Annotated in this window: 49 protein-coding genes, 1 tRNA gene and 1 riboswitch (1 of these 51 cut by a window edge); of the genes, 27 read left to right on the top strand and 23 right to left on the bottom strand. The window is 72.2% G+C overall.

Annotated features, from left to right (window positions below; genetic code table 11):
* The 4 genes from ACWC9R_RS23390 to ACWC9R_RS23375 all read left to right on the top strand — a co-directional run.
* Nucleotides 1-360: the 3' portion of a transcriptional regulator gene (locus tag ACWC9R_RS23390; protein ID WP_450734194.1), read on the top strand. The gene continues 15 nt to the left of window position 1, outside the view; 360 of the gene's 375 nt are visible here — the last part of the coding sequence; its start codon lies off the left edge, out of view; it ends in the stop codon at nt 358-360.
* On the top strand, nt 357-1349 hold the full coding sequence (locus ACWC9R_RS23385) for an ABC transporter ATP-binding protein (protein WP_450734192.1): 993 nt from the start codon (nt 357-359) through the stop codon (nt 1347-1349). The genes ACWC9R_RS23390 and ACWC9R_RS23385 overlap by 4 nt, the downstream gene beginning before the upstream one ends.
* Nucleotides 1346-2335 carry an ABC transporter permease gene (locus ACWC9R_RS23380; RefSeq protein ID WP_450734190.1) on the top strand — a complete coding sequence of 330 codons (990 nt, stop codon included), beginning with the start codon at nt 1346-1348 and terminating at the stop codon, nt 2333-2335. Before ACWC9R_RS23385 ends, ACWC9R_RS23380 begins: the two co-directional genes overlap by 4 nt.
* 236 nt (nt 2336-2571) lie before the next feature.
* Nucleotides 2572-3906, top strand: a complete 1335-nt coding sequence (locus tag ACWC9R_RS23375) for a diaminopimelate decarboxylase (RefSeq protein ID WP_450734189.1) — start codon at nt 2572-2574, stop codon at nt 3904-3906.
* Nucleotides 3907-3961: 55 nt separating this feature from the next.
* Here ACWC9R_RS23375 and ACWC9R_RS23370 read toward each other — a convergent pair whose 3' ends face one another.
* The 3 genes from ACWC9R_RS23370 to ACWC9R_RS23360 form a co-directional block, all read right to left on the bottom strand.
* Nucleotides 3962-4573: a hypothetical protein gene (locus tag ACWC9R_RS23370; RefSeq protein ID WP_450734187.1), complete on the bottom strand. Its 612-nt coding sequence runs from the start codon at nt 4571-4573 to the stop codon at nt 3962-3964.
* A gap of 508 nt (nt 4574-5081) precedes the next feature.
* Complete coding sequence (locus tag ACWC9R_RS23365) at nt 5082-6137, bottom strand: MurR/RpiR family transcriptional regulator (protein ID WP_450734186.1); 1056 nt, start codon at nt 6135-6137, stop codon at nt 5082-5084.
* Between the two features lie 287 nt (nt 6138-6424).
* Nucleotides 6425-7897, bottom strand: a complete 1473-nt coding sequence (locus ACWC9R_RS23360; RefSeq protein WP_450734217.1) for an aromatic amino acid ammonia-lyase — start codon at nt 7895-7897, stop codon at nt 6425-6427.
* 185 nt (nt 7898-8082) lie between these two features.
* Between ACWC9R_RS23360 and ACWC9R_RS23355 the strand changes: the two genes are divergently transcribed.
* From ACWC9R_RS23355 to ACWC9R_RS23340, 4 genes are read left to right on the top strand one after another with little or no spacing between them, the layout of a single operon-like run.
* Nucleotides 8083-9306, top strand: coding sequence for an ABC transporter ATP-binding protein (locus ACWC9R_RS23355; RefSeq protein ID WP_450734184.1), 1224 nt, complete (start codon nt 8083-8085; stop codon nt 9304-9306).
* Nucleotides 9303-9977 carry an ABC transporter permease gene (locus ACWC9R_RS23350; protein WP_450734182.1) on the top strand — a complete coding sequence of 225 codons (675 nt, stop codon included), beginning with the start codon at nt 9303-9305 and terminating at the stop codon, nt 9975-9977. The genes ACWC9R_RS23355 and ACWC9R_RS23350 overlap by 4 nt, the downstream gene beginning before the upstream one ends.
* Before the next feature lie 7 nt (nt 9978-9984).
* Nucleotides 9985-10656 (top strand): ABC transporter permease, encoded by a 672-nt coding sequence (locus tag ACWC9R_RS23345; protein WP_450734180.1) that lies wholly within the window; start codon nt 9985-9987, stop codon nt 10654-10656.
* A gap of 59 nt (nt 10657-10715) precedes the next feature.
* Nucleotides 10716-11642, top strand: a complete 927-nt coding sequence (locus ACWC9R_RS23340) for an ABC transporter substrate-binding protein (RefSeq protein ID WP_450734178.1) — start codon at nt 10716-10718, stop codon at nt 11640-11642.
* Here ACWC9R_RS23340 and ACWC9R_RS23335 read toward each other — a convergent pair.
* Nucleotides 11620-12615 carry a sigma-70 family RNA polymerase sigma factor gene (locus ACWC9R_RS23335; protein ID WP_450734215.1) on the bottom strand — a complete coding sequence of 332 codons (996 nt, stop codon included), beginning with the start codon at nt 12613-12615 and terminating at the stop codon, nt 11620-11622. The two genes, ACWC9R_RS23340 and ACWC9R_RS23335, sit on opposite strands and share 23 nt — an antisense overlap.
* 289 nt (nt 12616-12904) lie before the next feature.
* Nucleotides 12905-13948 carry a LacI family DNA-binding transcriptional regulator gene (locus tag ACWC9R_RS23330; protein WP_450734177.1) on the bottom strand — a complete coding sequence of 348 codons (1044 nt, stop codon included), beginning with the start codon at nt 13946-13948 and terminating at the stop codon, nt 12905-12907.
* 216 nt (nt 13949-14164) lie between these two features.
* On the opposite strand from ACWC9R_RS23330, the gene ACWC9R_RS23325 reads away from it, so the two are divergent.
* From ACWC9R_RS23325 to ACWC9R_RS23310, 4 genes are all read left to right on the top strand, one after another.
* Nucleotides 14165-15160, top strand: a complete 996-nt coding sequence (locus ACWC9R_RS23325; RefSeq protein ID WP_450734175.1) for an amidohydrolase — start codon at nt 14165-14167, stop codon at nt 15158-15160.
* Nucleotides 15157-15714, top strand: coding sequence for a cysteine dioxygenase (locus ACWC9R_RS23320; RefSeq protein WP_450734174.1), 558 nt, complete (start codon nt 15157-15159; stop codon nt 15712-15714). The genes ACWC9R_RS23325 and ACWC9R_RS23320 overlap by 4 nt, the downstream gene beginning before the upstream one ends.
* A gap of 142 nt (nt 15715-15856) precedes the next feature.
* Nucleotides 15857-17269: a purine-cytosine permease family protein gene (locus ACWC9R_RS23315; RefSeq protein ID WP_450734172.1), complete on the top strand. Its 1413-nt coding sequence runs from the start codon at nt 15857-15859 to the stop codon at nt 17267-17269.
* Between the two features lie 41 nt (nt 17270-17310).
* Entirely contained in the window at nt 17311-17724 is a 414-nt protein-coding gene (locus ACWC9R_RS23310) for a hypothetical protein (protein WP_450734170.1), read from the top strand.
* Nucleotides 17725-18080: 356 nt separating this feature from the next.
* Here the strand turns inward: ACWC9R_RS23310 and ACWC9R_RS23305 are convergent, their stop codons facing one another.
* A complete protein-coding gene (locus ACWC9R_RS23305; RefSeq protein WP_450734168.1) occupies nt 18081-19469 on the bottom strand; it encodes a cystathionine beta-synthase in 1389 nt (462 codons plus the stop codon).
* Between the two features lie 197 nt (nt 19470-19666).
* On the opposite strand from ACWC9R_RS23305, the gene ACWC9R_RS23300 reads away from it, so the two are divergent.
* From ACWC9R_RS23300 to ACWC9R_RS23290, 3 genes are all read left to right on the top strand, one after another.
* On the top strand, nt 19667-20680 hold the full coding sequence (locus ACWC9R_RS23300) for an SGNH/GDSL hydrolase family protein (protein WP_450734166.1): 1014 nt from the start codon (nt 19667-19669) through the stop codon (nt 20678-20680).
* Between the two features lie 205 nt (nt 20681-20885).
* Nucleotides 20886-22106: an acetyl-CoA C-acetyltransferase gene (locus tag ACWC9R_RS23295; RefSeq protein ID WP_393366305.1), complete on the top strand. Its 1221-nt coding sequence runs from the start codon at nt 20886-20888 to the stop codon at nt 22104-22106.
* Nucleotides 22107-22765: 659 nt separating this feature from the next.
* Nucleotides 22766-23722, top strand: a complete 957-nt coding sequence (locus ACWC9R_RS23290) for a hypothetical protein (RefSeq protein ID WP_450734165.1) — start codon at nt 22766-22768, stop codon at nt 23720-23722.
* A gap of 15 nt (nt 23723-23737) precedes the next feature.
* Here ACWC9R_RS23290 and ACWC9R_RS23285 read toward each other — a convergent pair whose 3' ends face one another.
* On the bottom strand, nt 23738-24097 hold the full coding sequence (locus ACWC9R_RS23285; RefSeq protein WP_450734164.1) for a hypothetical protein: 360 nt from the start codon (nt 24095-24097) through the stop codon (nt 23738-23740).
* A gap of 98 nt (nt 24098-24195) precedes the next feature.
* Here ACWC9R_RS23285 and ACWC9R_RS23280 point away from each other — a divergent pair, with 98 nt between their 5' ends.
* On the top strand, nt 24196-24423 hold the full coding sequence (locus ACWC9R_RS23280) for a DUF4287 domain-containing protein (protein WP_362608855.1): 228 nt from the start codon (nt 24196-24198) through the stop codon (nt 24421-24423).
* Between the two features lie 137 nt (nt 24424-24560).
* On the opposite strand, the gene ACWC9R_RS23275 is transcribed toward ACWC9R_RS23280, so the two are convergent.
* The gene (locus ACWC9R_RS23275) at nt 24561-25424 is read right to left on the bottom strand and encodes a Bax inhibitor-1/YccA family protein (RefSeq protein ID WP_450734162.1); all 864 of its coding nucleotides are present in this window, start codon (nt 25422-25424) and stop codon (nt 24561-24563) included.
* Nucleotides 25425-26051: 627 nt separating this feature from the next.
* On the opposite strand from ACWC9R_RS23275, the gene ACWC9R_RS23270 reads away from it, so the two are divergent.
* Both ACWC9R_RS23270 and ACWC9R_RS23265 read left to right on the top strand, forming a co-directional pair.
* Nucleotides 26052-28898 carry a bifunctional glycosyltransferase/CDP-glycerol:glycerophosphate glycerophosphotransferase gene (locus ACWC9R_RS23270; RefSeq protein WP_450734214.1) on the top strand — a complete coding sequence of 949 codons (2847 nt, stop codon included), beginning with the start codon at nt 26052-26054 and terminating at the stop codon, nt 28896-28898.
* The gene (locus ACWC9R_RS23265) at nt 28898-30067 is read left to right on the top strand and encodes a glycosyltransferase (protein ID WP_450734161.1); all 1170 of its coding nucleotides are present in this window, start codon (nt 28898-28900) and stop codon (nt 30065-30067) included. The genes ACWC9R_RS23270 and ACWC9R_RS23265 overlap by 1 nt, the downstream gene beginning before the upstream one ends.
* Nucleotides 30068-30159: 92 nt before the next feature.
* Here the strand turns inward: ACWC9R_RS23265 and ACWC9R_RS23260 are convergent.
* A tRNA-Leu gene (locus ACWC9R_RS23260) sits at nt 30160-30241 on the bottom strand.
* Nucleotides 30242-30713: 472 nt separating this feature from the next.
* On the opposite strand from ACWC9R_RS23260, the gene ACWC9R_RS23255 reads away from it, so the two are divergent.
* Together ACWC9R_RS23255 and ACWC9R_RS23250 are read left to right on the top strand one after the other, a co-directional pair.
* Complete coding sequence (locus tag ACWC9R_RS23255) at nt 30714-31526, top strand: ABC transporter ATP-binding protein (protein WP_450734160.1); 813 nt, start codon at nt 30714-30716, stop codon at nt 31524-31526.
* Between the two features lie 48 nt (nt 31527-31574).
* Nucleotides 31575-34106: an ABC transporter permease gene (locus ACWC9R_RS23250; protein WP_450734158.1), complete on the top strand. Its 2532-nt coding sequence runs from the start codon at nt 31575-31577 to the stop codon at nt 34104-34106.
* Nucleotides 34107-34428: 322 nt separating this feature from the next.
* Here the strand turns inward: ACWC9R_RS23250 and ACWC9R_RS23245 are convergent, their stop codons facing one another.
* The gene (locus tag ACWC9R_RS23245; protein WP_450734157.1) at nt 34429-35745 is read right to left on the bottom strand and encodes a class I SAM-dependent methyltransferase; all 1317 of its coding nucleotides are present in this window, start codon (nt 35743-35745) and stop codon (nt 34429-34431) included.
* Between the two features lie 211 nt (nt 35746-35956).
* Nucleotides 35957-37348, bottom strand: a complete 1392-nt coding sequence (locus ACWC9R_RS23240; RefSeq protein WP_362608866.1) for an NAD(P)/FAD-dependent oxidoreductase — start codon at nt 37346-37348, stop codon at nt 35957-35959.
* 565 nt (nt 37349-37913) lie between these two features.
* On the opposite strand from ACWC9R_RS23240, the gene ACWC9R_RS23235 reads away from it, so the two are divergent.
* Nucleotides 37914-38186, top strand: a complete 273-nt coding sequence (locus ACWC9R_RS23235) for a type II toxin-antitoxin system Phd/YefM family antitoxin (RefSeq protein WP_260639121.1) — start codon at nt 37914-37916, stop codon at nt 38184-38186.
* A complete protein-coding gene (locus ACWC9R_RS23230; RefSeq protein ID WP_450734154.1) occupies nt 38183-38452 on the top strand; it encodes a type II toxin-antitoxin system RelE family toxin in 270 nt (89 codons plus the stop codon). The genes ACWC9R_RS23235 and ACWC9R_RS23230 overlap by 4 nt, the downstream gene beginning before the upstream one ends.
* A 51-nt stretch (nt 38453-38503) precedes the next feature.
* On the opposite strand, the gene ACWC9R_RS23225 is transcribed toward ACWC9R_RS23230, so the two are convergent.
* The 8 genes from ACWC9R_RS23225 to ACWC9R_RS23190 form a co-directional block, all read right to left on the bottom strand.
* The gene (locus tag ACWC9R_RS23225) at nt 38504-39457 is read right to left on the bottom strand and encodes a Ppx/GppA phosphatase family protein (RefSeq protein WP_450734152.1); all 954 of its coding nucleotides are present in this window, start codon (nt 39455-39457) and stop codon (nt 38504-38506) included.
* The gene (locus ACWC9R_RS23220) at nt 39454-40014 is read right to left on the bottom strand and encodes a DUF501 domain-containing protein (protein WP_450734151.1); all 561 of its coding nucleotides are present in this window, start codon (nt 40012-40014) and stop codon (nt 39454-39456) included. Before ACWC9R_RS23220 ends, ACWC9R_RS23225 begins: the two co-directional genes overlap by 4 nt.
* A 121-nt stretch (nt 40015-40135) precedes the next feature.
* A complete protein-coding gene (locus tag ACWC9R_RS23215; RefSeq protein WP_450734150.1) occupies nt 40136-40588 on the bottom strand; it encodes an FtsB family cell division protein in 453 nt (150 codons plus the stop codon).
* A 157-nt stretch (nt 40589-40745) separates the two neighbouring features.
* Nucleotides 40746-42032 (bottom strand): phosphopyruvate hydratase, encoded by a 1287-nt coding sequence (gene eno / locus ACWC9R_RS23210; RefSeq protein WP_450734148.1) that lies wholly within the window; start codon nt 42030-42032, stop codon nt 40746-40748.
* A gap of 336 nt (nt 42033-42368) precedes the next feature.
* Nucleotides 42369-43022 (bottom strand): transglycosylase family protein, encoded by a 654-nt coding sequence (locus ACWC9R_RS23205; protein ID WP_450734146.1) that lies wholly within the window; start codon nt 43020-43022, stop codon nt 42369-42371.
* 7 nt (nt 43023-43029) lie between these two features.
* Nucleotides 43030-43200: riboswitch (cyclic di-AMP (ydaO/yuaA leader) on the bottom strand.
* A 251-nt stretch (nt 43201-43451) separates the two neighbouring features.
* The gene (locus tag ACWC9R_RS23200; RefSeq protein ID WP_450734144.1) at nt 43452-44471 is read right to left on the bottom strand and encodes a transglycosylase family protein; all 1020 of its coding nucleotides are present in this window, start codon (nt 44469-44471) and stop codon (nt 43452-43454) included.
* A 321-nt stretch (nt 44472-44792) separates the two neighbouring features.
* Entirely contained in the window at nt 44793-46100 is a 1308-nt protein-coding gene (locus tag ACWC9R_RS23195) for a cytochrome P450 family protein (protein WP_450734143.1), read from the bottom strand.
* Between the two features lie 59 nt (nt 46101-46159).
* Nucleotides 46160-47035, bottom strand: coding sequence for a LysR family transcriptional regulator (locus ACWC9R_RS23190; RefSeq protein ID WP_450734141.1), 876 nt, complete (start codon nt 47033-47035; stop codon nt 46160-46162).
* A gap of 139 nt (nt 47036-47174) precedes the next feature.
* Between ACWC9R_RS23190 and ACWC9R_RS23185 the strand changes: the two genes are divergently transcribed.
* Nucleotides 47175-48470: an MFS transporter gene (locus tag ACWC9R_RS23185; protein ID WP_450734139.1), complete on the top strand. Its 1296-nt coding sequence runs from the start codon at nt 47175-47177 to the stop codon at nt 48468-48470.
* A 95-nt stretch (nt 48471-48565) separates the two neighbouring features.
* Here the strand turns inward: ACWC9R_RS23185 and ACWC9R_RS23180 are convergent, their stop codons facing one another.
* The 3 genes from ACWC9R_RS23180 to ACWC9R_RS23170 all read right to left on the bottom strand — a co-directional run bounded on the left by ACWC9R_RS23180 (nt 48566) and on the right by ACWC9R_RS23170 (nt 51291).
* Nucleotides 48566-49294 carry a hypothetical protein gene (locus ACWC9R_RS23180; RefSeq protein ID WP_450734137.1) on the bottom strand — a complete coding sequence of 243 codons (729 nt, stop codon included), beginning with the start codon at nt 49292-49294 and terminating at the stop codon, nt 48566-48568.
* 240 nt (nt 49295-49534) lie between these two features.
* Nucleotides 49535-50572, bottom strand: a complete 1038-nt coding sequence (locus tag ACWC9R_RS23175; protein WP_450734135.1) for a nucleoside triphosphate pyrophosphohydrolase — start codon at nt 50570-50572, stop codon at nt 49535-49537.
* Nucleotides 50573-50652: 80 nt separating this feature from the next.
* Entirely contained in the window at nt 50653-51291 is a 639-nt protein-coding gene (locus tag ACWC9R_RS23170) for a SurA N-terminal domain-containing protein (protein ID WP_450734134.1), read from the bottom strand.
* A 187-nt stretch (nt 51292-51478) separates the two neighbouring features.
* Between ACWC9R_RS23170 and ACWC9R_RS23165 the strand changes: the two genes are divergently transcribed.
* Nucleotides 51479-52117: an HAD family hydrolase gene (locus tag ACWC9R_RS23165; RefSeq protein ID WP_450734132.1), complete on the top strand. Its 639-nt coding sequence runs from the start codon at nt 51479-51481 to the stop codon at nt 52115-52117.
* 228 nt (nt 52118-52345) lie between these two features.
* On the opposite strand, the gene ACWC9R_RS23160 is transcribed toward ACWC9R_RS23165, so the two are convergent.
* Entirely contained in the window at nt 52346-52597 is a 252-nt protein-coding gene (locus tag ACWC9R_RS23160; protein WP_450734131.1) for a hypothetical protein, read from the bottom strand.
* A gap of 258 nt (nt 52598-52855) precedes the next feature.
* Here ACWC9R_RS23160 and ACWC9R_RS23155 point away from each other — a divergent pair, with 258 nt between their 5' ends.
* The 3 genes from ACWC9R_RS23155 (at nt 52856) to ACWC9R_RS23145 (ending at nt 56525) form a co-directional block, all read left to right on the top strand.
* Complete coding sequence (locus tag ACWC9R_RS23155; protein WP_450734130.1) at nt 52856-54118, top strand: hypothetical protein; 1263 nt, start codon at nt 52856-52858, stop codon at nt 54116-54118.
* The gene (locus tag ACWC9R_RS23150; protein ID WP_450734128.1) at nt 54115-54660 is read left to right on the top strand and encodes a GNAT family N-acetyltransferase; all 546 of its coding nucleotides are present in this window, start codon (nt 54115-54117) and stop codon (nt 54658-54660) included. The genes ACWC9R_RS23155 and ACWC9R_RS23150 overlap by 4 nt, the downstream gene beginning before the upstream one ends.
* A 323-nt stretch (nt 54661-54983) precedes the next feature.
* Nucleotides 54984-56525 (top strand): DUF2079 domain-containing protein, encoded by a 1542-nt coding sequence (locus tag ACWC9R_RS23145; protein ID WP_450734127.1) that lies wholly within the window; start codon nt 54984-54986, stop codon nt 56523-56525.
* Nucleotides 56526-56656: the final 131 nt, after the last annotated feature.

Here is a 56656-nt window from a genome sequence, read left to right as displayed (position 1 = left end):
GGTTTCGACGAACTGATCCACCCCTCCACCCGGCTGTCCGTGGTGGCACTGCTCGCCGCCACGGAATGGGCCGACTTCCCCTTCATCCGCGACAGCCTCTCGCTCAGCGACTCGGCGCTCTCCAAGCAGCTGCACACGCTGGAAGAGGCCGGATATCTGGAGATCCACAAGGAGGGCGGCGGCCGCAAACGCCGCACCAGGGTGCGGCTGACGAGCCGCGGCCGGACCGCCTTCGAGGGCCATGTGGCCGCCCTCCGCGCCATCGTCGAGGGCGCGGGGCCCACCCCGGCTCCGGAGTCCGCAGCGGCGACGCCGTCCGGCACACCACACCAGCAACCACACGCAAAGGCGGGCCGATGACGACAACCGAGCACCCGCCCGTAGGCCCGGCCACGACGGCCGGGGCCCCCACGGGCCCGACCGCACCCGGCCAGACCGTGATCCGTACGAGCGGCCTGAAGATGTCGTACGGCAGCTCCCACATCCTGCACGGCATCGATCTGGACATCCGCCGCGGCGAGATCTTCGCGCTGCTCGGCCCCAACGGCGCGGGGAAGACCACCACGGTCGAAATCCTGGAGGGCTTCCGCCAGCGCTCGGCCGGCGAGGTCAGCGTCCTGGGCACGGACCCGGCGCACGGCGGGGACGCCTGGCGCGGCCGGATCGGACTGGTCCTGCAGTCCTGGCGCGACCACCGCCGCTGGCAGGTCGCCGAGCTGCTGAGGCACTTCGCCACCTACCACCCGCATCCGCGCGACCCGGACGAACTGCTCGCCGTGGTGGGCCTCACCGAGCAGGCCGGCCGGCAGGTGGGCCAGCTGTCCGGTGGCCAGCGCCGCCGTCTGGACGTCGCACTCGCCATCGTGGGCCGCCCCGAACTCCTCTTCCTGGACGAGCCGACCACCGGTTTCGACCCCGAGGCCCGGCGCCACTTCCACGACCTGGTCGAACGGCTCGCCCGCGACGAGGGCGTCACCGTCCTGCTCACCACCCACGACCTGTTCGAGGCCGAGCGGCTGGCCGACCGGATAGCGATGCTGGTCAACGGCCGCATCCGGGTCTGCGGAACCCCGTCGGAACTGTCCCGGAGGGCCGCCGCGCAGGCCGAGGTCCGCTGGACGGCGGCCGACGGCACCGCCCGTCGTGAACGCTCCTCGGACCCGTCCCAGCTGGTCTGGGAGCTCCATCAGGAGACGGGTGGACCGGTCGCCGGTCTGGAGGTGCGCCGCCCGACGCTGGAGGACACCTATCTGCACATGGTCCACCAGCACGCCAAGGACGGAGCCGAGGCCGGAATCCCGGGCGCCCAGGGGAACGGGGCCCCGGACGGAAGGAAGCGAGCCGCATGAGGGGGACCGAAGTGACTGACACGACAGCGGCGACGGGCACGGTCGAGCGGACCGGCACCACGCACGCGGCGGGCGCCACCGGCCCGTCCCACACGACCGGCGGGACGACGCCCGGCGCCTCCGCACCACGCACCCGCCGCCGCACCTGGCGCGCCGGTGTGCTGCGGGGCGGGATCGAGCTGCGGCATCTCCTGCGTAATCCCAAGGAGTTGAGCGGCCACCTGATCAATGTGGTCGTCGCGCTGGTGATCGCCGGTTACGTGGACTCCAAGGTGCCCGGCACCGACATCCCGATGTCCCATCTGACGCTCGCGGGCTTCGCCGCCTATCTGCTGGTCCAGATCGGGCTGGTCAACCTCCCGCAGATCATGGTGACCGAGCGCGAGGAAGGTGCCCTGCTGCGGCTGCGCGCCACCCCCGGCGGCATCCCGGCCTATCTCGTCGCCAAGTCGGTGATGGTGGTCGCGATGGCGCTCGGGACGCTGGTCCTCCTGCTGGGAGCCGCCGCCCTGGTGGCGGACGGGCCGCTGCCCCACGGGCCGGAAGGCTGGCTGACGCTGCTGTGGGTCAGCGCTCTCGGGCTGCTCGCCGTCGTACCCCTGGGAGCGGCGCTCGGCGCCGTGCTGCCCAACCCGCGTGAGGCGATTGCGCTGATCATGCTGCCGGTGATGGCGCTGCTGATGACCTCGGGGGCGATGTTCCCGCTCTCCACACTGCCCGAGATGGTCCAGAAGATCGCCTCCGTCTTCCCGCTCAAGTGGGTGGCCCAGGGTCTGCGCTCCTCCCTGCTGCCGGACGCCGCACGGGCCGCGGAGCCAGCCGGTTCCTGGGAGCTTCCGACGGTGGCCCTGGTACTCACCGCCTGGGCCGTCCTCGGCTTCCTCCTCGCCGTGCCGCTCCTGCGCCGCGCCGCCCGCCGCGAGTCGGGCTCCCGCCTCACCGAACGCCAGGGCAAGGCGGGGCTGAGCGGAGGCTCGGCGACCTGAGAGGGAGGGCGTCCCGGGCGGCGCCCGGATCGTCCCCACCCCAGCAGATGCCTCCGGCCCGCCCCCGGGGCCGGAGGCATCTGCTGGGGTGGGCCGGCGGCATCCGGGGTCGTTCGACGCCCTGAGAGCGGCGGCATCTGGCGTCGGGCGGGTCGGGGGCGTGGGTCAGTAGCGGCCTGACCAGCGCATTCGATGTCCATTGGCGTGACACCCCCACCCAATGATGGAGTTGTCCCATGAGCTTCACGGACCGAGACCGTGCCGTACAGACAGCCGTTGCCGAGGGCCTGGTGGGGCCCGGCGAGCCCGTTGCCGGGCTGCTGGACATCGCCGGAATCCGCCGCTCGGCACGTGAACTCCGCGCCGCGTTCGAGGAGTTCACCGCACCGGACACCCCGGTCCTGCATGCCTTCGCGGTGAAGGCCGCCTCGCTCGTCCCCGTCCTGCGGCTGCTCGCGGAGGAGGGGCTCGGCTGCGAGGTGGCCAGCCCCGGTGAGCTGGCGCTGGCCCGTGCCGCCGGGGTGCCGGTCGCCCGGACCGTGCTGGACTCGCCCGCCAAGACCCACGCCGAGTTGCGCGAGGCGCTGGCCCTCGGGATCGCCGTCAACGCCGACAACCCCGAGGAACTGGCGCGGATCGACGCGCTGATGTCCTCCGCGCCGAGCACCGCGCCCATCGGCCTGCGGGTCAACCCGCAGATCGGCGGCGGCAGCATCGGGGCGATGAGCACCGCCACCGACACCTCCAAGTTCGGTGTCGGGCTGCGCGACGAGGGCGCCCGCGAGTGGGTGATACGCGCCGCCCTCGAGCGTCCGTGGCTGACCCGGCTGCACGCCCACGTCGGCTCCCAGGGCATGCCGCTGGAGCTGATGACCTCGGGCGTGGAGGCCCTGTTCCTCCTGGCCGAGGAGATCAACGAGCGGGCCGGGCGACGCCAGATCGACACCCTCGACATCGGCGGCGGCCTGCCGGTGAACTTCTCCTCGGACACCCAGGCCCCGACCTACCGCGAGTACGCGGCGCGGCTCCACGCCGCCGTCCCCGGCCTGCTGTCCGGACGCTACGGCCTGGTCACCGAGTTCGGCCGCTCACTGCTGGCCAAGCACGGCACGGTCCTCGCCCGCGTCGAGTACGCGAAGTCGGCCGGCGGCCGGCCGATCGCGGTCACCCACGCCGGGGCCCAGGTCGCCACCCGTACCGTCTTCGTCCCCGAGGCCTGGCCGATCCGCGTCGGCGCCTACGACGCCGAGGGGCGCCCCAAGACGGGTGATCCGGTCGCCCAGGACATCGCGGGGCCGTGCTGCTTCGCGGGCGACCTGGTCGCCGAGAACCGTCCGCTGCCCCTCCTGGAGTCCGGCGATCACGCCGCCCTCCTGGACACCGGCGCGTACTACTTCTCCACCCACTTCGCCTACAACTCCCTCCCCCGCCCCGGGATTTACGGCTACGCACCGGACGCGGACGGCACGATCCGCTTCGCGACCATCCGCACCCCGCAGACCCTGGAGGACCTCACCGCGGAAAGCGGCGCCGCCCACACCGAGTCCCTCCGCCACCTCGGCCGGGCGTAGCCGAACGGGACCGACGAGACCGCACAGCGTCCGCCGGTCCCGCGGTCACCGCCCCTCAGCCCCCGGCACGCGCGCCACCGGCCCGCGCCCCGACAGCCCGTGCGTCCCCCGCCCGCGCCCCGCCCGGCCGCGCGTCCCCCGCTGCGGGTCCCGTCAGTGCGTAGCCATGGACCTCCTTGCCCGTCGGGCCGCCATGCCGGGCGGCCTCGGGGCGGACCCACAGGAGGGCCTCGTGCCGGCGTTCCCAGCGGCCCAGCCACCGGGCCTTGCCCCACAGTCCGAGCGCGGCGCCGGCCATCAGCAGACCGCCGGCCGTCGGCAGCACGGCCGACGAGGCGACCGCCGCCAAGAAGGCGAGCAGCAGGCGCCAGCGGTGCGCCCGTCGCCAGACCCGGAGGGTGACCGCCCGGTCCTGGAGGATGACGGCCCTCCCGGCCCGTGCCGCGCCGCTCGCCAGCGCCGTGTACCGGCCGCGCCGCGCGGTGAACGCCACGAGCGCCGCGCCCACGAACAGCACCGCGCCGACCGCGGCTCCGGCCGTCCGGCCGGTCAGTCCCGGCACCAGCGCCCCGACCCCCGCGGCCAACAGCCCCGGCCACCACAGCCAGCCGGCCGGTGCCCGTACCACCACCGCCACCCGCGCCAGCGCATACGCCCCACGCCCCACGACAGACCTCCTCGCCCCGAGACCGCTACGCCCTGCCCGTCCGGCAGCCGTCCGGAAGGCCCCCGGAGCTGACCGGCACCCGGCGACGGCGCACCTGTACCGGCGGCGGATCGTAGCCAGCCCGGATGAGGATTCCCTGAGACGGACGGGAGCGGAGCGACCGGCCGGGGCGGGCGGGAGCGGAGCGACCGGCCGGGGCGGGCGGGAGCGGAGCGGGGAAGGCGTGGGGAGGGAGCGGGGAGGGAGTGGGGAGAGCGGGCGGAGGGCGCTACGACGTGCGGGCGCCACCGGAACGAGTGACGCCCGCCCGGCCCCTCACGCCACGCCTCCACGTCACGCCGCCACGTCACTCCGCGGACAGCGCCACTTCGTTCCACGGACAGCGCCACGTCGCTCCACGGGCAACACGGCCGACGCCATGAGCAACGCGGCCGACGCCACGGGCGTCACAACTCACGCCACGAGCAGTTTTCGCCCACACCCCGAAGGGCCCGGGAACCGCCCCGGCTCACTCCACGAACAGCCCCCGTGCCGCCGCCCTCGCGTCGAATTCCTCCAGGCGGGCCTGGGCGTCCGGCAGGGCGTCGCACATCGCCTCCAGGAGGACGCGGCCCAGCAGCATGGGCGCGCAGGCCGTGTCGAAGGCCAGGCCGGTGCCGACGGGGGCGGGGAGGAGGAGGTCGGTGTGGTGGGCGACGGGAGCGAAGGCGCTGTCGGCGACGGTGACGACGGTCAGGCCGGCCGTGCGGGCGTACTCCAGCGCGTCGACGACCTCGCGGGGGTGGCGGGGCAGCGCGAAGCAGAGAAGGGCGCTCGCCCCGGCGCGTACGGCGGCGTCGATGCGGTCGGTGAGCAGGGTGCCGCCCTCGTCCAGCAGCCGGACGTCGGGGTGCACCTTGCGCGCGAAGTAGCTGAAGCCGGCGGCCTGGGCGGTGGCGGCGCGCAGGCCGAGGACGGGGAGCGGGCGGGAGGCGGCGAAGAGGCGACCGGCCTCGATCACCGGCGACGGGTCGGCGAGGGCGGCGGCGAGATGGCGGAGGTTGTCGATCTCGGCCTGCACGGCCTGCTGGTACTCGTTGGCGGAGCCGGCGTCGGCCGGCTTGTCCGCGGGGGCGACCTCACGGAGATGACGGCGGAGCGCCGGGTAGCCGTCGAAGCCGAGGGCGACGGCGAAGCGGGTCACGGACGGCTGGCTGACACCGGCCAGTTCGGCCAGTTCGACGCTGGAGAGGAAGGGCGCGTCGGCGGCCCGGCGCACCATGCAGTGGGCGATCCGACGCTGGGTGGGGGTCAGCCGGTGGCCCTCGAACAGCTTCTGGAGGCGGGCGGCGGTGCCGGTTTCCCCACCGGAGCCCGCCCCGGAGCCAGGACCGGAATCCACACCGGACTCCGCCCCGGCACCCGCACCCGCATCCGTCGCAGCCCCCGCCCCGGCACCCGTTCCGGAGTCCGGGCCCACGGCGCCCCGCGAGCCCCGTGCGCCCCGCGTCGTACCGGCCTCGTCCCGCGGCCCGTCACCGGCCGCGCCGCCGATACCGCCGCCGTTGTCCCCGTCCCCGCTCATCGCCTCTTCTTCCCGGCCCGGTCGGGGCCTTGTCCTGTGTCGACCGACTGTACGGAATTCCTGGCCCGCTCCGGTCCGCGCACGCGACACGATCCGGCCGTACGCCGCCGCCCGGCCACCGGCAGCCCCGCCGGAGACCGGCCACCCCACCGCCGTACGCCCCCACCGGAACACCGACGGCCCCACCGAACGCCGAGCCCCGCGCCGTACGAGACCGCCGCTGCCACCGGCACCCCAGCCCGCCGCACACCGCGCAGCACCAGCCCGGCCGCCGAACACCGGCCCCCTCACACCCCCGCCAGCCCATCCAGCACCCCCATGGCCACCCCCACATCGTCGGTAAGAGGCCGGTCCTCCATACGCGGATCAAGCACCTCGGCGGCAAGGTGGTAAGCAGCGGCCAAGGGGAGGCCCGGGTCGGGTTCCAGGGAGCGCAGGCGCAGCGCGCGTATGGCGGCGACCAGTTCGCAGGCGAGGATCTGGCGGTAGTAGGTGCAGGCACGCAGGGCCTGGCGGGCGCCGAGGGAGGCGAAGCTGGCCTGTTCCTCGACGCCGCGGGAGAGGACGGCGTGGCCGAGCGAGGCCGGGTGGGAGACCGCGCGCATCTCGCCGAGTGCCGCGCCGGCCGCGTACTCCAGGATCATCACGCCGGAGCTGGCGGGCGCCGCGTCGCCGAGGAACGGCCGCAGCCGGGTGAGGTCGGGCTCGGAGAGCGCGGCGAGCCGGGCGGTGGACAACCGGGCGGTCTGGAGCACGGCCAGCCGGAAGGTGTCCAGGGCGAGCGCGGCGTGGGCGGCGTAGAAGTTGCCGTGGTGGTAGGCGGCCTGGTCCTCGATGCTGATCAGCGGGTTCTCGGCGGCGGCGTTCACCTCGACGGTCAGCACCCGGTCCAGGGTGTCGGCGGCGTCCAGCGCCGGGCCGTGGATCTGCGGGAGGCAGCGGAAGCCGTACGGGTCCTGGATGCGGCCGAGGGGCGGGGTGGGGCGGGGCGGGATGCCGGAGAGGGTGCGCAGCCGGGTGGCGGCGGCCGCTGAGCCGGGGTGCGGGCGAGCGAGCAGAACCGGTTCGGCGAAGGGTTCGGCGGAGCCGCCGACCGCGAGCAGGGAGAGCGCGGCGACCGGGAGCGAGGCGGCCAGCAGCCGGCGCAGCTCGTCGAGGGCGAGCGCGGACTGGCCGAAGGTGAGGGCGTTGCTGCTGATCAGGGCGAGGGCGTCGTTGTTGTCGAGGGCGAGGGGGGCGGGGGCCCGGCCGCCGGGCGCACAGTGCCAGGGGTGTTCGCCGGCCAGGGCGAGGCCGGTCTGGGCGAGCGCGGCCAGGTCGCCGGTGCCGACGGCGCCGTGTTCGTTGACGACGGGGTGGGCGCCGCTGTCCAGGGCGTCGAGGAGCGCGGTGATCACGGCGGGGTTCAGACCCGCGCCGCCCGCCAGCAGCTGGTTGGCGCGTACCGCGAGCATGGCCCGCACCTCGCGGCCGGGCAGCGGGTCGCCGATCGCACCGGCGTGACTGCGCAGCAGCCGCAGTCCGTGGTCGGCGTCGGCGGCCCCGACGTCCTCCGTGCGGTTGGCGCCGACGCCGGTGCTGCGCCCGTAGACCCGGCCGGTGGCGGCGAGGCGGCGGGCGGTTTCCCAGGACTCCTCGGCACGGGCGTAGGCCTTGGGGTCGGGCGGCGCGGGGTGTGCGGTGCGGTCGGCGAGGGCGGCGATATCGGTGGTGCGCAGCGCGGCTCCGTCGAGTGTGACGCGTCGACCGCTGTCCAGCATGTGAGAAACCAAGGGGCTCAACTCCCTCATATAACGCGCTTTGTGGACAGAAGTCCGACACCTCGTTCCGTACGGTGACCCGAAGCAACGGGCGGGGTAACGGGCGATCCCCCACCACCTATTGACTTCTATTCACGCGCCTAAGACTCTGCATGACCATATGCAGGCCGGGCAAGGGGCAGCGGATGATCAAGTTCGACGCAGTCAGCAAGCGATACCCGAACGGCACCACCGCCGTGGACGAGCTGTCCCTGGACCTCCCCGAGGGCGGTGTCACCGTCCTCGTCGGCTCGTCGGGCTGCGGCAAGACGACCACCCTGCGGATGGTCAACCGCATGGTCGAGCCGACATCCGGCACGGTCAGCGTCGGCGGCCGTGACATCCAGCGGGCGGACGCCGCCGAGCTGCGCCGCGGCATCGGCTACGTCATCCAGCAGTCCGGCCTCTTCCCTCACCGTACGGTCCTGGACAACATCGCGACCGTCCCGCTGCTGCTGGGCTGGGGCCGGCGCAAGGCCCGTGCCCGCGCCGCCGAGCTGCTGGAGCTGGTCGGCCTGCCCGCCGACGCCGGCAGGCGCTATCCGCACCAGCTCTCCGGCGGCCAGCAGCAGCGGGTCGGCGTGGCCCGTGCGCTCGCCGCCGATCCGCCCGTGCTCCTGATGGACGAGCCGTTCGGCGCGGTCGACCCGGTCGTCCGCACCCAGCTGCAGAACGAGCTGCTGCGGCTCCAGGAGGAGCTGCGCAAGACCGTCGTCTTCGTCACCCACGACATCGACGAGGCGGTCCGGCTGGGCGACCGGATCGCGGTCTTCCGCACCGGCGGCCGGCTGGTCCAGTGCGCCGCGCCCGCCGAACTGCTGGCCCGTCCGGCCGATGACTTCGTCGCGGACTTCCTGGGCGCCGAGCGCGGGCTGAAGCTGCTCTCGCTCACCACCCTCGCGGACGTCCCCTACGCGCCCGGCCGGGAGATACGCGCGGACGAGCCGGTCGGCGCGATATCCCGCGACGGCAACCGCTGGCGCCTGGTGACCTCCCCGCGCGGCGAACCGCTGGGCTGGCTGGACACCGACGCGCTGCCCTCCGGCGGCACGGCCGGCGAGGCCCCCCTGGAGGCCGTCCGGCCGCTGCGCGACACCGACTCGCTGCTCTCCGCGCTCAACGAGGCGGTCTCCTCCCCCGCCGCCGCGGTCGCCCGGGTCTCCGCCGACGGCGTGCTGACCGGCCTCACCTCCCGCGACGCCATCCACGACCGGGCGGGCCGCAGCCACACGGAGGCGGGCCGGGCGGCGGCCGCCAAGGAGTCCGCCGCGCAGTCCCCCCAGGAGCCCGCCGCTGAGCCGCCCGCCTCCGGGGACACCGGCGGCGCCGCGTCCCCCGAGGCCGACGCCGCCCCGGAGCGCTCCGCATGACCATCGAATGGGGCTGGTTCCCCGACCACGCCGACGAGCTGGCCCGGCTCACCGCCGACCACCTCGCCACCGCCGTCCCCGCGGTCCTCCTCGGCCTGCTGATCGCACTGCCGCTGGCGGTCCTCGCGCACCGCGTACGGCCGCTGCGCGGCTTCGTGCTCGGCGCCTCCAACATCCTCTACACCATCCCCTCCCTGGCCTTCTTCGTCCTGCTGCTGCCGGTCACCGGTCTCACCCGCACCACCGCGATCGTCGGGCTGACCGCGTACACCCTGGTCGTGCTGGTGCGGAACACCGTCGAGGGGCTGGACGCGGTCCCGGCCAAGGCCCGTGAGGCCGCCGAGGCGATGGGGACCCGGCCGCTGCGCACCCTGCTCACCGTCGAGCTGCCGCTCGCCCTCCCCGTGATCATGGCGGGCGTACGGGTCGCCACCGTGATGTCCATCTCCCTGGTCAGCGTGGCCAGTTACATCGGCTACGGCGGCCTCGGCCAGCTCTTCACCGACGGCTTCCAGCGCAACTACCCCACCCCGGTCGTCGCCGGTGTGGCCCTGACCCTGCTGCTCGCCCTGGTCGCCGACGCGCTGCTGGTGACCGTCCAGTGGCTGTGCACCCCCTGGCGGCGCGGCACCTCCCGGCAGCGCCCCTCTCTGTGGCGGAAGGCAGCGTGACGCGCCGATGCTCGAACTCCTGAAGAACCTCGCCGCCTGGCTGACCAGTCCGGCCCAGTGGTCCGGCCCCGAGGGCATCGCCGTCCGCGTCGCGGAGCACCTGGAGTACTCGGTGCTGGCCACCCTCGCCGCGGCCGTGATCGCCCTGCCGGTCGGCCTGCTCATCGGGCACACCGGCCGGGGCGCCTTCCTCGCCGTCAACCTCGCCTCGTTCGGCCGGGCGCTGCCCACCGTCGGCCTGGTCACCCTGGTGTTCCTGGCGGGCGGGCTGAGCGTCTGGCCGGTGTACGTGTCCCTGGTCGCGCTCGCCGTGCCGGTGATCATCACCAACACGTACGCGGGCATGGCCGCCGTCGACCCCGAGGTCAGGGACGCCGCCAAGGGGGTGGGGCTGCGCGGCCGCCAGGTCCTCTGGCAGGTCGAACTCCCGCTCGCGCTCCCGCTGATCATGACCGGCATCCGGCTGGCGACCGTGCAGGTCGTCGCCACCGCCACCATCGCCGCCTACGTCAGCTTCGGCGGGCTGGGCCGCTATGTCTTCGACGGCCTGGCGCAGCGCGACCTGGTGCAGGTCCTCGGGGGCGCGGCGCTGGTCGCCGTGCTCGCCGTCGCCGCCGACCTGGCACTGGGCGGTCTGACCCGGCTGCTGTTCCGCGGCCGCCCGGCCACCGCCCGCTGAGCACCGCGCCGCCCGCCGGGCACCGCCGCCCCGTCCCTCCGTCCCGAGGAGTCCCGCCCATGAACCGCCGTACCGTCCTGACCACGCTCCTCGCCGGCGCCTCGGCCCCGCTGCTGGCCGCCTGCTCCTCCGGCATCACCTCCCTCAAGGGCAACGGCGTCGGCGGTGACAGCGGCAGCAGCAGCGGCGGACTGACCATCGGCACCGCCAACTTCACCGAGAACCAGATCCTCGGCTACCTCTACGCGGGCGTGCTGAACGCCGCCGGCGTCAAGACCACCGTCAAGCCCAACCTCGGCTCCCGCGAGATCGTGGTCCCCGCCCTGCGCTCCGGCGACATCGATCTGCTCCCCGAGTACCAGGGCAGCCTGCTGCTCTACCTGGACAAGCACGCCACCGAGACCGAGGCGGGCGCGATGCAGAACGCGCTGGCCACCGTGCTGCCCAACGGCCTCGAAGTCCTCCCGTACGCCGCCGCCGAGGACCGCGACAGCTTCGCCGTGACCCGGGAGACCGCCGACCGCTACGGGCTGAAGACGCTCGCCGACCTGCGCAAGGCGGACGGCGAGCTGGTCTTCGGCGCCGCCGCCGAGATGAAGAAGCGGGTGGTCGGGCTGGTCGGGCTCAAGGAGAAGTACGGCGTGGAGTTCAAGGAGTTCAAGGCGCTGGACTCGTCCGGTCCGCTGGTCAAGGGCGCCCTGAAGAAGGGCGACATCGACATCGCCAACGTCTTCACCACCGACGTCGACACCGCGGCGAACGGCTGGGTGCTGCTCGCCGACCCCAAGAACCTGATCCCCGCCCAGCACATCGTGCCGCTGATCGCCGCCCGCAAGGCCGACTCCACGGTCCGCAAGGCCCTCGCCCGCCTCGGCAACACCCTCACCACCCCGCAGCTCACCGAACTCAACCGCCTCGTCGACAAGGAGAAGCGGGACCCGGACCGGGTGGCCGAGGCCTGGCTCAGGAAGCAGAAGCTGAGCTGACCCCGGGACCGTCGTGGCGCAGCGGCAGCCCGAAGAGCGGGAACAGCCGCTCGGTGTCCAGGAAGCACTGGAGCGCGGTGACCCGGCCGTCCGCCGCCTCGATGACCTGGATCGCCCAGGGCGTGCCGTCCGCGCGGTACTGCCCGAACGCCGCCCGGCCGTTCGCCCGGACCGGCACCAGACGCGACCCCTCGCAGCCGCCGCCCGGCCCGAGCAGCCACTTCAGGATGTCGCCGCGGCCGTGCAGCCACAGCGCGTACGGCGGCATGGACAGCGTGGAGTCCTCGTGCAGCACGGCCGTGAGCGCGTCCATGTCGAACCGTTCGAAGGCGTCGACATAGCGCCGCAGCAGCGCCTCCTGGGCCTCGTCCAGCGGCTGCCGCGGGGCGTCGGCGGCGCCGTCACCGGACGCGGCGAGGGTGGCGCGGGCCCGCTGCAGCGCGCTGTTGACCGAGGCGACCGAACTGCCCAGCAGCTCGGCGACCTCGCTCGCCGACCAGCTCAGCACCTCCCGCAGGATCAGCACCGCGCGCTGCCGGGGCGCCAGCCGCTGCAGCGCGGAGATGAAGGCCAGCCGGATCGACTCCCGGGCGACGGCGGTCTCCGCCGGGTCCCCGGCGGACGCCAGCACCCGCTGGTCCGGGACGGGCCCGATCCAGGTCGCCTCCGGCAGCCCCGTGCCGATCGGGGCGTCCACGCTCGACGGGGAGGCGAGGTCCATCGGCCGGGCCCGGCGCTGACTGCCCTTGAGCAGGTCCAGGCAGACGTTCGTGGCGATCCGGTAGAGCCAGGACCGCAGCGAGGAACGCCCCTCGAACCGGTCGTAGCTCCGCCAGGCCCGCACCATGGTCTCCTGCACGGCGTCCTCGGCCTCGAACGCCGACCCCAGCATCCGGTAGCAGTAGCCTGTCAGTTCGGTACGGTGCGCCTCCAGCCGCTCCGCCGGCTCCCCCTGCGGCACGCCCCCGTCCACCGCCGCGCCACCGCGCCGCTCCGCGGCCTCACCCGCCGCCGCGGCCTCGTCCGTCGAGGACCGTTTCATCGAGGACCCGCCCATCCGCCCGTCGGCCGACCACCGGTACACACGCCCCGACCGTACCGGAGCGCCCGGCACCAGTCTGCTCCTCAGCACGGCACCGTGCAGCCGGAGCCCGGACGGGGACGGCGGGCCCGGCGCAGTCCACGCGGCCGGGCCGGCCCACGGGTCCGATGCCCCGGTCACGCGTCCACTGCGCGTCGTTCGGCGGCGGCCGCCCGCGGCCTCACCCCCGCGCGGGCGCCGCCGCCGAGCCCCGTTCCGAGAGGCGGGGGGCGCACAGGATGCGTTTGCGGCGGACGCGGCGGCCCTCGATGGCGGCGACCGCGAGGCGGGCGGCCTCCTTGGCGATGTCGGTCAGGCCCCAGTCGACGGTGGTCAGGGGCGGGGTGAGGACCCGGGAGACGGGGTGGTCGTCGAAGCCGACGACGGAGAGGTCGCGGCCGACGGTGAGGGAGGCCTCGGCGGCGGCCGCGTAGACGCCGTAGGCGATGGAGTCGGAGAAGCAGAAGACGGCGGTGGGCGGGGCGAGCGCGCCGGCCGGGCGGCGGCCGTCCGGGCTGTTGGCCAGGACACGGCGGGCCATCGCGGTCGCCGCGTCCAACTCCTGCGGGCAGGGCAGGACTTCGGCCTCGATGCCGAGGCGGTCGGCGGCCTCGCGGACATAGACGTCGGCGGGGCGGTCGGGGGTGGAGGGGCCGGTCGGGGTCAGCACGGTGACCCGGCCGTGGCCCAGTCCGCGGAGGTAGTCGAGGACCGCGTCGATGCCCGCCCGGTTGTCGAAGAGCACCTCACCCGCCGTACGGGCCCGGCTCAGCGCGTCGCCGATGGAGACCACCGGCACGGCGTCGGCGATGACCGACCAGCCCTCGGCGGACGGATCGACGGGCGAGACCAGCAGACCGTCCACCCGCTGGTCCCGCAGCTGCTTGGCAAGGGCCAGTTCGCGTACGGGGTCGCCGCCGGCGTCGAGGATCAGTGCGTAGCGGTCCCCCGCCAGCAGCTCACGCCCTATGGCGGCCATCAGGTGCTGCTGCCACAGGTCCTGCAGGTCTCCGGCGAGCACCCCGACCGTGCTCGTACGGCCGCTGGCCAGCGCGCGGGCGATCGGGTCGGCCTCGTAGCCGAGCTCGGCGGCGGCCCTGCGCACCCGCTCCTCGGTCTCCTTGGAGACGTGTTTGCCGCGCAGCGCGTAGGAGACGGCGGCGGTGGAGAGTCCGGTGGCCTCGGCCACCTCGCGGAGGGTGGTGCGCTTATTGGGCCTGGCCATGCCCGGAAGCCTACCCAAGGAGGGCGCCGCGCCCGGCCACGATGCGGCCGCGCCCGGTGGCGCGCACGGCCCGGCGGGGCCGGTGTGTCTTGACAGCGACGGCTGTTAACCGTTTCACTTAAGCGCATCAGTTAATCGGTTAAGTGAAGCGGTTCAGCGCGGCGGGCCCGGCCGCGGGTGCCGTTCGCCCGACCGCGCCGCCCCGAAGGGAGGCCCGTGCACACCGACGTCCACCAGCACCTCTGGCCGCCCGGGTTCGTGGCCCTGCTGCGGTCCCGCACCGCGCCGCCTCGGCTCGACGGCTGGACGCTGCACCTGCCCGGTGAGCCGCCGTACGCCGTCGATCCCGCCGACCACGACGCCGCGGCCCGCACCCGGCTCGCCCAGGCCGACGGACTGGACCGCGCCCTGGTGTCGCTCTCCAGTCCGCTCGGCATCGAATACCTGCCGCCCGCGGAGGCCGCCCCGCTGCTCGCCGCCTTCCATGACGGCGCGCTGGAGCTGCCCGCCCCCTTCGGCGTCTGGGCCTCGGCCTGCCTCTCCGGCGCCGAGCCGGACACCGCGGCGCTGCGGGGTGCGCTGGCGCGCGGCTGTGTGGGCCTCCAGCTCCCCGCCACCGCCCTCCTCGACGCCGCGGGCTGGGCCCGCTGCGCACCTCTGCTGGACGTTGTCACCGAGCAGGACAAGCCACTGTTCGTGCACCCCGGCGCGGCACCACCCACCGACACGCCCGCCCCCGCCCCGGACCTCGCCCCCACCCCCGCCTGGTGGCCCGCCCTGGTTCCCTACGTCCAGCAGTTGCACGCCTCCTGGTTCGCCTTCCGGGCCTTCGGGCGGCCGCGCCACCCGGAGCTGCGGGTCTGCTTCGCCGCGCTGGCCGGCCTGGCGCCGCTGCACGGTGAGCGGCTGGTCGCACGCGGCGGCGGCCGGGACCGCGGCCGGGTGGACTGCCGGGTCTTCTACGAGACGTCGTCCTACGGGACCCGTGCGGTGGACGCCCTCGTCCGGGCCGTCGGCATCGATGTGGTGGTCAGCGGCAGCGACCGCCCCTATGCCCGACCCGTCGCCCACCACCGCCCTCCGCGGGAGGCGCCGCGCGCCGCACCTCTTGAGCCCGCCCTCCCCGACCTCGGCTCGGACGCCGCCGTCCACGCCCTGCGCCACACCAACCCGGCCCGCCTCCTGGGCCCGACGAATGGAGCCCGCCCATGACGGACACCGCCTCCCAGGCCACCGCTGCCCGTGAGGTCCCCGACGGCGAGCAGCCGTTCTCCGCACTGCCCGAGCGCACCCTCGACAAGCGCGAGCTGCGGACCCTGGTCGACGCGCTCGCCGCGCGCCCTGACCTGTGGCGCGAGCAGGTCGCGTTCTCCGACACCGAGCGGCACTACGCCTCCCTCTACCGCGACGAGTTCGTCGATGTCTGGCTGCTGTGCTGGACCCGGCAGAACGACACCGGCTGGCACGACCACGACCTCTCCTCGGGGGCGGTGCGCGTCGTCCAGGGCGTCCTGACCGAGTCCAACCCCCGGATCGGCGGCGCGCACCCGGCCACCGCGGTCGGCGCGGGCTCCTCGTTCTGCTTCGGCCCGGACCACATCCACCGGCTCACCGGGGCGACCGACGACGCGGTGTCGGTGCACGCCTACTCGCCGCCGTTGTGGCGGCTGGGGCAGTACGACATCACCGAGGACGGGCTGATGCGGCGACTCTCGGTCTCCTACGCCGAGGAGCTGCGACCGCTGGACGCGACAGCCGCCACCTGAGGCGACCGCTGCCCGGGGCGACCGCCGCCCGAAGCCGCCGTTACCAGTAATTAACCGTGGTCATCGGCCCTACCTATTGACCTTCCATTCACTGCCATCGATCCTGCATGAATCCATACAGGCGGCGACCCGAGGCGGATTCATGGCAGGTGTGGTCGAACGGCGCTCCATCGATGTCGTCCCCGACGAGGAACGGCACGGCAGCGCGGTCAGTCAGTTCACCCTCTGGCTGGGCGCGAACCTCCAGATCACCGCCGTCGTCACCGGCGCCCTGGCCGTCGTCTTCGGGGCGAACGCCTTCTGGGCGGTGATCGGGCTGCTGCTCGGCAACCTCCTGGGCGGCGCGGTGATGGCGCTGCACTCCGCGCAGGGGCCCCGGCTGGGACTGCCGCAGATGATCACCTCCCGGGCGCAGTTCGGGGTGCGCGGTGCGGTGGTCCCGCTGGCGCTGGTCATCGTGATGTACATCGGGTTCTTCGCCAGCGGCAGCGTGCTGGCCGGGCAGGCGGTCGGCGAGCTGACCCACCTCGGGGAGACGCCGGGGATCGTGCTCTTCGCCGCGGTCACCGCCGTCGCCGCGACCGTCGGCTACCGCCTCATCCACACCCTCGGCAAGATCGCCGGCCTGGTCTGCGCGCTGGCCTTCGTCTACCTCGGCATCCGGCTGCTGCAACGCGCCGACCTCGGCACGCTCCTCGCCGACCACCGCTTCGGGCTGCCGGTCTTCCTGCTCGCCGTCTCCCTCTCGGCGTCCTGGCAGCTGGCGTTCGGCCCGTACGTCGCCGACTACTCGCGCTACCTCCCGCGGCACACCTCGGCGCGCGCCACGTTCTGGTGGACGCTGGCCGGTTCGGTGCTCGGCTCGCAGTGGTCGATGACGTTCGGCGCGCTGGCGGCCGCCGCGGCACCGGCCGCGTTCGTGGGACACGAGGTCGGCTATGTCGTCGGCCTGGGCGGTGCGGGGCTGATCGCCTCGTTCCTCTACTTCGTGATCGCGCTCGGCAAGCTCACCATCAACGTCCTCAACACCTACGGCGGCTTCATGTCGCTGGTCACCAGCGTCAGCGGCTTCCGCGGGCAGCGCACCCTCTCCCCGCGCGGGCGCGCCGCCTACATCGCCGGGATCATGGTGGCCGGCACCGCCGTCGCGCTCCTGGGCAAGGACTCGTTCCTGACGTCCTTCAAGGACTTCCTGCTCTTCCTGCTGACGTTCTTCACACCCTGGTCGGCGATCAACCTCGTCGACTACTACCTGATCTCCAAGGAGCGTTACGACATCCCTGCGCTCAGCGACCCCGAGGGCCGCTACGGGGCCTGGAACGTCCGGGCGCTGACGGTCTACGTCCTCGGGGTGCTGGCCCAGCTGCCGTTCCTGGCCACGCACTTCTACACCGGCCCGCTGGTGGCACCGCTCGGCGGCGCCGACATCTCCTGGCTGGTCGGGCTCGCGGTACCGGCCGTCCTGTACTGGTTCGCCGCCCGTCACGACACCGCCCGCACGGCGGGGACCGGCACGCTCGAAGGGGAGCACACCCCCGCCGGATCGGGGGGTTAACCCCAGCGCGCCGCCCGCTCACCGTCCGTACGCTCTGCAGCATGGCGACACACGACCCCGAACTGCGCAAGGAACTCGACGCGACCCTCCAGACGCGCAAGGAGCTGGGGCCGGAGTACGAGGCGGAGCTGCTGGAGTCCTTCCTGGAGAAGCTGGAGGCGGGCGTCGACCGGCGGGTGCGGCGGCAGCTGGCCGAGCAGCAGATCCAGGTGGCGCGCGGCACCCTGCCACCCCGCCAGGCGGGCGGCGGCAGGGAGTTCTGGGAACGCTTCGGCTTCGCCGCCTTCTCCCTGATGCTGGCCATCCCGCTGTCCACGGTCGCGGCGGCGTACGCCGGTCTGGCGGGCCTGCTGGTGACCTGGGCCGGCATCGTCGGCGTCAACGCCGTGCACGGCTCGCGCACCCGGCAGGCGCCGCGTCCGCGGACGGACCGCGGCGACGGCGCGGTGGACTGAGGCTCCGCCAGGAGCGGGCCGGGGAAGGTGTCGCGGGGACCGCCGCACCCCGGCCGGGGGGCCAGGGGCGGGACGACGGCGGTCCCCGCGAGGGACGCGCCGGGTCAGGGCCGGTCGCGTCCGGGCGGCGATGAGGGAGGTCCGGGAGCCGCTCCGGAGGTCCTTGTCGCCTACCCATGACTGTGCCCGACGCGTGTTAAGCGTGTGCTGCGCGCACATGACGCCCGCGTACACCTTGCGGTGACGGCCCGTTTCCCCACGGCCTCTTTCCGACGGCCCCTTTCCCGGCGGCCAGTTGACGCCTTGACGGGCACGGCGCGGCGGCCGCCCCGGAGGACGGCCGCCGGGAACCACTGCTACTTGCCGGCCTCGCGCGCCAGATAGGCCAGCAGGTCCTGCCGGCTCACCACGCCCTTCGGCTTGCCCTCGACGAGGACGATCGCGGCGTCCGCGCTCTCCAGGACCGCCATCAGGTCGGCGACCGGCTCGCCCGAGCCGACCTGCGGCAGCGGCGGGCACATGTGCTTCTCCAGCGGGTCGGTCAGCGAGGCGCGCTGGGTGAACAGCGCGTCCAGCAGCTCGCGCTCGACGACCGAGCCGACGACCTCGGCGGCCATCACGTCGGGGTGCCCGGCGCCCGGCTTGACGATCGGCATCTGCGAGACGCCGTACTCGCGCAGCACCTCGATCGCCTCGCCGACGGTCTCCTCCGGGTGCATGTGCACCAGCGAGGGCAGCGCGCCCTCCTTGTGCTGGAGCACGTCACCGACGCGGGCGGCGGGACCGCCCTCCTCCAGGAAGCCGTAGTCGGCCATCCACTCGTCGTTGAAGATCTTGGAGAGGTAGCCCCGGCCGCTGTCCGGCAGCAGCACGACCACCACGTCGTCCGGGCCGAGCTTCGCGGCGACCTCCAGCGCGCCCACGACGGCCATCCCGCAGGAGCCGCCGACCAGCAGGCCCTCCTCCTTGGCCAGCCGCCGGGTCATCTGGAAGGCGTCCTTGTCCGAGACCGCCACGATCCCGTCCGCGACCGTACGGTCGTAGGCCGTCGGCCAGAAGTCCTCACCGACGCCCTCGATCAGATACGGGCGCCCGGAGCCGCCGCTGTAGACGGAGCCCTCCGGGTCGGCGCCGATGACCTTGACCTTGCCGTCGCTGGCGTCCTTCAGATAGCGGCCGGTGCCGCTGATCGTGCCGCCGGTGCCGACGCCCGCCACGAAGTGGGTGATCCGGCCGCCCGTCTGCTCCCACAGCTCGGGACCGGTGCTCTCGTAGTGGGAGCGCGGGTTGTTCTGGTTGCTGTACTGGTCCGGCTTCCAGGCACCGGGCGTCTCACGCACCAGCCGGTCCGAGACGTTGTAGTACGAGTCCGGGTGCTCCGGGTCGACGGCGGTGGGGCAGACCACCACCTCGGCGCCGTAGGCCCGCAGCACATTGATCTTGTCCGTCGACACCTTGTCGGGGCAGACGAAGATGCACTTGTACCCCTTCTGCTGCGCGACGATCGCCAGGCCCACACCGGTGTTGCCGGAGGTGGGCTCGACGATGGTGCCGCCGGGCTGCAGCTCACCCGACTGCTCGGCGGCCTCGATCATCCGCACGGCGATCCGGTCCTTCACCGACCCGCCGGGGTTGAAGTACTCGACCTTCGCCAGGACGGTGGCCTGGATGCCCTTGGTCACGTTGTTGAGCCGCACGAGCGGGGTGTTGCCGACGAGCTCAATCATCGAATCGTAAAACTGCACGGTGGTCTCCGCGGTCGGGGGCACGCTCTCCTGCGCCCGTGCGGCCAGCCTATTGCCCGGGTCCGTTAGAGGAAGGGTGCGTTGCGTTCCGTGCAGGAACGGGCAACACCCTGTTGTAGGAGTTCTTGCCGTTTCAAGCGCGCGTCCGGCCCCCGGGGCCGTGGCGCGCCCGCACTGCACGGGGAGGTGCCCGGCCCATGCCGATGACGATGTCCAGGGCGCGCGTGGCCCGCCGGATCGCCACCGCCGCCGCGTTCGGCGGCGGCGGGGTCGGGCTGCTCGGCGTCGCCACCGTCGGGGTGCTGCTGACCGAGGTCCGGCTGGCCCGCCGTACGGTCGGCGGCTCCAGCGACATCCCGCCGTGCGCCGACGGCCGCTACGGCGCCGCCTTCGGCCACCGCACCGACCGCCCGCCGCTGCGTCTGGGCTTCCTCGGCGACTCCACCGCCGCGGGCCAGGGTGTGCACCGCGCCTCCCAGACGCCGGGCGCCCTGCTCGCCTCCGGCCTGGCCGCGCTCTCCGAGCTGCCCGTCGACTTCCGCAACGTGGCGCTGCCCGGCGCGCAGTCCGACGACCTGGAGCGCCAGGTGGAGCTGATGCTGACGGCGGGCGCCGAGGTCCCGGACGTCTGCGTCATCATGATCGGCGCCAACGATGTCACCCACCGGATGCCGCCCGCGCAGTCCGTCCGTCATCTCTCCGAGGCGGTGCGCCGGCTGCGCGCCGTCGGCTGCGAGGTGGTCGTCGGCACCTGCCCGGATCTGGGCAGCGTCGAGCCGGTCTACCAGCCGCTGCGCTGGGTGGCCCGGCGGCTCTCCCGGCAGCTGGCCGCCGCCCAGACCATCGGCGTGATCGAGAGCGGCGGCCGTACGGTCTCGCTCGGCGATCTGCTCGGCCCCGAGTTCGAGGCGCGTCCCCGGGAGCTGTTCGGGCCGGACAACTACCACCCGTCGGCCGAGGGCTACGCCACCGCCGCGATGGCGGTGCTGCCGACGCTGTGCGCCTCGCTGGGCCTGTGGCCGGAGGGCGAGCGGCCGGAGCCGGCCCGTGGCGAGGGCATCCTGCCGGTCGAGCAGGCGGCCGCCGAGGCGGCTTCCGAGGGCGGCACGGAGGTCACCGCCTCCCGCGCCCCCTGGGCGCTGCTCAAACACCGCAGGCGCCGTCAGCTGCCGGCCGCGGAGAGCACCGGCCCGTCGACCGTCACCCCGTGAGCGGGCGGCCGCCGGCCCGGCGGTGAGCGGTGTGCGTGGGAACGGGGCGGGGCCGTACGGGAATACCCGGCGGCCCCGCCCCGTTCCTATAAGCGCCCGCTTAGAAAAGAGGCCCGCATCACAGCACCCACCCCGTGACCTCAGCTGTACGTGCGGGTAACTTCCCACACAGTCCGCCCATTTCCCGCGCACTTGGAGCCGTGTGATGCCCGAAGCCGTGATCGTCTCAGCCGCCCGCTCCCCGATCGGCCGCGCCTTCAAGGGCTCGCTCAAGGACGTCCGCCCGGACGACCTGACCGCGTCGATCATCCAGGCCGCCCTGGCCAAGGTCCCCGAGCTGGACCCCCGGGACATCGACGACCTGATGCTCGGCTGCGGCCTCCCCGGCGGCGAGCAGGGCCACAACCTCGGCCGCATCGTGGCCGTCCAGATGGGGATGGACCACCTCCCGGGGTGCACCATCACCCGTTACTGTTCCTCCTCGCTCCAGACGACCCGCATGGCGCTGCACGCCATCAAGGCCGGCGAGGGCGACGTCTTCATCTCGGCCGGTGTCGAGACCGTCTCGCGCAGCGTCAAGGGCAGCTCCGACGGCCTGCCGGACACCCACAACCCGCTCTTCGCCGACGCCGAGGCCCGTACCGCGGCGCGCGCCGAGGAGGCGGGCGCCGGCTGGCAGGACCCGCGCGAGGACGGCCTGATCCCGGACGCCTACATCTCCATGGGCCAGACCGCGGAGAACCTCGCCCGCCTCAAGGGCGTCACTCGCCAGGACATGGACGAGTTCGGCGTGCGGTCCCAGAACCTCGCCGAGAAGGCGATCAACGACGGTTTCTGGGAGCGGGAGATCACCCCGGTCACGCTGCCCGACGGCACCGTCGTCTCCCAGGACGACGGCCCGCGCGCCGGCGTCACCGTCGAGGGCGTCTCCGGCCTCAAGCCGGTCTTCCGCCCCGACGGCCTGGTGACCGCCGGCAACTGCTGCCCGCTGAACGACGGCGCCGCGGCGCTGGTCGTCATGTCCGACACCAAGGCGCGCGAGCTGGGCCTGACCCCGCTGGCCCGGGTCGTCTCCACCGGCGTCTCCGGCCTGTCCCCCGAGATCATGGGCTACGGCCCGGTCGAGGCCAGCAAGCAGGCCCTGCAGCGGGCCGGCCTCTCGGTCTCCGACATCGACCTGGTCGAGATCAACGAGGCGTTCGCCGCCCAGGTGATCCCGTCCTACCGGGACTTGGGCATCGACCTGGACCGCCTCAACGTCAACGGCGGCGCCATCGCCGTCGGCCACCCCTTCGGCATGACCGGCGCCCGCATCACCGGCACGCTCATCAACTCCCTCCAGTGGCACGACAAGCAGTTCGGCCTGGAGACGATGTGCGTCGGCGGCGGCCAGGGCATGGCGATGGTGATCGAGCGGCTGAGCTGAGCTGTAGCGGAGGGTGGAGGCCGGGTGCGAGGAACGAGTGCCCGGCATCCGCCCGCAGCGGAAGCGAAGCCCAGCGCGACCATGAGCGCGCGCGGCTGAGCTGAGCTGAGCTGTAGCGGAGGGTAGGGGCCAGCCTCCTGGCCCCACCCACCGCCGTGCGCGGCAAAACGGACCAACTCCCGCCCCGCGCACACCCTTCGCACTCGCGTGAACACGGGCGGCGACACGGCGTGACCTGCGCCACTCGGTAACGAGATCGCGACCCAATCTCCCCCAGGATTGTGACCAACGCCCTGGGGGAGAGGCGTTCTTGCAGGTCAGCGCGGTGGCGCCACCCCTCACAGAGCCCTGACTCCCCGCCATTTCGGGGCATAGGGCGCAAGGTGCGGTCGCCGACCCCCGGCAGCCTGATGTAGGAAGTCGGAGAACATTCTGCTAACGGGAGTACGCCGGTGACCGAGCCGCTACCAGGCGTGATCCCGGGCGAGCGCATCAACTAGGGGGCCCCGTCCGACGGCCGGGGAAGTCCGGTTACCGATGCGCGGTCCGTGGGAACAGGGCCGCCGAGCGAAGTGGGGAGGACGCATGAGCGAGCACCCCGAGCGCATCAAGAGGTGCGCGTCTCGCGCATGCGGGACGGAACGGAGAGAGGTTTCGGCATGAACGTCACCACCCTCGTCCTGCTGCTGGCCGCGGCCACCGCCGTGGCGCTGGGCGCCGCCGCCCTGCGCACCGCCCGCGCCCTGCGCCGGCAGATCGCCCAGCTGCACGCCGATCTCCTCGCCGTCCGTCAGGACACCGCGGCCGACGCCGCCGCCGCGTCCCAGGCCGCCGCGGCCATTCCCGCCGCGCGCGCCGTACCGGCCGCCGAGACCCCGCTCGCGGACATACGCGCCGCCGTCGCGGACGCGCTGGCCGAGGAGCGGGAGCGCGAACTCGCCGAGGCCCGCGCCTTCTGGGCCGCCCAGGAGGCCCGGGACGCCGCCGACGCCCCGTCCCTGCTCGGCGGGCTGGTCGGGCTCGGCGACGAGAGCCTGCTGGACCCCCGCGCCGACCAGCGCGACCCGTCCGACCGCCCGGAGTACGACCGGCTCGACACCCAGCCGTTCCTGCCCCGCCAGGCGGACCCGGCCGGCCTGGAGCCACTGCTGGGCCCGGACGCCCTGGAGGCGATGGAGTCCCTGGAGGCGCTGGACGCCCTGGACGCGCCGGAGTTGGAGCCGGTCGAGGAGGCCGAGTCCGCCGAGCTGGCCGCCGCGCGCCGGCGCCACCCCTCGCACCCGGACTTCTCGCCCTCCCCGGTGATCAGTGATCATGAGCGCACCGTGGCGCGCCTGGAGGAGCTGGCGCAGGACGCCACCCCGCTCGCCGACGTCCGCCCCGGCCCGCTGGGCACCCTGGACGTCTATGTCTTCGCCGACGGCACCACGCTCTGCCTGACCCCCGGACAGCGCGAGACCGCGGAGCGGGTGGCCGCCGCCCTGCACGCCGGGCGCACCCCCGTCCTCCTGGGTGGCTCCGGTATCTCCGGGGCGTACGCGCTGACCTTCTCCTGGGGCGAGTCCCGCGAGGAGAGCGTCTACATCCTCGCGGACCGCGTCATCGCCTCGCTCTGACCGGCGCGGCGGACCTCAGCAGCGGTCCGCCACCGCCCGGACGTCCCGTACGGCCTCCGCCAGTTCGCCGGCGGGGGCCGCTTTCGCGTCAGAGTCCCCCGCCCCGTCGGCCAACCGTGCCGCCGCGGCCCGCAGCGCCTCGACCAGATCGTGTCCGGCCACCGCCAGCTGGTCGCCGACCGCGAACATTCCGGCGTCCGGTAGCTCGTACGGGGACTCGCCCGGCCGCTCCAGCAGCTGCGCCCGGGTCGCCAACCGCCGCGCCAGGGCGAGCGCTTCGGCCGCCGCTCCCTGGTCGAGCCTGCTCTGCGGCAGCGCGCGGAGGCGGTCGGCGAGGGCGTCCACGGCGGTCTGCAAGGGGGTCACGTCAAGCACGCCGTGAGCCTATGCGCCACTCCCGGGTGGTTGCCAACGCCCGAACGCTCAGGCACGGTGGGCGGAAGAACCAGCATCGACCGCGTCCGGAGGCGCCGATGTCTCAGCTCTTCTCCGAAGAGACCCACCGGAACATGCTCTCTCGTATCCCGCAGTGCACCGGCCGGGAAATCGCCGACTGGCTGCGCGCCGTCGACGAGGGCCCCGCTCTCTTCCGTTTCGATGAAAAGGTCAGCTGGCTGCGCGGCGAGCACAACCTCGCCTACGGCCACGCCAAAGCAATCGTCCACGAACACGACCTCAGGCGCGCTGCGCGCAAGTTCTGATCCACGGTGCCGGACAGAGGGCCGGCCCCGCTCGGGACACTCACCACCCGGCACTCACGCCGAAGGGCCCGCGGGCAGTTCGCCCGCGGGCCCTTCGGCGGTTGCGCCCGGCGCGGTGCGCCGGGCGTCACGGGGCGTCAGTCGCCCCTGAGGATCGAGATCAGCCGCAGCATCTCCATGTAGATCCACACCAGGGTCAGCGTCAGACCGAACGCCGCCAGCCAGGACTCCTCACGCGGAGCGCCGTAGGCGATGCCGTCCTCGACCTGCTTGAAGTCCAGCGCCAGGAAGAGCGCGCCGAGGACCACGCCGACGATGCCGAAGACGATGCCCAGGGGGCCGCTGCGGAAGCCGAGGCCCTCGCCGCCGGCGAACACCATGAACAGCACGTTGACCAGCGACAGCAGGACGAAGCCCAGCGCCGCGATCATCACGAAGCGGGTGAAGCGGGCGGTGACCCGCACGATCCGCGTCTTGTAGGCGACCAGCATGGCGACGAACACCGCCATCGTGCCCAGCACCGCCTGCATCGGGGCGCCGTGCATGTTCGGCAGGCCGTCGAGGAAGCCGCTCAGCGCACCGAGGAACAGGCCCTCCAGCGCCGCGTACCCGAGGATCAGGGCGGGCGACGGCTTCCGCTTGAAGGACTGGACGAGCGCCAGCACCATCGCGACCAGACCGGCCCCGATGGCGAAGCCGAGGCTCTGGGTCAGGAACAGCCAGCCGACGGTGGCGCCCGCGATGACCGTGCCGAGCGTCATGCCCGTGCGCGCGACGACATCGTCCATCGTCATCGGGCGGGTCTGCGGCGTGTACTGCGGCGGTGCCTGGGTGACGGGCTGCTGGCCCTGGGCGTACGGGTTGCCACCCTGCGCGTAGGGGTTCGCTCCTGCGTACGGGTTCGCGGCGGGGCCCCCGGCCTGCGGCGGCGCGTTGAAGCCCGCGTAGCCGGTGTCGCGGCTGAACCCCCGTCGCGAGAAGACCGGGTTGCTGCTCCTCATCTCACTCCTCCATGGCCGCCCTGCGCGGCCTTGACGGCAAGCGTAATGGCTTGGCAAAGGCACGTCGCTAGTTCTTGAGCAGGATCTTTCCCTGAACCGGTGACGGCACCTCCACCATGAGGAGGACGTACGGGCCGCCGGAGACGTGCCCGGGCGGGATGCGGACCACGCCGCTCGCCGGACCGCCGGCACACCGCCCCGCCACCCGGCGCCGGGCATTCCTGCTATTCGGTCTCCGCCCGGTGCCCGTTCACCTTCTCGCCGCCCTCTCGCCCTCCTCCGTTGTCGTGCCGTCGGCGCTCGAACAGGGATTTCCCTTCCGCTCCGTCCGGGCGCCTTCCCACTGCCGGCGAACGGAATCCGATAAAGGTCTGATCGCAACGGACCTCGCCGGGCGCGGCAGGCAACCGATTCACGGGAGGGGCCGTCTTCCCTGCCGGCCGGAGCTCGCCCCGGTGGGTGGATCTGCCGGGCTGACGCAGGGTCAAGATCCGATCCCGGAATGCCCCTTCTCATTACCCCCGGAGCTCACTGTCCGTAATGCTATGGGTGCGATCGGTTGTCATCCGAAGGTACAGATAGGGCTATTCTGGCGGGAAACAGCAGCGAAAGAGGGTTGAGGTGCCTGTGCCTGACGTCTCAGTAGTCGTCATCGTCTACAACGACGCCGACCGGTTGCCGACCGCGGTTCAGTCCGTGCTGGACCAAACGCTCCGGGACGTCGAGGTGGTGATCGTCGACGACTGCAGCACCGACCGTTCTTTCGAAGTGGCGCAGCGGCTGGCGGCCGACCACCCCGGGCGGGTCAGAGCCTTCCAGCTGCCGGAGAACAGCGGTGCGGGAGGCGAGCCGCGCAATGCGGGCATCCAGCACACCGAAGGCCGCTATGTCATGTTCCTGGACAGCGACGACGTCCTGGAGATCAATGCGTGCCGCAATATGCTGGAGGCCGCCGAGGAATCCGGTTCGGATATCGTTTCCGGGCTGTGCGTCCGGCTGCACAAGGACACCCGCAACCAGAAGCGCGACGAGTGGTACGCCTGGCTGTATTCCACGACCCGCACGCTGGAGTCCGTCACGGAATTGCCAGACCTGTTCGTCTGGGACACCCTGTCCACCAACAAATGCTATCGCCGTGACTTCCTCATCGAGAACAATCTCCGATTCCCCAAGGGGATGTTCTACGAGGACCTGATGTTTATCGCCGACGCCTACCTCGCGGCGCGGCGCATCACCCTGATTCCCAATCAGGTCTATTTCTGGCACGTATACGAACGGGCCGCCGTGAAGTCGGTGACGAACCGGCGCCACGAAATGACGAACTACGCGCACCGGCTGGAGATTCACCGGCGCATCGACGCATTGCTGGCCGAACGCGGACTGGAAGAGCTGAAGCTCGCCAAGGACGTGAAATTCCTCAAGCACGATCTGGTGCTGCATCTGCGGGACCTGCCGTTCCGCGACGACTCCTATCGCCGGGAGTTCTCCGAGCTCTCCCGGGAATACCTCGCGAGCATCGCCCCCGAGGCCTACGAACGGGTGCAGCCGATCCAGGCCATCTGCGCCTATCTGCTCCAGCAGGGTGACTGGGACAACCTCATCCCGGCGGTCGACACCCTCATCAACCGCGACAAGGTCTCCGCACCGCTCACCGAGCACAACGGCCGGATCTACTGGTGCGACGGCCATTTCGATGACACGTTCGGACGCGAGATCCTGGACGTGACCGACATCGGCTACCACGAGAAGCCGGTCAACCAGCTGTTCCTGCGCAACCAGCTCACCCGCTTCAGCACGTCCGGCAAGGCGGTCTCCCTGGCCGGCCGGATCACCAACCCGCTCGGCGTCATCCCGCCCGGCGCCCGGCTCAAGGGCGACCTGGAGTTCAGCGCCCGGCGGCGCAGCCTGCAGTCCTTCCACTTCCCGGTGCGGGAGCTGCGCCACGAGGGCGACACCCTCACCTGGGAGGCCGACGCGGACCTCGCCACCAAGCTGCGCCCGCTCGGCATCGTCGACACCATCTGGGACGTCCGGCTGCGCCTGGACGTGGACGGGGTGCGCACCACGACCCGGCTCACCGTCGCCGACACCGGGCTGTCCGGGCCGCTGCCGGTGCGGCCGCGGCTGACGCGGATGGTCGCCGACCACCTCCAGCCGCATGTCTCGGCCAAGGGGCATCTGGCATTCCGCCTGGTCAGCGAGGGGCGCGGCGCCGAGCGCGTACAGGAGCTGATCACCCGCGGGGTGCGCGGCACCCCGGGCACGCTGGCCAAGACCGGCTACCGCAAGGCGAAGGCGCTACGGAAGAAGGTCACCTCCGGCGACAACAAACTCCGCGCCTACCACGAGGTGTTCTGCCGGCTGCCGGTCAAGAAGCGCACGGTGGTCTTCGAGAGCCACCTGGGCAAGCAGTACAGCGACAGCCCGCGCGCGATCTACGAGGAGATGAAGCGGCAGGGCCTGGAGTTCGAGGCGATCTGGTCCTACAGCGGGTCCCCGAAGGACTTCCCGAAGGGCGTCACGCTCGTACGGCGCTGGTCGCTGCCGTATCTGAAGGCGCTGGCGCAGGCCGAGTTCTGGGTGGACAACCAGAGCTACCCGCTCAAGCTCACCAAGCGCCCGGAGACCACCTACCTCCAGACCTGGCACGGCTCGGCGCTGAAGAACATGGGCTTCGACCAGCCGGCGCTGAAGGCGCAGACCCGCCGGCAGCAGGACGAGCAGCAGCGTTCGCTGGACCGCTTCGACCGCTTCCTGATCCGCTCCGAGCACGATGTGCACACCCTGGCCAGGGCGTTCCGGCTCAAGGAGAAGACGCTGCTGCGGGTGGGGTACCCGCGCAATGACGCACTGGTCCGCGCCCGGCAGCGGGAAGCCGAGCGGGGAGTGCGTGAACGGGGGCCGCTGGCGGCGGAGTTGGGCATTCCGGAGGACCGGACGGTACTGCTTTACGCACCGACGTTCCGCAAGGCGGGCGGCCGGCACGGGCGCTTCGAATTGCCCTTTGACGTGGAGCGTTTCGCCGACCAGTTCGGCGACCGCTATGTCCTCCTGGTCCGTTCGCACTACCTCAATCACGTGGTGCTGCCACCGACCGTGCAGGGCCGGGTCATCGACGTATCGGCGCGCCACGATGTGACGCCCCTGCTGGAGCTGGCCGACGGGCTGATCACCGACTATTCGTCGGTGATGTTCGACTATGCGCTGCTCGACCGTCCGCAGGTGTTCTTCACCTACGACTACGACGCGTATGTGCACGAGGGCCGCGGCACCTACTTCGATCTGCTGGAGCACGCACCGGGACCGGTGGTCCGTACCGAGGACGATTTCCACGAGGCGATCAAGTCGTTCGAGTCGCAGACCCTGGAATACGCCCAGCGCCGCAAGGAATTCGTCGCCAAGTTCGGCGAATACGACCGGGGGGATGCCGCCCGGAGCATCGTCGATCAGTTTTTCGCGCAGTGGAGCCGTTGATGACCAAGTCGAACGCAGCCGAGCCGCGGGACATCCTCTTCGTGTCCAACAGCGTCAACGAGCTGGGTGGCATCACCAGTTGGTCGCACCAGATGGCGCGGCTGTTCAGCGAGCGGGGCCACCGGGTGCACCTGGTCGGGGTGGTGCCGCCGCCCGAGGGGCGGGTCCAGGAGCTCGCCGCCGACCTGCCGTTCCGGACCACCACGCTGTACGCCGAGCACCCGCCGAGCGTGACCCCCGTCCGCGGGATCAGGGACCGGCTCAACGTCGTCGAGCAGCGCCGCCGGGCGGCCAGGGAAGCCGGGATGCGGGAGCAGGCCGCCAAGCTCAGCGCACTGTTCCGTGCGGCGAAGCCGGGCGGGGTGGTGATCGTCACACAAGTCTGGGCCATGGAGTGGGTCGCGCTGGCCGACACGGCGGGCCTGACGGTGATCGGGATGAGCCATGAGTCCTTCGACACCTGCCGCAAGTCCTCCCGCTTCGCCCGGGTCAAGCGGTTTTACCAGGACGTCGACCGGATGCTGACGCTCACCCGGGAGGACGCGGACCGCTGGATTCGGCAGCGGATGGACAACGTCGGCTTCATGCCCAACCCGCTGCCCTTCTTCCCCGAGGTTCCCTCGGACCGAGCCGGCAGGACCGTCGTCAGCATCGGCCGGCTGCACGAAGAGAAGGGCGTGGACCTGCTGTTGGAGGCCTGGGCCCGGGTCGCCCCGCAGCACCCCGACTGGACGCTGCGGGTCTACGGCTCCGGCGAGGAAGAGGAGGCGCTGCGCAAGCAGGCCGCGGAGCTGGGCATCGCCGCCTCGGTCGCCTGGATGGGCCGGACCTCCGATGTGCACGGGGCGCTGCGGGAGGGCGCGGTCTTCGCGCTCAGTTCACGCGGGGAGGGCTTCCCCCTGGCACCCATGGAGGCGATGGCGACAGCCGTGCCCTGTGTGGCGTTCGACGTGGCTCCGGGCGTCCACGAGATCATCACGGACGGCGTGGACGGATTCCTCGCCCCGCCGGGCAATGTCACCGAATTCGCCCGGCATCTCGGCGCTCTGATGTCCGACAAGGAGCTTCGGGACACCATGGGCGAAGCGGCCCGGGAGAACATCCAGCGGTTCTCCACGGAGGAGATTGTCGGCCGCTGGGAGAGCCTGTTCGCGCTCGTGGAGCGCTGAGCCGACAACGCACAATGGCGGAAGGGCCGTCGGCTTTCCCCCGGGCGGCCCTTCTCGTTGAAAATTCAGTTAAGCTCCGCGACGTTGCGGAGTGCCCGGAGCCGGACTTGAACCGGCACGGCCCGTAGGCCAGCGAGGTTTAAGCTCGCCGTGTCTGCATTCCACCATCCGGGCCTGGGGTCCCCCATGCCACCTCAAAGAGGGCAGCACGAGCGTAGCCCGCAGCGCACCACGCAGATCGGCCGCTCTTCCCGAGGTTGTCTTATTTTATTGGCAACTGAGTGAGCATCAGCGGCCGGTACAGGCCTTCGGCACATGCCTGAAGCCCGCCTCCGCCGGGAAGCCCCCCGGCGCATTTTCATGCCCGAATTGACGGAAAGTCGACGTCTCGTCAGCTCGCCCGTCAGCGCCGCCGGACCGCCCCTCCGGCCGCCGCGGGCACGGCAACGGCATCTGGAGCCGCCTCCTCCGCAGGGATGACAGCCGGACCTCCGATACATCCCAGGGGTGGTCGAAAGCGACCACAGGGGTTGACGTCCGGGCCCGCCCGCTGGCCCACGATGGAAACGTCCGCTTCCCGTCGGCAGCCCGAAGCCCGCGCGGCCGCAGCGGATCAGACGGTCCCCGTACGACAGGAGCCCCTCCCGTGACCACCCACCACTCCGGCGTCGCCACCGCCACCCGCGCCACCGTGGCGGCAGCCCGCGCCACGGACCTCACCAAGGTCTACGGACAGGGCGAGACCCAGGTGGTCGCCCTGGACGCGGTCTCCGTCGACTTCCGGCAGGCCGAGTTCACCGCGATCATGGGCCCCTCGGGGTCCGGCAAGTCGACGCTGATGCACTGCATGGCCGGGCTGGACTCGATCTCCGGCGGCTCCGCCCGGATCGGCGACGTCGAGCTGACCGGACTCAAGGACAAGAAGCTCACCCAACTCCGGCGCGACCGCATCGGATTCATCTTCCAGGCCTTCAACCTGCTGCCGACCCTGACGGCCCTGGAGAACATCACGCTGCCCATGGACATCGCGGGCCGCAAGCCGGACCGCGCCTGGCTGGACCGCGTCGTCGAGACCGTCGGCCTGGCCAACCGGCTCAAGCACCGCCCCAGCCAGCTCTCCGGCGGCCAGCAGCAGCGGGTCGCGGTCGCCCGCGCGCTCGCCTCCCAGCCCGAGATCATCTTCGCCGACGAGCCCACCGGAAACCTCGACTCGCGCTCCGGCGCCGAGGTCCTCGGCTTTCTGCGCAACTCCGTACGCGAACTGGGCCAGACCGTGGTGATGGTGACCCACGACCCGGTCGCGGCCTCCTACGCGGACCGGGTGGTCTTCCTCGCCGACGGCCGGATCGTCGACGACATGCCCGGCCCGACCGCCGACACGGTGCTGGAGCGCATGCGGCGCCTCTCCGGGAGCGCCGCCCACTCCTCCGGCCCCGGCGCCCAGGGCCGTACGAGCTGACCTTCGGCAGCCGCCACCCGTACCCGGACCTCTCCTCCAGGACCCCTCATGTTCCGTACCGCCTTGCGCAACGTGCTCGCGCACAAGGCCCGGCTGCTGATGACCGTCCTCGCCGTCATGCTCGGCGTGGCCTTCGTCTCCGGCACCCTGGTCTTCACCTCCACCCTCTCCGACGCCTTCCGCAACAGCTCCCAGAAGAGCTTCGAGAACGTCGACGTCACCCTCCACGCGGCGTCGGACGACGCCTCGTCCGACGCCCCGGGCAAGTCCCCGCAGCTCGACCGCCCGCTGCTCGACACGGTGGCCAAGGTGCCCGGCGCCGCCACCACCATCGGCCTCGTCGACGGCTACACCGCCATCGCCGACAAGCACGACAAGCTGATCGGCTCCGGCTTCTCGACCCGCGGCAGCAACTACTTCCCCGGCAAGGACGGCAAGGACAGCCGCTACCCGCTGCGCGACGGCACCGCCCCCACGCGTGCGGACCAGTTCGCGCTGGACGCGCGGACCGCCGACCGGGCCGGCTACCGGGTCGGCGACACCGTACGGATCTCCGTCGACGGACCGGTCCGTGAGCAGAAGCTGACCGGCATCTTCACCACCGACGACTCCAAGGTCGCGGCCGGCGGCACCCTCGCGCTGTTCGACTCCAAGAGCGCCCAGAAGCTCTTCCACCAGCCCGGATTCAGCGAGATCCAGGTCACCGCCGCCTCGGGCACCTCCCAGACCGCCCTCCGGCAGGCCATCGAGAAGGCCCTGCCCCAGGGCAGCGCCGAGACCATGACCGGCAAGCAACTCGCCGACGGCCAGGCCAAGATGGTCGAGCAGCAGATGGAGGGCATGAAGACCGGGCTGCTGGTCTTCGCCGGAATCTCGCTCTTCGTCGGCCTCTTCCTCATCGCCAACACCTTCACCATGCTGGTCGCCCAGCGCACCCGCGAACTGGCACTGCTGCGGGCCGTCGGCGCCAGCCGCCGCCAGGTCACCCGCTCCGTGCTGATCGAGGCGTTCGTGGTCGGCGCGATAGCCGGCGTGACCGGCCTGCTGGCCGGCATCGGCATCGGCGCCGGACTGCGCGCGCTGATGAGCACCACCGCCGAGGCGGTGCCCGACGGCCCCCTGGTGGTCTCGCCCACCGCCGTCCTGACCGCGCTGGGCGTGGGCATCGTCATCACCGTGCTGGCCGCCTGGCTGCCGGGCCGGCGCGCCGCGAAGATCCCGCCGGTCGCCGCGATGAACAGCGTGCACGCGGTCCCCACCACCAAGTCGCTGGTGGTCCGCAACACCATCGGGGCGCTCTTCGCCGGCGCCGGCACCGCCGCGGTACTGGTCGCCACCGGCATGAAGGACGGCAAGGCCATGATGGCCGTCGGGGCGGTCCTGCTGGTGATCGGCGTGTTCATCCTGACGCCACTGCTGTCCCGCCCGCTGATCGCGCTGGCCTCCCCCGTACTGCGCCTCTTCGGCACCGCGGGCACCCTCGCCCGGCAGAACGCCGTCCGCAACCCGCGCCGCACCGCCGCCACGGCCTCCGCGCTGATGGTCGGACTGACCCTGATCACCGGCATGACGGTGATCGCGGGCAGCGTGCAGAAGGGCATCGACAAACTCGCCAGCGAGTCCCTGAAGGCCGACTACGTCATCTCCATGGACAGCAACCTTCCGCTCTCCCCCAAGGTGGCGAAGAAGGTCAAGGGCGCCGACGGGGTCGTGGCGAGCAGCCCGATGCGCGAGGGCGCGGCCCGGACGGACCGCGGGGCCGAGCAGCTGACCGGCGTCGACGGCCGGAGCTTCGGCACCCTCACCCAGCTCCCCTTCACCGACGGCTCACTCGGCAGCCTGCGGGGCGACCAGATCGTCGTGGACCAGGACACCGCCGAGTACAACGGCTGGCGGGCCGGCTCCTCGGTCCCGGTGACGTTCCTCGACGGCAAGAAGACGACACTGACCGTCGCGGGCGTCTACCAGGGCAACGACATGTTCCGCGGCATCATCCTCGACAACGCCACCCTGGCACCGCACCAGAAGTCCGCCACCGACAAGCAGGTGCTGGTCAAGATGGACGGCGGCGCCACCGACGCACACAAGGACGCGCTCGCCAAGGCACTCGGCAACAGCCCGGCGATCACCGTCGCCGACAAGCAGGACATCTCCGCCGGCATCGCCAAGATGTTCAACCTGATGCTGAACATGCTCTACGGCCTGCTGGCCATGGCCGTGATCGTCGCGGTGCTCGGCGTCGTCAACACCCTGGCCATGTCGGTCTTCGAACGGTCCCAGGAGATCGGCATGCTGCGCGCCATCGGCCTGGACCGACGCGGCATCAAGCGCATGGTGCGGCTGGAGTCACTGGTGATCTCGCTCTTCGGCGGGGTGCTCGGCGTCAGCCTGGGCGTCTTCTTCGGCTGGGCCGCCGGTGAACTGCTCGCCAAGGTGCTGCCGAGCTACGAACTGGTACTCCCGTGGGGCCGGCTGGCCCTCTTCCTCACCCTCGCCGCCGCCGTCGGCGTCCTGGCCGCCCTGTGGCCGGCCCACCGCGCGGCCAGGATGAACATGCTGGCCGCCATCAAGGCCGAATAGGGGCGAGGGCCGGGCGGAGGCCCCGGGCGGAGGCCCCGGGGCCGCTTCGGCCGGGGCCGCGGACACACGGCCCCGCTCCGCGAAGGGGTAGCCCCGGCCGCCCTCTCGATGCCCCGCCCGCGACGGCGCTTCCCACGGCCGCATTCCGCCCCCGCCCCCACCCCCCGCCACCGGCCCTCCCCCCTTCGGGGGGAGGGCCGGTGGGGGCGGGGGAGGGTGTGTGGGTGGGGTGGGGGGCATCAGCGTCAGCCGAACCAGCCACGCACCCAGCTGCGGAGCGGGGGCACTCAGCCGCACCAGCTCCCACCCCCACCCCGAGGCCTCAGCCCGACCACCCGCGCGTCCGTAGTGGCATCCCCGAGTCGCCGGTCTCCGGGGTCCGGACCGCCAGTACCTGGTTGACCCCCATCCGGTTCCGTTCGAAGGACAGTGCCGACGCGGCCATGTAGAGCCGCCACACCCGGGCCCGGCCCGGGGAGGTGAGCCGCGCCGCCTCGTTCCAGTGCTGCTCCAGATTGGTGACCCAGCTGCGCAGCGTCAGCGCGTAGTGCTCCCGGAGCGCCTCCACGTCCCGTACCTCGAACCCGGCCTCCTCCAGCTGGCCGACGGTCCCGCCGACCGGCGCCAGCTCCCCGTCCGGGAACACGTACCGGTCGATGAACTCGTCGACGTGGTACGCCTCCTCGTCCGCGACCGGCCGCCGGGCGATCTGGTGGTTGAGCAGCCGCCCGCCGGGCCGCAGGCGGGCGTACAGGGCGGCCGCGTACTCCGCGTACTGGGTGCGGCCGACGTGCTCGGCCATGCCGATCGAGGAGATCGCGTCGAACGGCTCGTCGTGGATCTCGCGGTAGTCCTGCACCCGGATCTCGACGCGGTCGGCGAGCCCGGCCTCCGCGATCCGCTTCCGGGCGAAGGTGGCCTGCTCCTCGGAGAGGGTGATGCCGACCGCCCGTACGCCGTACTCGCGGGCCGCGTGCAGCACCATCGAGCCCCAGCCGCAGCCGACGTCGAGCAGCCGCTGCCCTTCGTGGAGGCCGAGCTTGCGGCAGATCAGGTCGAGCTTGTCGCGCTGGGCGTCCTCCAGGGTGGCGGCGGTGCCCTCGCCGGTGCCCCAGTAGGCGCAGGAGTAGACCATGGACGGGCCCAGCACCAGGGCGTAGAAGTCGTTGCCGACGTCGTAGTGGTGGCTGATGGCCTCCTTGTCGCGCCGCAGGGTGTGCAGCGGTCCGCGGCGGCGGCGGAGTTCCTCCGCGGGCGGCGTCGGCGGGACCGGGGCGCCGGCCAGGGACAGCAGCTCCCGGGCGGCGGCGCGGAGCTCCGGTCGGGCCAGGGCGCGGAGTACGGCGGCGCGCCGCGGCCCGGGGGCGTCGGGGCGCTCCCAGATCAGTCCGGCGAGCCGGTCGAGCGCTTCGTAGAGATCGCCGTCGATGTCGAGTTCGCCGGCCACCCAGGCGCGGGCCAGTCCCAGTTCGCCCGGCTTGAACAGCAGTCGGCGCAGGGCCCGGCGGTGGCGGATGACGAGGGTGGGGGCGCCCGGCGGGCCCGACTCGCTGCGGTCCCAGGCGCGGATGCGTACCGGGAGCGGGGCTCCCAGCACCTCCTCGGCGAGCTTGGTGAGCCGTCCAGCGGCATCGGCCATGTCGCACACCTCCGTGTTGACGAGTCGGGCGAAGAAGATTCACCCACCACGTAAACGCCAATGGGGCGCCCAGTTAGTCCCGTTCACACGCTAGAGAACCGCACACCGCCCGCTTTGCGCCAGAGCGGACACACCTGCGGACACGCCAAAGGGCGCCCGCCCCACGGATGGCGGACGCCCTTCGGGCTGGTCGGAGTAGCCGACCGGGAATTCAGGAAGCCTTGGCCTTGGGCTTGTCCCCGGCCTCGGCGGCGGTCGGCGGGGCCGGCGCCGGCTTGGCGGCCTCGTAGAACTCCTCGCGGGGGTTCTCCATGGCGCCGAGCGAGACGACCTCGCGCTTGAGGAACATGGCCAGCGTCCAGTCGGCGAAGACCCGGATCTTGCGGTTGAACGTCGGCATCGCCATGCCGTGGTACGCGCGGTGCATGTACCAGGCGAGACGGCCCTTGAGCTTGATCTTCACCTTGCCCATGACGATCATCGCGACGCCCTTGTGCAGGCCCAGACCGGCGACCGCACCCTTGTTGGCGTGGCTGTACTCCTTCTGCGGGAAGCCCCGCATGCCGGAGAGCACGTTGTCGCCGAGGACCTTGGCCTGCCGCAGCGCGTGCTGCGCGTTCGGCGGGCACCAGGCGTTCTCGTTGCCGTTCTTGCGGCCGACCATGTCCGGGACCTGGGCGTTGTCGCCGGCGGCCCAGATGTAGTCGGTGCCCTGCACCTGGAGGGTGGTGCCGGTGTCGACGTGGCCGCGCGGACCGAGCGGCAGACCGAAGCGGGCCAGCGCCGGGTTCGGCTTGACGCCCGCGGTCCACACGATGGTGTTGGAGTCGACCTCGAGGCCGTTGTTGAGCTTCACGTGGCCGTCGACGCAGGAGTCCATGCCGGTCTTGAGGTAGACCTCGACACCGCGGCCCTCGAGGTGCTCCTTGCCGTAGGCGCCGAGCTTCGGGCCGACCTCGGGGAGGATCTTGTCGGCGACGTCGACCAGCAGGAAGCGCATGTCCTCGCGCTTCACGTTGTTGTAGTACTTCGCGGCGTCGCGGGCCATGTCCTCGACCTCACCGATGGTCTCCGCACCCGCGAAGCCGCCGCCGATGAAGACGAAGGTGAGCGCCTTGCGGCGGACGTCCTCGTCGGTCGTGGAGTCGGCCTTGTCCAGCTGCTCCAGCACGTGGTTGCGCAGGCCGATGGCCTCTTCCACGCCCTTCATACCGATGCCACTCTCGGCCAGGCCGGGGATCGGGAAGGTACGGGACACCGCGCCCATGGCGATGACCAGGTAGTCGAAGGGCAGCTCGTACGCCTCGCCGACCAGCGGGGCGATCGTGGCGACCTTGCGGTCCTGGTCGATGGTGGTGACCCGGCCGGTGAGAACCTCCGCCTTGGGGAGCACGCGTCGTAGCGGAACCACGACGTGGCGGGGGGAGATGCTGCCGGCAGCAGCTTCGGGGAGGAAGGGCTGGTACGTCATGTACGAGCGCGGGTCGACGACCGTGACGGTCGCCTCGCCGTACCGCATCTGCTTGAGGATGCGGCGTGCCGCGTACAGGCCTACGTACCCACCGCCTACAACGAGGATCCTGGGACGCTCCGTGGTGCTCATGCAATCGAGTATCCACCCCCACATGGGGGGTCGCTCGTGAGCCCCTTCACAAGCACGCCAGGGGCATCTGCTACACTCCGCCAGCTTCGTGACCGACGCCATAGTCCAATGCGGAACCACCCTATGCCGCGAGGCGTTGGAGACCCGCGTTGATCAGGCGTTGTTCCGGCGTGACCGCCCGCCGGACAGCCGGACCGCCGCCTCCACGGGCGGGCCGCCGCCGCACTCGGAACCGCGCATTCTCCGGGTCGAGAGGGCCCAGAGCCTTCGAATGAGGGTCGGACGATCAGATTGTTCGTCCAACGGGAGGCTTTTTCATGTGAAGGATTTCACGAACTTTCTTCCCTGGCTCCTCAGCGGAGCCCTCCGAAGCCCCCTGAAAGCCGCTCAGGCGCGCGCCGCGTCCCCTCAAAAAGCCGGGCGACGGAGGCCGTTGCCGACCCCTGCCGCCCGCACCGCCGTCTCAGCCGGCGAGGCTCCAGGCGATGCCGCCGGGCGCCGCCTCCAAAGTGTCACTCACTCCCGAGCCCGTGCATGTGTACACAATCGTGCGTACACTTCCTTCATGGCCGAGAGCACTGTGACTGTACGGGAAGCCCGCGCGCACCTGGCGGACCACATCAATCGTGCCGAGGAGGGCACACCTACGGTGATCACCCGCAACGGCGAGCCCGTCGCGGCCGTGGTGCCGATCGCGGACTTCAACGCGCTGGAGGAAGCAGCCGACGTGTTGCTGGCCCGGGAGGCGGAAGCGGTCCTGGCCCAGGACGGCCCGACGGTGTCCATGGCTGAGCTGCTGGCAGACCTGTTCGCCGATCGCACTGACGACGCGGCGTGAAGTACGCGTTCCGGTTCACTACGGCGGCACAGCGGCAGCTTCGAGCCATCGACCGGCCTGCCGCCATGCGCATCCTGGCCGCGCTGACCGCGCTCGGCGACGATCCGTACCGTGAGGACGCCGACATCAAGAAACTCACCGGCCCGTCTGGCCTTTATCGGCTCCGGGTCGGCAGCTACCGGGTCGCCTATCGGGTCGAAGGCGGCGAACTCCTCATCCTCGTCGTCAAGATCGGCGACCGACGCGACGTCTACCGCACCATCTGAGAGCAGGCAGCCCGAAGCCCTGAGGCTCCGGGTCGCCTCACAGCCAGAGGGTCACTCGTCGTCGAGTGCGGCGTGCCAAGCGATGCCGTCCAGGATGTCGTGCTCGCTGACGACGACCTCCTGGGCGCCGCTGCGCTCCATGATCGACAGCAGCACGAGCGCGCCCGCGGCGATCACGTCGACCCGGCCGGGGTGCATGACCGGGATGGCCGCGCGCTCGGCGTGGGTGGAGGACAGCAGCCGGCCGGTGATCTCGCGGACCGTCGCCAGGGGAATCCGGGAGTGGTGGATGGCCTCGGAGTCGTACTGGTCCAGACCCAGTGCGATCGCGGCGACCGTGGTCACCGAGCCGGCCAGGCCGACCAGGGTGGCCGCCTCGCGCAGCGGGACGGTCTCCTCGGCCCGGTCCAGGGCCGCCGAGACATCGGCCTTCACGGCGGCGATCTGGCCCTCGGTGGGCGGGTCGCTGATCTCGCCGCCGTGAACGAGATGCCGCTCAGTCATCCGTACACAGCCGACGTCGACCGAGCGGGCGGCGCGGACCGCGTCCGAGCCGAGGACGAACTCGGTGGAGCCGCCGCCGATGTCCACCACCAGGAACGGCCGCTCGTGGTCGGCGTGGCCGGTGAGCTCCTTGGTGGCGCCGTTGAAGGAGAACTCGGCCTCCTGGTCGCCGGTGATCACCTCGGGCTCCACGCCCAGGATGTCGACCACGCCGCGGACGAAGTCGTCGCGGTTCTCCGCGTCGCGGGAGGCGGAGGTCGCCACGAAGCGGACGGCCTCGGCGCCGAGGCCCTTGATCACCGCGGCGTACTCCCGGCAGGCCGCGAAGGTGCGCTCCAGCGCCTCGGGCGCCAGCCGCCCGGTGCGGTCCACGCCCTGGCCCAGCCGGACGATCTGCATCCGGCGGTCGAGGTCCTTCAGCTCGCCGGTCGCCGGGTCGGCGTCCGCGACCAGCAGCCGGATGGAGTTCGTACCGCAGTCGATGGCGGCGACCCGCTTCACGTGGCGTCTCCTTCGGGGGCGTCCTGGGCTCGGGTGGTGTCCTGGCACGAGGTCACGCACGGGCCCTTCTTCCACCACTCCGGCAGCATCGCGAGGGCCTCGTCACCGAGCGGGTTGACGCCCGGCCCGGCCGCCAGCGAGTGGCCGACGAGGACGTGCAGGCACTTGACCCGGTCGGGCATGCCGCCCGCGCTCGGGAAGCCCTGCAGCACCTCGATGGCGTCCCGCCGCCGGATGTAGTCCTCGTGGGCCGCGCGGTAGGCGGCGGCCAGCTCGGGGTCGGCCGCGAGCCGTTCGGTCATCTCCTTCATCACGCCGTTGGCCTCCAGCGTGCCGATCGCGGAGGCCGCGCGCGGGCAGGTGAGGTAGTAGAGCGTGGGGAAGGGCGTGCCGTCCTCCAGGCGCGGCGCCGTCTCGACGACGTCCGGCTGGCCGCAGGGGCAGCGGTGCGCGATGGCGCGCAGTCCGCGGGGCGGGCGGCCGAGCTGCTCCTTGAAGGCCGCGATGTCCGCGGCGGTGGGCTCGGTGGGCTCGGTCTGGGGCGGGGGCGTGTCCATGTGCGCTTTCGGTGAGGTGAGTGGTGTGGAGGGGGCGGTGGGGGGCCGTCCGCTGTCGACAGTACGGGCTGCCGGCGGCCGGCGGTACGGGCGCCGGCCGGTCCGGCGGACGCGGCCCGTCCTACCGCTTGTCGGCCGTGTCGACGGCGTCCCACAGATTCTCGTACCAGGGGCGCTGCGCCGCCCGCGCCCCCTTGGGTGCGGAGCCGGTGCCGGAGCCGTCCGGGACGATGTAGCCGGACTCGCCCGGCCTGACGTAGTGCAGGTGCCGGCGGGCCTGCTGGCGTACGTACTCGGGGTCCTGCCAGCGGGCCTTCTGCTCGCGCAGCCGTTCCAGGGCGGTGCCGGCGTCCTGGGCCCTGCGGCGCTGCTCGGCGATGTCCGACCGCTGGGAGACGTACTGCCTTATGGGATAGGCGAGGGCGACGACCAGGGAGCACATCACCAGGGCCAGCAGGGCGGCACGGCCGGTGAGGCGGTTGCGGCGGGGCGGGCGGGCGCGGTAGACGCGGGCGGCGGCCTGCTCGCCGAGCGCCTTGAGTCGGGTCGCGGTCGAGAACCGGTCCGCGGGCACGTCGTCTCCCCTTCACTGACGGACGCCTGACTGCTTCAAGCAGGTACGTCCCCGGCAACGGTACGGGACCGTCGCCGGGGACGTACGGGGCGCGGGGCGAGTGCCTCGCCCGTTCGGCCCCTGCTGCCCTGTCCGGCCTGGCAGCGGGCCGCCTTCGTCAGCTGCCGTGGCGGAAGCGGGGGAAGGCGGAGCGGCCGGCGTAGACCGCGGCGTCGTCGAGGATCTCCTCGATGCGCAGCAGCTGGTTGTACTTGGCGACGCGCTCGGAGCGGGCCGGGGCGCCGGTCTTGATCTGGCCGCAGTTGGTGGCGACGGCGAGGTCGGCGATGGTGACGTCCTCGGTCTCACCGGAGCGGTGCGACATCATGCACTTGAAGCCGTTGCGCTGGGCCAGCTCGACGGCGTCCAGGGTCTCGGTCAGCGAGCCGATCTGGTTGACCTTGACCAGGAGGGCGTTGGCGGAGCCCTCCTCGATGCCGCGGGCGAGACGCTCGGGGTTGGTGACGAACAGGTCGTCGCCGACGAGCTGGACCTTGGCGCCGAGCTTGTCAGTGATGACCTTCCAGCCGGCCCAGTCGTCCTCGAACAGCGGGTCCTCGATGGAGACCAGCGGGTAGGCCGCCACCAGCTCCTCGTAGTACTCGGTCATCTCGGCGGCCGAGCGGGTCTTGCCCTCGAACTCGTACGAGCCGTCCTTGTAGAACTCGGAGGCGGCGACGTCCAGGGCGAGCGCGATGTCCTGGCCGGGCGCGTAACCGGCTTCCTTGATGGCCTCGAGGATGAGGTCGAGGGCCTCGCGGTTGGAGCCCAGGTTCGGGGCGAAGCCGCCCTCGTCGCCGAGGCCGGTGGCCAGACCCTTGGCCTTCAGGACCTTCTTGAGGGTGTGGTAGACCTCGGCGCCCCAGCGCAGCGCCTCGGAGAAGGACTCCGCGCCGATCGGGGCGATCATGAACTCCTGGATGTCCACGTTGGAGTCGGCGTGCGACCCACCGTTGAGGATGTTCATCATCGGCACGGGCAGCACGTGCGCGTTCGGGCCGCCGAGGTAGCGGAACAGCGGGAGGTCGCTGGCCTCGGAGGCGGCGTGCGCGACGGCGAGGGAGACGCCGAGGATGGCGTTGGCGCCGAGCGAGCCCTTGTTGTCGGTGGCGTCCAGGTCGAACATGGCCTGGTCGATCAGCCGCTGCTCGGTCGCGTCGTAGCCGACGAGCTCCGGGCCGATCTGCTCGATGACGGCCAGGACGGCCTTCTCCACGCCCTTGCCGAGGTAACGGTTCGGGTCGCCGTCGCGGAGCTCGATGGCCTCGAAGGCGCCGGTGGAGGCGCCGGACGGCACGGCGGCACGGCCGGTGCTGCCGTCGTCGAGGCCGACCTCGACCTCGACCGTGGGATTACCTCGCGAGTCGAGAATTTCGCGGGCTACGACGACGTCGATCGACGGCACGTTGTCTCCTTCGTGGGTGTCTGGCGTTCTGCGCATGAGCCTAACGGCCCCGGAGGTGTCCGTCGGTGCTTGGCCCGCTCCGTGGGACGGAAGACCCCGGAATACTTACCGAAGGCCCAGTTCACGGGACCTTTCGGCACATTGTTCGCCGAACGGGGAAAGCCGCGGGACGGCGCCGGTCGGCGGGGCGCCGGCGGCGGGCGCTCCGGGCGCGGGGGCCGGGATGCGAGAAGCCCCGCCACGGCGCGTCGGGGGGAAGTGCGCGCCGTGGCGGGGCTGGTCTCACGGAGGAAGGGGGTCCGCCGCTCGAACCCCGGAGTCCGCTGGGCGGGTGGCTCAGACGGTGAGCTGCTGGCCGGGGATGATCAGGTTCGGGTTGCCGCCGATGACCGACTTGTTCGCCTTGTAGACGGACTTCCAGTCGGCGCCGTGGGCCTTGGCGATCTTGGCGAGGGTGTCGCCCGCCTTGACGGTGTAGTTGCCGTGGCCGGTGGACTTGCGCTCGGCGGACCGCGAGGCACGGTCCTCGGACGGGGCCTTCTTGGGCTCGGGCTTGGCCGACTCCTGCTTCGGCGCGGACTTGGTCTGCGCGGAGGTGTCGACGTCGGCGGCGGGGCCACCGGCGGTCAGATTGCCCGCACCGGCGCAGGACCAGGCGCCCGGGCCCTGGATGGCGAGGAGCTTCTCGGCGGCGGCTATCTGCTGGGACTTGCTGGCGAGGTCGGCGCGCGGCGCGAACTTGGTGCCACCGGCGGCGGCCCAGCTGGAGTTGGAGAACTGCAGGCCACCGTAGTAGCCGTTACCGGTGTTGATCGACCAGTTGCCGCCGGACTCGCACTGGGCGACCTTGTCCCAGGTGGCGACGGAGGCGGCGGAGGCGGAGGTGGCGCCCATCATCGGGACGGCCACGGCGGCACCGGCGACACCGGCGAGGGTGGCGACGCGGACGGCCTTGGAGGGACGACGGTGCTTGCCCTTGAAGATCAGCATGGTTCGTTCGTTTCCTCACCGACGCCTACGAGGTGAGCTGTCGGGTTCGGACTGATGAGTCGCCCGGCCGGGTGCGCGGAACGCACCTGGCTTCACCCCAAGCCGGTTGACCCGTTTTCACGGGCGGGGCCGGCACAAATCCTGGGTCCCCCGCTCCTGCCTTCGGCGCTTGCGCGTCAAGTGCCTTCGACCACCGGCAGGACTCGGCGTGTGATCGAAGGGCCCGCTTTGGCGAGCGGTCCTGACGTTAAGCAGTAATCCCCTTGGGGTTCAAACCCCACCATCTGAACCAAGTTGACCGTTTTTGATCAGGGCTTGGAGGCGTTTTCGCAGGTGGGGCCCGGTATGCCGGGGTTGGGTACACCGGGCCCCTCCGGAGTCAACGAGACCCTTGTCTCACTTTCCCAAAAGAGGGCGAAGGGAGGCGAACTACCCTGCGTTCCGCCCGAGATCGAGCCGCTGGCCGGGCTGGATCAGGTCCGCGTCGGAGCCGATGACGCCCTCGTTGCGGTCGTAGAGCGTGGACCAGCCGCCGGACAGCCGGTGGGCCGCGGCGATGGCTGACAGGCTGTCACCCGGGCGCACCGTGTAGTCCCCGTCGGCCGCCGGGCCCGTACGGTGCGCGTCGTCGCCGCGCGAGGCGTGCCGGCCGCCGGCGGACCGCCCGGCGTCACCGTCCCCGGCGTCCTCGCCGTCCGCCCCACCGCGGTGCTTGCCCTTGCCGGGCACCTCACGCGGGGTGCCGGTGCCGTCCGTACGGCTGCCGTCCCCGGACGGGTCGGCGGAAGGGTCGTCGGACGGGTCGGCGGACTGCGACGGGTCGTCGCCCTGGCCGCTGTCCTGCTCGTCGCCCTGGTCGCCGTCCCGGTCGCCGGACGGCTCCGGGCTCGTGGACGCGTCGCCGGGCTCGCCGGAGTCCGAGGCGTCGGGCGAGGGCGTGGCGTCGGACGGGCGGCCGCTCGGCTCGTCGCCGGCCTCGTCGCTCGGGGCGTCGCTCGGCTCGTCGTGCCGTCCGGACGTGTCCGTGCCGTCGTGGTCGTGGGACGAACCGGTGTCCCAGGGGTCGAGGGAGCCCGCGGAGTCCGACGGGTCGGGCTCCGGGGTGCTGGTGCTGCCCGGGTCGACCTCCGGCGCGCGGCCGTCATCGGTCAGCCCGGCGTTCACCGCACAGCTCGGCCAGGCGTCCGGCCCCTTGTGGTCGAGGATCGACTCGGCGACCGCGATCTGCTGGGAGCGGCTGGCGAGGTCGGGGCGCGAGGCGTAGGCCGTGCCGCCGTAGTTGTCCCACATCTCCTGGGTGAGCTGCAGGCCGCCGTAGTAGCCGTTGCCCGACGCCGCGCTCCACACCCCGCCGCTCTCGCACTGGGCGACCTTGTCCCAGGTCGTGGTGTCGGCGGCCTGTGCACCGCTCGCGGCGAACAGTGGCAGGGCGAGGCCCGCGCCGGTCACTCCCGCCGTGACAAAGATGGCCGGTGCCTGGCGGGGTCGACGATGTCGGCCGTTCCCGGAACGCATGCGGATGCCTTTCGCGCGGCGGTTGAGTTGTCTCGACGAGCTCTTCGAGCTGCTCGACGGGGTCTCCGGCCGGCCGACGCACGCGAGCGGCACCGTTACACCGGTCCCCCACCTCACCGCTTCGACCGATCGAGTGAAACCTGTCGATCGTCGGGTCGAAAGGTAGCCGGGGTCCTGGGGAGTCACAAGTCGGTGTAGCGCGGATCACGTAATGGTCACGTAGTTGACTCTGCGTCACATTCGCTTCGCCGCTGGTCAGGGCCGCTCCGGGGAGAACTCCACCGGAAGTGAACGGAGTCCGCGCATGATGAGCCCGCCCCGCCAGCGCAAATCATCAGGTTCCGCCGCAAGCCGGATGTCCGGGAGCCGGGTCAGCAGGGTCGCCAGCGCGCTCTGTCCTTCGAGCCGGGCCAGCGGCGCCCCCAGGCAGTAGTGGATGCCGTGCCCGTAGCCCAGGTGCTGGTTGTCACGCCGGGTCAGATCGAGGACGTCCGGCTCGTCGAAGCGGGCCGGGTCGCGGTCGGCGGCGGCCAGCACCACCAGGACCGGGTCCCCCTTGGCGATCCGCTGTCCGCCGAGCGTCAGCTCCTCGGTCGCGAACCGCCAGGTCGCCAGCTCCACGGGGCCGTCGTAGCGGAGCAGTTCCTCGATGCCGGTGGTGAGCAGGTCGGTGTCGCCCGCAGCGATCGACTTCTGGAGCAGTTCCCGCTGGGCGGGGTGTCGCAGCAGGGCGTAGGTGCCGTTGCCGATCAGGTTGACGGTGGTCTCGAACCCCGCGAAGAGGAGGATGAAGGCCATCGCGGCGACCTCGTTCTCGGTCAGGTGCTCCCCGTGGTCGGAGGCCCTGATCAGGGCGGAGATCAGATCCTCGTCAGGCTCGGCGGTCTCGCTCAGAGTCGCGCGCTTGCGGTGGATCAGCTCGGCGAGATAGCCGCGCATCTTCTTCACGGAGCGGGCGACGCCGCCGCGCGGGCCGCCGCCGTGCCGGATCATCATGCCCGCCCAGTCACGGAAGTCGTCCTGGTCCTCGCGCGGCACGCCCAGCAGGTCGCAGATCGCATAGATCGGCAGCGGGAACGCGAACTCGTGGATCAGATCGGCCTCCCCGCGCTCGGCGAAGCCGTCGATCAGCCGGTCGGTCAGCTCCTGGACCCGCGGGGCGAAGGCGGCGACCCGGCGCGGGGTGAACGCCTTCGAGACCAGCCGGCGCAGCCGGGTGTGGTCCGGCGGGTCGATGTTGAGGAGGTGCGTCATCAGGTTGGCGCTGCGCTCCCCCGGGATGCCGACCTTGCCCTTGCCGTGCGCGGCCTCGCTGTGATGGACCGGGTTCTTGGACAGCCGGGCGTCGGCCAGCGCCTGCCGCGCCTCCGTGTAGCGCGTCACCAGCCAGGCCTCGACGCCGCTGGGCAGCTCGGTCCGGTGCACCGGCGCGTGCTCGCGCAGCCAGGCGTACGCGGGGTACGGGTCGGAGGCGAACTCCCAGGTGAACAGGGCGGGGGCGGGCCCGGCGGCGGGGCAGCCCGCGGGGGCGTCGGGGGCGGTGGTGTGGGGCTCGGCGTGCACCTTCCGACCGTAACCGCTGGGCGCACAACGGCGCGCCCGCGTACCGGCCGGGCCCGCCGCTACGCCGTGTCCACGCCCACACCGGCCAGGAACGCCGCCGCCGCGGGCGAGGGGCCGAGGCCGCTCCACACCACCCGCTCGATCCGCGCGGGCGCCGGCCGCACCCGCACGATGTGCAGCCCGGCCAGTTCGGAGGCGATGGCCTCCGGCACCATGCCGACGCCCAGCCCCGCCCGCACCAGCTTCGCCAGGAACTCGACCGTGGTCACCTCGAACGCCACCTCCGAGGTCAGCCCCGCCGCCCGGAACGCGTCATCGCGCTGCCGGCGGGCCGCGGACCCCGCCGTGAAGTCGACGAAGGTCTCCCGCGCCATCCGCGCCAGCGTGGTCCACTCCCGCTCCGCCAGCGGATGCCCCGGCGGGACGACGCCGACCAGCTCACCGCGCGCCAGTTCCTTCTCCCGCACCCCGACGGTCCGCGCCGCGGGCGCCAGCCCGACGAACGCGACGTCCAGCACCCCCTGCCGCACCTGCTCGATGAGCTGGTCACTCATCTCGGTCTGCAGACTGATCCGCACCTGCGGGCACCGGGTACGGAAGGCGCCCAGCTCACGGGCGAGATCCACGGCCGCGACGGTGGAGATCGCGCCGACCGCGAGCCGGCCGCGCACCTCCCCGGTCGCCGCCGCCACCTCGGCGCGGGCCCGCTCGGCCGCCTCCAGCGCCTGCCGCGCGACCGGGACGAAGGCCTCGCCGGCGGCGGTCAGGCGGACGCTGCGGCTGGTCCGGTCGAAGAGCCGGGCCCCCAGCTCCTTCTCCAGCCAGGCGACCTGATGGCTGAGCGCGGACTGCACCACATGACAGCGCTCGGCGGCCCGGGTGAACCCACCGGTCTCCGCCACCGCCACCACGTACCGCATCTGCTGCAGCTCCATGTCCCGCACCCTAGTCGGCATCGATCACGATTCACGATGGATGCGATGAAAACGATGTGTTGGACTCATTAATCTTCGGGCCGCAGGCTGGGACGTGCCCGCCGCCGCGGTGGCGGCGGGCGCACAGGGGAGGTCAGTGATGGAAACCGAGCACACGGCGGAGCCCGCCCGGGGCGCGCCGGGGACCGGGCCGGGCCTGGGTCGCGGAACCCTCCTGCTGATGTCGGTCGCCGCCGGACTCTCCGTCGCCGGCAACTACTTCGCCCAGCCGCTGCTGGACGTCATCGGGCGCGATCTGCACCTGCCGGCGGCCACCGCCGCGCTGGTGGTGACCGTCGCCCAGGTCGGCTACGGGCTCGGGCTGCTGCTCCTCGTACCGCTCGGCGACCTGCTGGAGCGGCGCCGGCTGGCCGTCATCCTGACCGCGGCGACCGCGCTCTTCCTCACCGTCACGGCGAGCGCGCCCAACGCCGCCGTGCTGCTCACCGGCACCGCGCTGACCGGCCTCACCTCGGTCGCCGCCCAGGTCGTGGTGCCGTACGCGGCGACCCTCGCACCGCCCGCCGAGCGCGGCCGGACCGTGGGCACCGTCATGACCGGGCTGCTGCTCGGCATCCTGCTGGCCCGTACGGCCGCCGGGCTGCTCGCCGAACTGGGCGGCTGGCGCACCGTCTACTGGGTCAACGCGGCGCTGATGCTGCTGATGGCGGTGCTGCTGCGGCTCCGGCTGCCGGCCCTGCGCACCACGGTCGGGCTGCGCTATCCGGCGCTGCTGCGGTCCACGCTGGCGCTGTTCGGCCAGGAGCCGGTGCTGCGGTGGCGGGGCGCGCTGGGGGCGCTGACCTTCGCGGGCTTCAGCGTGCTGTGGACGGCGCTGGCGTTCCTGATGTCCGGGCCGTCCTACGGCTGGCAGGAGTCGGCCATCGGGCTGCTGGGGCTGGTGGGCGCGGCCGGTTCGCTGGCCGCCTCGGCGGGCGGCCGGCTGGCGGACCGCGGCCTGGCGCACCGGGTCACCGGCGCGGCGGGCTTCCTGCTGCTGGGCTCGTGGGGCCTGCTGGCCCTCGGCGGCGCGGGCGGCGCCTGGTCACTGACGGCGCTGCTGGCCGGGGTGATCGTGCTGGACCTGTCCGCGCAGGCGATCCACGTCAGCAACCAGCATCTGGTCTACGCGATCCGCCCCGAGGCCCGTAACCGCCTCAACTCCGCCTACATGACCAGCTACTTCGTCGGCGGCGCGGTGGGCTCGGCGCTGACCTCGGCGGTCTGGGGCCTGGCCGGCTGGAGCGGGGTGTGCGTCCTGGGGGCGGGTCTGGCGCTGGTCGTGGTGGCGCTGTGGGTGGCGGACCGCATGCGGCGGCGCCCCTCCGGCGGGGGCCGGACGGGGCGGAGGCAGGCGGCCACCGCCGAGGCTCCGGCGGCGTCGCTCACGTCCTGACGGGCGGTGTCGTCCGCCCGCACCGCGCCCGGCGCCGACCGCACAGGGCCGCTGCCGGGCCGGGGGCGGCTCCACCGCCGTGGTGAGGCGGGCGTTCAGCTGTGGGCGCTGAGCACGCCGCCGGCGCTGAGCACGACGTTCACGCCGTTGGCGACGAACCCGATGTCGTGCTGGTTCGCCTCCACCGTGTCGTCCGCGTCGCCGCTCGGGCTGATGAACTGCGCGCGGTAGTGGAGTTCACCGACCTTCGTGACCTTGACCGTCCAGCCGCCCGCGATCTTGAAGGTGCCCGGCCCCTGGTGTCCGCCGCCCATCCAGGAACGGACCTGGCCGTCCGCCGTGAGCACGAGGAACATGTCGTTGGCGTCGAGCCCGGCGTCCTGCCCCTTCGCCTCCAGCGTGGCCAGGACCGAACCGCGGGCGACGATCTTGGCGCGGTAGTGCTGGGAGCCGACCTTGGAGATCTCGGCCGTGCTGACGCCGTCCGCCAGACGCTGGGTACGGACCTGGGATGCCGCCTTGCCGCCGCCGGTGGCGTGCGCGCCGCCCGACTGCCCACCCGCCGCGCCGGTCTTGGCACCGGTCTTGGCGTCGGACTTCGCGCCGGGGCTTGCCGGGGCACCGGAGCCCGGTGCCGCCGAGGAGGAACCCGCGCTGCCGGCCTCGACGGAAGCAGCGGTGTCCGACTTGCCTGCGGGCTTCGTGTCCGCGGCCTCCGACCCGGAGCAGGCGGTCAGCGTGAGGCCGGCGGCTGCGGTCAGGGCCAGGGCGGCCATGCGCAGGGTGCGGCGACGGGCGGTGCGGGCAGTGGTGCTGGAGCTCATTTCGGGTCCCCCCAGGACAGTCGGTGACGTGGTCTCCTCGGTACGTCACCCACTCTGACCGGGCCCACTGTCGCGGGGCTGCCGCTGCGCTAACGTCCGGCTAACACGGGCGCGAGCAGCGGAAGAGCGCCCAGGTGAACCCGAAGGACCGGGCGCGGCCGCCTGGTTGGGAATCCCGTGGCCGCCTGCCGGAACCAGGGCCATCCGCCCGCTCAAGGTCATGGCCGTGGCCCACCGACGTCAGGCAGACCCGTCGGACGCGTCCTGACCGGCGACGCCCTCCACCGCCAGCACCGCGTCCCGGTAGGCCCGCGCCGCCGCCCGCAGCGCGGCCTCCGGATCGACGCCGTCCGCCTCGGCCCGTATGGCCATCGCCAGCAGCTCGTAGCCGATCCCGTCGCCCGTCGGCGGAGCCACGTCCAGTTCGGCCGACCGCACCCGCGAGGCCAGCTTCGCCGCGAGCGCCAGCCCCGGCTGCGCCAGCGGCACACCCTCGGTCACCGACTCCCGCTGCTTCTCCTCCGCCTTCGTCCGCAGCCAGTGCGCCTTGACGTCCTCCGGGGTGGCCGCGTCCGCCTCACCGAAGACATGGGGGTGGCGGTGGAGCAGCTTCTCGACGATCGTCCCCGCCACGTCGTCGATGGAGAACGGCTCGTCCGGGTCGTCCTGAGCGATCCGGGCGTGGAAGACCACCTGGAGGAGCACATCGCCGAGCTCCTCCCTCAGCTCCGCGCGGTCCCCCTCCTCGATGGCCTCCACCAGCTCATACGCCTCCTCGATGCCGTACTTGGCGAGGTCACGGTGCGTACGGACGCTGCTCCAGGGGCACTCGGCGCGGATGCGGTCCATGACCTGGACGAGGTCGAGCAGCCGGGCACCGGGCAGGTCGTAGGAGCCGGGCAGCAGCTCCAGGTCCGGCATGGTCTCGCGGCCGGAGCCGGCCAGCCGGGCCAGGCCGTCGGTCAGCGCGCTCTCGCCGTCGGCCGAGGTCAGCACGACGGCCGTACGGTCCTCCGGGACGCAGTAGTCGACCAGTTCGCGGGCGGTGGGGGCGGCGGTCTCCACCTCGATGCCGGCCTCCCGCAGATAGGGCAGCTGCGGATGGTCCGGATCGGCGCTCAGCACGCGGTCGGCCGCGCGGACGATCTGCCAGGCGGGCCAGGAGAGGAGTCCGGGGGCGACCCGGTGGCTGGTGGTGAGCAGGACCAGGCGGCCGGTGCCGGTGCCCTCGGGGCGGGCTTCGGCGCCGGTGTGGGCGGCGGAGGCGTCAGCGTTCACGCCTCGAACGTAACGCACCCCACTGACACCACCCGGCGCCGGTAGCCGGCCGCCCGGCTACCGTCCCCCGGCCCTCCGGCTCAGGCCTGCTGCTTCGCGGGCTCCCCCGTGATCCACGGGTCCTTGGTCTCGCCGAGGATGACCTGCTGGTCGTCCCACTTGCCGAACCGCGGGTTGACGTCGATCCCCATGGACCGGGAGGTCGTGGCCAGCGCACGGGCGAGCTTCTGCTGGCCCTGCGGCGCCCGGCGGTCCGCGTGCAGATGCTCGGCGACGCCGTCGAGCATCAGCTGGTTGCGGACCATGGCGTCGATCTCGTCGGGGGCGACGCCCTGCTGGAGCCACATCGCCTTCAGCCGCGCGGCGCCGCCGGCCTGCTGCTCGGCCTTGGCCCGCCACTTCTGGACGTCGCTGCGGCTGACCGTCACCCCGGCGTCCTTCGCACCGCGCGCCAGCACCTCGTCGAAGATCATGCCGTTGAGGGTGGCCAGGCTCAGCCGCCCGGTGTTCATGATCATCTGGCCGCCCTGCGGGGACTCGGCCTGGGCGTCGCGCACGTCCCGCACCTTCGCCTGCAACTGCGAGACGGTGATCCGCTTCCCGTCCACGATGGCCGCGGCACCGGGGTGGGCGTCGTTCCCACAGGCGGCGAGCAACGGGGTCGCGGCCAGCAGGGCGGCGGCGGTGGATACGGAGAGCGCTGTCCTTCGGCGGAACACTTGGCCTCCCGGCAGATCGTGCGACGGAGTCTCGACCTTGATTGATCGATGCTATGGAGTCGGCGTGGCCCAGGCCACTGCTTCGGCCAACGATCTGGGGCGGGGGCGGTTTCTGCTCCGGTGTCCCTTCTCGTTGCCGTCACCGTCGGCGGACTTCTCCGTTTTTGGCGGTCGTAGGGTGGGCGGCATGATCGAAGCGGTGGTATTCGATGTCGGTGAGACCCTGACCAGCGACGATCGATACTGGGCAGCGTGGGCCGACTGGCTCGATGTCCCACGCCACACTCTGTCCGCCCTGGTCGGGGCCATGGTCGCCCAGGGGCGGGCCAACGCCGACGCAGTCCGCCTACTCAAGCCCGGCATCGACCTGGCCGCGGAGTACGCCGCGAGGGAGGAAGCGGGGCGCGGGGAGACGCTTGACGAGAGCGACCTGTACCCCGATGTTCGGCCGGCGCTCGCTGCCTTGCACGCGGCCGGCTTCCGGGTCCTTGTCGCCGGGAACCAGACCGTTCGCGCGGGCGAGTTGTTGCGGTCGCTTCGCCTGCCGGTCGATGCCGTCGCCACGTCGGGCGACTGGCACGTCGCCAAACCAGCACCGGAGTTCTTCACGCGGGTGATCGAGCTCGCCGATACCGCCCCCGACCGCATCGTGTACGTCGGGGACCACCCGGCCAACGACATCGCACCGGCCGCCGCCGCCGGCCTCCGGACCGCGCATCTGCGACGCGGCCCCTGGGGGCACCTCTGGGCCGACACTCCTGCGGCCGCGGCCGCGGACTGGCGCATCGAGGGAATCGATGACCTGCTGCCGTTGGTGTCCGGGTGAGGGGTGGCGATGCGCGCCCGGCCGGGCTGTGCCCTCACCACGCGTCATCTGCCGCGATGCGTTCCGCCCGGGTCCGCGACACGGTCAGCGCCGCCGGTTCCTCCACCGGCCACTCCCGGCTCCCGCCTCCCCGCAAGTAGATGACGCCCTTCCGGATGTCCGTCACCACAGCCCGGCGCCCTGGGCCGTACTCGACCTCGTCGCCAACCTCCGGACGCTGTCCGGGGCTCACTGCGCGGCCTCGATCGTGTCCAAGCCGGTCGTCCACTCGACGCCGCCGCCCTCCGGCGAAAGCCATGCCACGGGAGGCGTGTCAGGGACCTTGAGGATCGGATCGAGGCTGCCGCCCTGCACATCGGGGGCGAGAGCGCGGAGGACCCCGATCCGGTCACCGTGGGCGTGGTCGATCACACGTTGGCCGAGCAGTGGATGCGACCAGTGGCCCAGGCCGAGCGACCGGTGGTGCAGCGTCGTCTTCATCGGAGGGGTCCTTTCCCGAACGTCCTGAGGCGAGGCGGTCCGCGACGCGAGGTGACGCCGGACCGCGAGGCCGCCGCAGCGTCCCGAAAGCCGCCGGAGTTTCCTTAAGCCCGGAGAGCCGCGGGCAGCCTCGCTCAGCTAACGCGGCGGCAGGGGGACGCGGTTAGTGCGTTACGGCAGGCCTCTGGCCGCGCACCTAGGGCGATTTGACCACCTATTGGCCTGACTGCGGAGTGCTCCGGGGCCTACCGTGCGGGCATGGACACCACGCGGAATCAAGCGCTCACAGCGTGGATGGCTGAGCACGGATACAGCTCCAACACCCTGGCCGACGCGGTCAACCGGGCTGTCGGTGACCTCACCGGCCGCACCGGCGGGCTGGACGGGTCATCGGTACGGGGCTGGAAGGCGGGACAGGTCCGCTGGCCGAAGTCCGCCACCCGGGTCGCCCTGGAGAAGATCACCGGCCTGCCTGCCACCGCTCTGGGATTCGCGCCTCGGGGCCGCGCCGCAACCGCCCCGGCACCCTCGCAGGAGGACTCCGTGAACCGCCGCAGCTTCCTCACCGCCACCGCGGCTTCCGCCGTCGCGCCCCTTCCCACCGCCGCACCCCGCCGCATCGGCATGTCCGACGTCGGCCGGCTTCAGGGCAAGTTCGCCGCCGTAGTGGCCGGGGACCATCAGCACGGCGGCGTGCGCGGCATTGAGGCCCGCGCGCTCGAAATGGCCGCCGAAGCCTTGGACCTTCAGGACCGTGGATCGGCCAGTCAGCGCGTACGCAGTCAGTTGTACGCGGTAGCCGCCGCCTTCACCTCCAGCGCGATGTGGGCGGCGATCGACGGCCGCCGCTTCGATGGGGCACAGCGGCACCACGACAGAGCCTCCCGCCTGGCGGGAATGTCCGGTGACCAGGCGATCCAGTTCCGGATCTGGTCGCATGCCGGAACTCTGTACCGGCACCTGGGCCGCCCCTCGGACGCACTTGCAGCCAACGATGTGGCGCGAAACCTCTCCCTTGCCCGGCGCGATCCGCTCTTCGGCTCCCTGGGCCACGCCCGGCATGCCGCCATCCACGGCACCACTGGCGACTGGTCAGCGGTGCGCCGGTCACTCGGCCATGCGCAGGAAGCGCTTGACCGGGCAGAAGGCGCCGTGCCTCGGCCGGTATGGATCGAAGCGTTCTACGGTCAGTCCGAGTTGGAGAGTCTCGCTCTCGCTGCGCATCTCGCCCTCGGCGACTGGAGCACGGCGGAAGCGCACGCCCATCGCAGCCTGGCAGCGCTCCGCGCCCACATGCACCGGTCACGCGCCATCACCACGGCACGCCTTGCCCGCGCCCAGCTGGGGCAAGGAGATCTCGAACCTGCCGTTTCCACCGCGATGAGCATCTCCCGCGTGGCCGTTCGCCATCCCCGCATTTCCGGGATGCTCCGGGCGTTCGGTACCCATCTGCGCGCGTACGCGCCGCGTAGCCCACACACCCACACATGGACGCAGTACGAGCGAGAGGCCCTGGCATGACCGCACCCGTCAGACTTCAGCATCACACAGCCTTGCCGCACGCCCGGCAGAAGCTCATCGACCTGTACACGGACGTACGGACAGAGCTGCTGCACTTGCCGAACTATCGCGCAGACGTGTTTGCCGAGCGTCTCGACCGCCATGCCGCTGAACCCGGCTGGCAAAGCGTCATCGCCTACGCGGGCGATGCCCCTGTTGGCTACGCCTACGCCAACACCATCGAGCCCGATGACCGCTGGTGGGCCCGGATGACCACCCCCGCCCCCGCGCTCTACACAGCGTCTCCCGCAGTTGCGGTGAAGGAGATCGGGGTGACAACACCGTGGAGAGGTAAAGGAGTCGCCCTCCGCATCCATGATGCTCTGCTGGCGGACCGGAGCGAGCCGTACGCGACCCTTATGGTGAACCCTGCCGCAGGCGACGGGAAGGTTCAGCGGCTCTACGAGGGATGGGGATACGCAGTCATCGGAGAGGTGCAGCCATCGCCGGAATCACCGGTCCTGGCATGCATGGCCCGCCCGGTGCGCGACGGCGCACAGTAGCTGGCCAGGAGAACCGCCCCTTCGTCCAGATGGTCTTTGACGCACCGCCGAGCACCACGCAGCTCGACGTCGAGGTCACGCCGGACCTGCTGCTCGACACCGTGAGCTGGAAGCTGGCCCTCTGAGCCACCGGTTCCCCTCCCCCCACGCTCCGGACCCCGGCCCGGTACCGCGACCCCGCGGTGCCGGGCCGACGGCCCTCCTCCCCGGGAACGCGCCGCCCCGTGCAGCCGTCTGACCCACTGCCGGCCGCGTAGCGGCCACCGGGCGGGCCGGTCAGCCGCTTCGAGTATCTTTTCGAGCAGGGGAGAGTGAGGTTCCGCATGGACAGGGCGGCAGCAACGGCCGGGGGCGACGCCCCCGGACGGATTCCGGGAGCCGACCGCGGCACCATCCCGCCACAGCGGACCGCCGAGCCGGCCGCCCCCGCGACCCCGGCCGCCGACGCACCACCCACCACGCCCGGACGGCTGCGGCGCGCCGCCGAGCGCCTGCGCACCCGGACCGCGCCCCTCCGCGCCCCGCACCTCGACCCCTACTGGGCCGCCGCGTTCTTCTTCGTCGCGTTCGCGCTGCTGTCCTACCACCGGTTCCGGACCCTGTCCCTCTCCTCCTGGGACCTGGGCATCTTCGAACAGGCCATACGCGGCTACGCCCACCTCCAGGCCCCGATCGTCGACCTCAAGGGCCCCGGCACCAACATCCTCGGTGACCACTTCAGCCCCGTACTGGTCGTCCTGGCCCCCCTCTACCGGGTGTTCCCCTCCCCCGTGACCCTGCTGACGGCGCAGGCCGCGCTGTTCGCGCTGTCCGTGCTGCCGGTCGCCCGCGCCGCCGCCCGCTACCTGGGCCGCGTCCCCGGCCTGGCCCTCGGCGTCGCCTACGGCATGTCCTGGGGCGTACAGAAGGCCGTCGACTTCGACTTCCACGAGATCGCCTTCGCGGTGCCGCTGATCGCCTTCGCGCTGGAAGCGGTGCTCCGCGGACGGTGGACCGCGGTGGTCTGCTGGGCCGCGCCCCTGGTGCTGGTCAAGGAGGACCTCGGGGTGACCGCGGCCACCATCGGCGCGCTCGCCCTGCTCCGCACCCGGCGGGCCAGCCCCCTGGCCATCGGCCTGGTCGCCTTCGGCATCACCGCCACCGCGCTCACCCTCGGCCTGCTCATACCCGCCTTCAACGGCTCCGGCTCGTACGACTACTGGAGCAAGTTCGGCGCCGAGGGCGCCGGGGCCACCATCCCCCTCGACACCGCCGTCCGCACCACCCTGTGGGTGCTGCTGCCCACCACCGGCCTGCTCGCGCTGCGCTCCCCGCTCCTCCTGGTCGCCCTGCCCACCCTGGGATGGCGCTTCCTCTCGCACGAGCCCCACTACTGGGGCACCGACTGGCACTACAGCGCCGTCCTGATGCCGGTCGTCTTCCTCGCACTGGTCGACGCCCTGCCGCGAATACGGGTATCGGCCCGCCCCTGGCTCCGCTCGTACGCCCACCACCTGCCGGCCGCCGTCCTCGCCGCGGCCCTCGCGCTGACCTCCGCCCTCCCCCTGAGCCGCCTCACCGAGCCCGCCACCTACGGCACCCCACCGGTCGTCACCGCCGACGAGAAGCTGCTGGGGCGTATCCCCGACGGGGCGACCGTGGAGTCCGACATCCGCCCGCTCAGCCGCCTCGTCCACCGCACCCGCGTCTTCTGGACCGGCGACACGGGCGGGCTGTCGCCCGACTACATCGCCCTCCAGCTACGGGACGAGGCCTCGCCCCGCCAAGCGCTCGCGGATGCCGCGGCGCGGCATCCGCGCTCGACGTATGTACTGCTCGGCGACACGGCGGACTTGGTGGTCCTCCACCGGACCTCCGCGCGTTGAGACCCGCCTCCCACGTTGTCGGGTGACCCGCCGTGCCTCTTCTGTTTTTCGCCTTCGGCGGGAGGGGGTTGGTGGGGTGGGGCCCCGGTGTGTGGTGGGTGCCGGGTTCGGGGCCTCCGGGGTGGGTGTTC

Source organism: Streptomyces sp. NPDC001219, assembly GCF_053597915.1.
The sequence above is the reverse complement of the archived record's forward strand: the minus strand, read 5'-3'. Positions and strand labels throughout refer to the sequence as shown.

Bases quoted from the DNA above. Each gene is read 5' to 3' on its own strand.
- ACWC9R_RS23385 (WP_450734192.1), top strand. From the start codon at position 357: ATGACGACAACCGAGCACCCGCCCGTAGGCCCGGCCACGACGGCCGGG.
- ACWC9R_RS23350 (WP_450734182.1), top strand. From the start codon at position 9,303: ATGACCATCGAATGGGGCTGGTTCCCCGACCACGCCGACGAGCTGGCC.
- ACWC9R_RS23320 (WP_450734174.1), top strand. From the start codon at position 15,157: ATGACGGACACCGCCTCCCAGGCCACCGCTGCCCGTGAGGTCCCCGAC.
- ACWC9R_RS23265 (WP_450734161.1), top strand. From the start codon at position 28,898: ATGACCAAGTCGAACGCAGCCGAGCCGCGGGACATCCTCTTCGTGTCC.
- ACWC9R_RS23290 (WP_450734165.1), top strand. From the start codon at position 22,766: ATGAACGTCACCACCCTCGTCCTGCTGCTGGCCGCGGCCACCGCCGTG.
- ACWC9R_RS23375 (WP_450734189.1), top strand. From the start codon at position 2,572: ATGAGCTTCACGGACCGAGACCGTGCCGTACAGACAGCCGTTGCCGAG.
- ACWC9R_RS23295 (WP_393366305.1), top strand. From the start codon at position 20,886: ATGCCCGAAGCCGTGATCGTCTCAGCCGCCCGCTCCCCGATCGGCCGC.
- ACWC9R_RS23345 (WP_450734180.1), top strand. From the start codon at position 9,985: ATGCTCGAACTCCTGAAGAACCTCGCCGCCTGGCTGACCAGTCCGGCC.
- ACWC9R_RS23340 (WP_450734178.1), top strand. From the start codon at position 10,716: ATGAACCGCCGTACCGTCCTGACCACGCTCCTCGCCGGCGCCTCGGCC.
- ACWC9R_RS23315 (WP_450734172.1), top strand. From the start codon at position 15,857: ATGGCAGGTGTGGTCGAACGGCGCTCCATCGATGTCGTCCCCGACGAG.
- ACWC9R_RS23190 (WP_450734141.1), bottom strand. From the start codon at position 47,035: ATGGAGCTGCAGCAGATGCGGTACGTGGTGGCGGTGGCGGAGACCGGT.
- ACWC9R_RS23330 (WP_450734177.1), bottom strand. From the start codon at position 13,948: ATGGCCAGGCCCAATAAGCGCACCACCCTCCGCGAGGTGGCCGAGGCC.
- ACWC9R_RS23300 (WP_450734166.1), top strand. From the start codon at position 19,667: ATGCCGATGACGATGTCCAGGGCGCGCGTGGCCCGCCGGATCGCCACC.
- ACWC9R_RS23155 (WP_450734130.1), top strand. From the start codon at position 52,856: ATGGACACCACGCGGAATCAAGCGCTCACAGCGTGGATGGCTGAGCAC.
- ACWC9R_RS23245 (WP_450734157.1), bottom strand. From the start codon at position 35,745: ATGGCCGATGCCGCTGGACGGCTCACCAAGCTCGCCGAGGAGGTGCTG.
- ACWC9R_RS23205 (WP_450734146.1), bottom strand. From the start codon at position 43,022: ATGCTGATCTTCAAGGGCAAGCACCGTCGTCCCTCCAAGGCCGTCCGC.
- ACWC9R_RS23150 (WP_450734128.1), top strand. From the start codon at position 54,115: ATGACCGCACCCGTCAGACTTCAGCATCACACAGCCTTGCCGCACGCC.
- ACWC9R_RS23185 (WP_450734139.1), top strand. From the start codon at position 47,175: ATGGAAACCGAGCACACGGCGGAGCCCGCCCGGGGCGCGCCGGGGACC.
- ACWC9R_RS23380 (WP_450734190.1), top strand. From the start codon at position 1,346: ATGAGGGGGACCGAAGTGACTGACACGACAGCGGCGACGGGCACGGTC.
- ACWC9R_RS23355 (WP_450734184.1), top strand. From the start codon at position 8,083: ATGATCAAGTTCGACGCAGTCAGCAAGCGATACCCGAACGGCACCACC.
- ACWC9R_RS23220 (WP_450734151.1), bottom strand. From the start codon at position 40,014: ATGGACACGCCCCCGCCCCAGACCGAGCCCACCGAGCCCACCGCCGCG.
- ACWC9R_RS23275 (WP_450734162.1), bottom strand. From the start codon at position 25,424: ATGAGGAGCAGCAACCCGGTCTTCTCGCGACGGGGGTTCAGCCGCGAC.
- ACWC9R_RS23280 (WP_362608855.1), top strand. From the start codon at position 24,196: ATGTCTCAGCTCTTCTCCGAAGAGACCCACCGGAACATGCTCTCTCGT.
- ACWC9R_RS23235 (WP_260639121.1), top strand. From the start codon at position 37,914: ATGGCCGAGAGCACTGTGACTGTACGGGAAGCCCGCGCGCACCTGGCG.
- ACWC9R_RS23365 (WP_450734186.1), bottom strand. From the start codon at position 6,137: ATGAGCGGGGACGGGGACAACGGCGGCGGTATCGGCGGCGCGGCCGGT.
- ACWC9R_RS23165 (WP_450734132.1), top strand. From the start codon at position 51,479: ATGATCGAAGCGGTGGTATTCGATGTCGGTGAGACCCTGACCAGCGAC.
- ACWC9R_RS23145 (WP_450734127.1), top strand. From the start codon at position 54,984: ATGGACAGGGCGGCAGCAACGGCCGGGGGCGACGCCCCCGGACGGATT.
- ACWC9R_RS23240 (WP_362608866.1), bottom strand. From the start codon at position 37,348: ATGAGCACCACGGAGCGTCCCAGGATCCTCGTTGTAGGCGGTGGGTAC.
- ACWC9R_RS23160 (WP_450734131.1), bottom strand. From the start codon at position 52,597: ATGAAGACGACGCTGCACCACCGGTCGCTCGGCCTGGGCCACTGGTCG.
- ACWC9R_RS23310 (WP_450734170.1), top strand. From the start codon at position 17,311: ATGGCGACACACGACCCCGAACTGCGCAAGGAACTCGACGCGACCCTC.
- ACWC9R_RS23360 (WP_450734217.1), bottom strand. From the start codon at position 7,897: ATGCTGGACAGCGGTCGACGCGTCACACTCGACGGAGCCGCGCTGCGC.
- ACWC9R_RS23250 (WP_450734158.1), top strand. From the start codon at position 31,575: ATGTTCCGTACCGCCTTGCGCAACGTGCTCGCGCACAAGGCCCGGCTG.
- ACWC9R_RS23180 (WP_450734137.1), bottom strand. From the start codon at position 49,294: ATGAGCTCCAGCACCACTGCCCGCACCGCCCGTCGCCGCACCCTGCGC.